Raw genomic sequence first — 56,284 nt, 5'->3', positions numbered from 1 at the left:
CTCTACTGACGCCGCGCAGCGTGTCCCGATGCACAAGAGGCGGCGCCGGCGCAAAGACCGACGTGGCGGCGGGCTTCAGCACGTGCGCGCTGAGGGCGCAGGCCAGCGCCAGGCCCAGCACTGGCAGGGCGGCCGTCCAGTCCAGCACCTGCCGGCCAGGACGCAGCAGGCGCCGGATGCGCGCGGTCAGGTCGCCGCCGGTGGCCGCCTGCGCCAGGTGGTGCCCCGAAAACTGCAGGCGCTCGAGTTCGGACAGCGCCAGCGCCAGGCGGCGCGGCTCGCCCAGGTGGTGGGCGGCGTAATCGTCGGCGATCTGTTCGCGTTCGATGCGGATGCGGTGCGAGATCCACCACACGGCCGGGTGATAGAACAGCAGGGTCTCGATCAGGTTCTGCAGCAGGTTGACCAGGTAGTCGTGGCGCCGCACGTGGCCGAGTTCGTGCGCCAGCAGGGCTTCCAGCAGCTGCGGCGGCATGCCGGCGACCAGCGCGGCCGGCACCAGCACCACCGGACGCCACCAGCCGGCCGTGATCGGGCTGGCCAGGCCGTCGACGATGCGCAGTCGCACGGCGCGGCCGAGTCCGAAACGCGCCGCCATCTGCGACAGGCGCGCCTGCCAGGCCGGGTCGGTGGCCCGGGCGCGGCCGGCGCGGCCGATCCAGGCCAGGCCGAGCGCCATGCGCAGTGCCAGGGTACCCGTGCAGGCGCCCCACAGGCCGACGATCCAGTCGAGGTGGCCCTGACACCAGGCCAGCAGCCATGCCGGCAGCCCGGCCGCGCTGTCGGCGCCGGCGGCGACAGCCAGGCCGGGCAGGGCGCCCGCGGCCTTGCCGCCGTCCGGACTGTTCCCCAGTCCCAGCACCAGGCCGGCCAGCGGCCAAGTCAGGCACAGCAGCAGGCCGAGGCAGGCCACCGCGTAGCGCCGCTGCGGCGCCGCGTTGCGCAGCGCCGTCAGCGCCAGCGCCGTGACGCAGCCGACCAGCGCACCCTGCCACACGAAGTGCAGCAGCGCCCAGCCGATCGCGGCAACCGCCGGCGCGGTGCTCATTGCTTGTCCTCGTCTTTCAGCAGCTTCTCGATTTCTTCCCGTTCCTTCTTCGAGATGCCGGTCTTGAGCGCCGCCAGCACCAGCGCCTTGGCGGAGCCGGAAAAGGCGCGCTGCATCAGGTCCTTGAGCAGGTTGGTCTGCAGCGATTCCTGGGCCTGGGCCGGCGCGTACACGTGCGAGCGTTCGCTCTCATCGCGGATCAGCAAGCCCTTGCCATGCATGATCTGCATCAGGCGCAGCACGGTGGCATAGGTCACCTCCGGACGCTCCCGGAGGATGGTTTCGTGCACCTGGCGCGCGGTGGCGGATCCCAGCGGCCACAGCACCTGCAGCAGGTCGAGTTCGGCCGGGGTCGGCTTAGGGAGGGCGGGAGACTTGGCCATGGCGGATCCTTGATATCGATTGTGCATACATAGACTAAACCGTCTAGAAGAGGTTGTCTACTGAATTATTTGAACGCATGGAGCTTGCAGAAGAGAACAGGATGGGTCTAGCATAGACAACAATGTCTACTTAACGCGCCTGCGCGAACAACAAGATTTCTTTGACGATGGAGATCGCATGACCGACATGAAAACCCGCCTGCGCGCCGTTGCGCTGTCCCTGTCCTTTTCCCTGGCTTGCGCCGCCGGCGCGGCCCAGGCCTCGCCCGTACCCGACTATCCGTTCGTGCACGTGGTCGGCAGCGCCTACACGGCGGTGATCCCCGACATCGCCGTGCTCGATTTCGAGATCGTTGCCACGGACGGGGATCCGGCCGCCGCCAAGGCCGTGCTGGAGGCGCGCGTGGGCGAGATCCGGGCGTTGATGCAGCAGCTGGGCCTGGACCCGGAAGACGCCGTCGTGCGCGAGGTGCGCCAGAGCGTGCGCAAGGGGGAGCAGGCGCCCGGCGGCGGTCCGCTGTATGAGCTGCGCTGCGACGTCAAGATCAGCGTGCGCAACGTCAGCAGCTGGCCGGCCCTGGCCGGCGGCCTGTTCGGCAAGCCCAACCTGGACGGCTTCGCCTCGACCTTCGATCTCGGCACGATGCAGCAGACCAACGACGAGCTGGTGGCCAACGCCATCGCCGATGCGCGCCGCCGCGCCGAGGTCATCGCCGCCGCGTCCGGACGCCGCCTCGGCGCCGTCACCGCGGTGACGCCCGATGCCATCAAGAACCTGAGTACCGCGATGGGCCTGCAGCGCGACGACTTCCGCTTCGAGCGCCGCTCGGGCGCTCCGGACCGCGGCAATGTCGACCGCGAACAGCTGATGACGATCACGGCGATCCGCCTGAACCAGCCGGTCGACGTGATCTTCCGCCTCGAGAACCTGTCCGGCGCCAGGCCACGCCCGCTCAAGAAACCTTGAACCCGCCGGCGCCGGGGAGTCAAGCAACCGCCGCCAAGGTCCAATGGGAAACCAGCGGCGGGGTAGAGGACGATGGCGGACACGGCCGACAGCACGGCAGACCAGACAGGCGAGCGGCGGCGCTTCGTCGCCGAACTGTGGCAACTGTTGCGCCGCTACCGCTGGCGCATCGCCTTTTCCGTGGTCCTGCTGCTGGTGGCCAAGGTGGCGACGGTGGCCGTGCCCTTGCTGCTCAAGCGCATCATCGACACCTTTTCCCACGCGCCGTTGCCGACGCACCTGGCGCTCGGCCTGCCGGCCTACCTGCTGGCCGACTACGCCCTGCTGCGTTTTTCGTCGACCCTGTTCAACGAGTGGCGCGACCTGATCTTCGCGCGCGTGACGCTGAACACCGTCAAGGCCTACGCCGAAAGGACTTTTGCCCACCTGCTTGCGCTGGGGCCACGCTTCCACGCTAGCCGCCAGGTCGGCAGCCTGCTGCCGGACATCGACCGCGGCACCAGCGGCATCGCCTTCCTGCTCGGGATCGGCCTGTTCACCATCGTGCCGACCCTGGTCGAGATCGGCCTGGTGCTGGCCATCATGCTGGGCCGCTATCCGCCTTCGTTCGCGGTCATCATCGTGGCCACCTTTCTCGCATATGCCGGCTTCACGCTAGTGTTCACGGCGCGCCGCGTGATCTACCAGCGCCGCGTCAACAAGCTCGACTCGCGCGCCAAGGGCCAGATGGCCGACAGCCTGATGAACTACGACACCGTCAAGGCCTTCACCAACGAAGCCTGGGAGTCGCGCCGCTTTTCGGCCACGATGGCAGACTGGATGGGGGCCGGCATCAAGAACCAGCGTGCGCTGTTCATCCTGCACGTGGGGCAGAGCGGGGTGATCGCCGCCGGCGTCGCCGCCATCATGCTGCTGGCCGGGCAGGCGGTGCTGGCGCGCAGCATGAGCGTGGGCGACCTGGTGCTGATCAATGCCTATGCGCTGCAGGTCTGCCTGCCGCTGAACGCGCTCGGTTTCGTGTACCGCGAATCGCGCGACGCCTGGGTCAACGCCGAGCGCCTGTTCGCGCTGCTGCGCCTGCGGCCCGAGATCGAGGACCCGCCCGATGCGCCGGCGCTGCATGCGGTCGCAGGAGATGTCGTGTTCGAGCACGTGAGCTTTCACTACGATCCCGAGCGCCCGGTGCTGTTCGACCTGAGCCTGCACATCCCGTCCGGCACGACGCTGGCCGTGGTCGGCCGCAGCGGGTCCGGCAAGTCGACGCTGGCGCGCCTGCTGCTGCGTTTGTACGACCCGGTCAGCGGCCGCATCCTGATCGACGGCCAGGACATCCGCCACCGCAGCCCGACCAGCGTGCGCCGCGCGATCGGCGTGGTGCCGCAGGACACGGCGCTGTTCAACGACACCATCGGCAACAACATCGCCTATGCGCGCGTGGGCGCCACCCAGGACGAGGTGATCGGCGCCGCCCGCGCCGCGCAGCTGCACGACCTGATCGCCTCGCTGCCGGAAGGCTACGCCACCCCGGCCGGCGAGCGCGGCGTCAAGTTCTCCGGCGGCGAGCGCCAGCGCATCGGCATCGCCCGCGTGATCCTGAAGGACCCGGCGATCCTGATCTTCGACGAGGCGACGTCGGCGCTGGACTCGGTGTCCGAGCACGCGATCGCCCGGGAACTGGAGCGCCTGTCGCATCGGCGCACCACCCTGATCATCGCGCACCGGCTGTCGACCATCGTCAACGCGCATTCGATCGCGGTGATGGACCGCGGACGCATCGTCGAGCAGGGCACGCATGCCGAGCTGCTGCGGCGCAAGGGAGCGTATGCGCGCCTGTGGATGCTGCAGCAGCACATGGACCGCGAACGCGCTTAGTGCCGCTGCCGCTCAGAACAGCTCGATCGCCGGCGCGCTGTTCTCGGCCGTCATGCCGTCCCCGTGCAGCCGCTCGGTGGCCAGGTACTCGGCCGTGATGTCGGCCACCAGGCGCGCCAGCACGTCCGGCTGCGGCACCGGATTGCCGATGAATTCCTGGCCCAGCGCCGCATTGCGCTGGGCGATCGCGGCCTGCAGCCGTTCCACGCACTGGCGCACCACGTCCTGGTACTGCAGCTGGCCGAGCACCTCGACGGTGCCGGCCGCCAGCGCCTCGCCGTGGTCGTGCATCTCGCCCAGGCGCTCGCGGTAGCTGCCGCAGGCGCGGTCGAAGCTGGTCTGCAGGCGCGCCACCGCCTGCGAGACGCGGTTGATGTGCACCATGTCCTCGGCCGACTCGGCGGTGCTGTTTTCCAGCCCTTCCTTCAGCATGCTGCGGATACGCTCCAGGCTGCCGCCGATGTGGGTGGCCGCCGTGTGCGAATTCGCCGCCAGCGCCCGCACTTCCGACGCCACCACCTTGAACGCGTGGCCGGCGCTGCCGGCGCGGCTGGCCTCGATCGCGGCGTTGACCGACACCAGGTGCGACTGCATGCTGATCGCCTGCACGTTCTCGGCCAGCCCGGACAGGCCCTTGATCTCGCCGGCGATGGCCGAGATGCAGGCCAGGTCGCGCTGCAGGCGCGCCGGCAGGCCTTCCAGGAAGCGCGCCAGTTGCGCCAGCGCCGCGGCGTTGGCGGCGATGTCTTCCTCGAAGGCGGCGGCATCGCTCGTCGCCTGCTGCAGGCGCGCCGCCAACTCGGTCGAGCGGTCGGACAGCGCGCGCACCTGCTGCATGATGGCCAGCGCCGAGGTCTCGGTGTGCGCCACCGCTTCGTCGAGCTTGCGGCCGATCTCGCGGTCCAGGGCGAGGCTGGCCTCGATGGCCGCCTCGTAGCCGCCGGCGGCCGGGCGCGCCGGCGCGGCGGCGCGGCGTGCGGAAGTGCGCCGCAAGGGCGCGGCCAGGGCCGAGGGCAAGCGCATGGTCAGGCGCATGTCAGGCTCCCGGCAGCACTTGCTTGACGATCTTCAGCAGGTCGGCGCCGGCCACCGGCTTGACCATCCAGCCGGTGGCGCCGGCCTTCTTGGCTTCGTCGCGGCGCGCCTGCTGGCTCTCGGTGGTCAGCACCAGGATCGGCGTGAAGCGAAAGCCCGGGGTGGCGCGCGCCTTGCCGATGAATTCGATGCCGCCCATGTTCGGCATGTTGATGTCGGTGATGATCAGGTCGGGCTTCGGGCCGGCCTTCAGGCGTTCCAGGCCCTTGAGGCCGTCGCTTGCGGTTTGCACCGCGAAGCCGGCGATCTCGAGGTTGTTCTTCAGGCTCAGCACCATGGTGCCGGAGTCGTCGACGACGAGAATAGTCTTGGCCATTTCGATTTCCTTTTTATATTGATGTAGTCGTTCTTGTTGCGCTCAAGCCGCTGCCAGCGCGGTGCCGAGCCAGGCGGCCAGCGCATTGCCGGCCGGCCAGGCGGTGACGCGTACGCCGGCCGCCATCAGCACCTGCAGGCAGGCGGCGTGCACGTGCTCGCATCCGGCCAGGTCGGCGCGCCGGCTGGCGCCATCTTCCAGTTGCGCCAGCTGCGCCTGCAGCACCTCGGCGTCTTCCACCGTGAGCGTGCCGCTGCACGTCAGCACGCCATCGTTCACCTCGATCATTGCAGCAGCTCCTTCGGGTTGATGACCATCAGCACCGAGCCGTCGCCCAGCAGGGCCGAACCGGCATACGCGTCCAGGCCGCCGAGGATGCCGGACATCGGTTTCAGGATCACCTCGACCACCTCGCGGAAGTCGTCGATCACCAGGCCGACTTCCTGGCCGTGCACGCGCAGCACCAGCGTGGCCATTTCGTCGTGTTCGTTGTGGCGCTGCGGGCGGTCGAGCGCCAGCAGCTCGTTCAGCGAGCGCAGCGGTACGATGCGTCCGCGCAGCACCGCCGTGCGATGCTGCTTGATGGCGTGCACCGAGGCCGCCGGGACGCGCACGGTCTCGACCACCATGTCCATCGGCACGCCGTACTGCACGCCGCCGGATTCGACCACCATCACGTTGGTGACGGCCATCGACAGCGGCAGCGACAGTTGCATGCGCGTGCCCTGGCCGGCCGTGCTGGACAGGCTGACGTTGCCGCCCAAACGGTCGACCGCGCTGCGCACGGCATCCATGCCGACCCCGCGGCCGGACAGGTCGGACACCTGCTCGGCGGTCGAGAAGCCCGGCAGGAACACCAGGTTCACTGAATCCTGGTCGCTCAGGCCTTCGAGCGCCCCCTCGTCGATCAGGCCCTTGCCGTAGGCTTTTCTGCGGATCGCGGCGGGATCGATGCCGCGGCCGTCGTCGCTGACCTCGATGATCACGCGGTCAGCTTCCTGGCGCGCCCCGATCAGCAGGCGGCCGCAGGCCGGCTTGGCGGCTTGCGCGCGCGCCGCCGGCGTTTCCAGGCCGTGGTCGAGCGCGTTGCGCACGATGTGCACCAGCGGGTCGGCCAGGGCCTCGATCACGTTCTTGTCGGCCTCGGTGGCTTCGCCTTCCAGCACCAGCTCGACTTCCTTGCCGAGCCGGCGCGCGATGTCGCGCACCAGGCGCGGGAAGCGCTGGAACACGAAGGAGACTGGCGTCATGCGCACCTGCATGATGGCGTCCTGCATTTCCTCGACGATGCGGTTGATCACGCCATGCTGGGTCTTGATCTCGCGCGCCAGTTCGCGCACGCCGTAATGGTCTTCGGCGCGCGCGGCCAGGTAGGGCAGGCCGTTGCGCGCCACCACCATTTCGCCGATCAGGTTCATCAGGCGGTCGACCTTGGACTGCTCGACCTTGAGGATGCGGCCGGCGCCCTGGTCTTCGGCGCGGCGGCCGAATTTCGGGTCCGGCGCAGCGTCGGCAACAGCGGCGGCAAGTGCGGCGCTGTCGGCGGCCGCGGCATCGCCGGCGCGCACAGCTTGCGGCAGCGCGGCAGGCGCCGCCGCCTGCACCTCGTCGTGCGCAGCGTTCTGCGCATGGCGCTCGATCCAGGCCAGCACCGGCGCCACCGTGCGGCGCGCCAGCGCGTCGGCCACGCAGCCGTCGAGTTCCGCCAGCAGGGCGCCGCGTCCGACCGCCGTCATGCAGCCGCGGATCGCCGCCACCGCCGCCAGCAGGCGTCCCGGCACCCAGGGCGTGTCGCCGGTGCTCCACAGCGCCTGGCCCTGGGCCTGGACGATCGCCAGCGCGTCGGCCAGGCGCTCGTCTTCCTGCGGCGCCGCGGCGGCGGCGGCCGGCAGGACATCGATCCAGACCTGGTCCGGCACGTAGCGGAAATGCTCCTCGACCTCGGCGCGGGCGGCGCCGCTCACCGCCTGGAACACCAGGTTGCAGCGGTAGGGATCGAGTTCCGGCAGCGCCGGCCAGGCTTCGGCCGGCACCACGCGCTGCCACAGCACGCCGGGCAGCTGGATCGCCTGGTACAGCGGATCCTCACCCTTGAAGAAGCACTCGGCCTCGGGCGTGTACTCGACCCAGAGCAGCGCCTCGCCCGCCGCCAGCGCCTCGCTCCAGCCGGCACGCAGCTCGGCCGGGGCCAGGGCCAGCGCCGCTTCAATGCGCGCCATGCGGGCGGCGCTGGGCGTTGCCGTGTCCGCTGCGCCGTCGGCCGTGTCGGACGCCTCGGCATCGCCGGACAGGGCGCACAGGCGCTCGGCCAGCGCCACCGCCGCCGGGCCGTGGGCCGCGTCGGGGGTGGCGCCGGTGCCGATCTCGTCGAGCTGCAGGGACACGAAGTCCATGGCGTCGAGGACGGCGTCGGCCATGTCGTGGTCGTACACCAGGCGGCCGTCGCGGACCGCGCTCAGCAGGTCCTCGGCGGCGTGGATCACGCGGAACATGTCGGGAAAGTCGAACAGGCCGCAATTGCCCTTCAGCGTGTGCACCACCCGGAACAGGTCGTCGAGCAGGGCGCTGTCGCCGGGGTTGCGCTCGAGCGCCATCAGGCTGCCGGCGATGCCTTCCAGCGCGTCGCGCGACTCCTCAAGGAATTGCTGCAGCAGCGGATTCGATGCGGCGTTCATGCGCGTTCTCCCAGCAGCAGGCCGACGATGCGCGCCAGCTGCTGCGGGCGGGTTGGCTTCACGAGGTAATGGTTGGCGCCGGCCTCGAAGGCGCGGCGGCAGTCGCTGTCGGCGGCTTCGGTGCTGGCCATGATGGCCGGCACCTGCGGCCCGTCCTGGCCGCGCAGCGCGCGCAGGAAACCGTAGCCGTCCATGTGCGGCATGTTGACGTCTACCAGGTACAGGTCGAACGCCGCGCCGGCGGCCTTTTCCAGCGCTTCGACGCCGTTGGCGGCCTCGGTCACCGCGTAGCCGGCTTCCTCGAGGATGGTGCGGTGGTACATGCGCACGGTGGCCGCATCGTCCACGACCAGGATATGTTTGGCAGCGTTCATAGCCCCTCCAGCGGCTTTTGGTACACGATCGCCTGCGGGAACTTGCGGACCCTGAACAGCGAAGAAATACGGCTCATCGATTCGGAATGGCCCAGGCAGATGAAGCCGCCCGGGCGCAGCACGTCAAAGAACGACTCGGCCGCCTGGCGGCGCGAGGCGTCGTCGAAATAAATCAGCAGGTTGCGGCAGAACACCACGTCGAAGCCGCGGTAGGCTTCCACTTCGCGCGGATCGTTCAGGTTCACGCGGGTGAACGCCACCGCATCGCGCAGCATCTGGCTGATGCGCCAGCCGCCATCCTCGCGCTTGAAGTACTTCTGCAGCCAGGCCGCCGGCATCTGCTGCACCGCGCGCTGCGAGTACAGGCCGGCCTGGGCCTGGGCCAGGATGCGGGTGTCGATGTCCGAGGACACGATCTCGACGTCGAAGTCGGCCAGCTGCGGCCAGCGTTCCAGCAGGTAGATCGCGATGGTGTACGCCTCCTCGCCCGAGGACGAGGGCATGACCCAGATCCGCAGCGGCTCGCCGCGCCGCTTGCGCGCCGCCAGTTCGGGCAGGATGCTCTGCACCAGGCACTCGAACTGGTAGTCCTCGCGCATGAAATAGGTCTCGTTGACCGTCATTTCATTGACCAGCGCCTGCCACTCGGCGCCCGAGGCCTGGAAGCGCAGCATCGCGAAGTAGTCGCGAAAGCCCGTGCTCCCGGTGGCGCGGATGCGCTCGACCAGGCGCTTGTCGACGAAGTAGCGCTTCGATGGCTCGAACTGGATCCCGCTGCGGCGATAGAAATACTCGCGGAAGCGCTGGAAGTCGTCGTCGCTGATGGCCGTTTCCGTCATTCAGGCGCTCCGTGCCAGGCGGCCGAGCACCAGCTCGCCGGCGAATGCGATGTAGGGTTCGCCGCGGAAGCGTTCCAGCAGGCGCTCGACCGGGACGCGCGCCGTGCCGGTCGCGACTTCGGCCAGCACGGCGAGCGCGGCGCCGCACACGTTGACGTCGGGATCGGCCTCGATCAGCTGCAGCAGCCACTCTTCCACGCAATCGTGACGCAGGGTGTCGAGGATGCCGACCGCCAGGATGCGCACGTCGCGGTCCCAGTCCACCAGCAGGTGGGCGATGACGGTCGCGACCTGCGCCGGCAGGCTGCGCAGCACCTCGATGGCGGCGTTGCGCAGCCAGGCGTCCTCGCTGCGCAGGCAGGCCGCCAGGCCGGCTGCCGCCTCTTCGCTGCCGGTGCGGCCGAGCGCCGCCAGCACCGCGCTGCGCACCGGCTGCTCGACTTCCTGTTCCAGCGCGCGTAGCAGGGCGGGCACGGCGTCCGGACAGCCGCCCAGCGCATGGGCGGCGGCGCGGCGCACGGCTGCATCGGGCGCGTCCAGCAGGGCGGTGTCGCATTGCCGGTCAGGTACCGGAACCGGTGCCGGCGGCGCGCCGGCGGTGGCGATGTGTTTGATCAAAGGCATGTTTATTTCCTCGTTGTGGCCGCGGGTAGCATCACCCAGTCGGCAAGCGCCGCGGCGATCTGTTCACACGGCAGCACCTTGCGCGCACCGCCGCGGCGGATCAGCTCGGCAGGCATGCCGAACACCACCGACGACTCCTCGCTCTCGGCGATGGTGCGGCCGCCGCGGCGCGCGATCTCGGCAAAGGCGTCGGCGCCGTCGTGGCCCATGCCGGTCAACATCACCCCGACGATGGCTTCGGGGGCGTAATGCTCGAGCGCGCTGCGTCCCAGCATTTCGACCGAGGGATGCCACAGGTGGGCCGGGTTTTCCGGGCGCGGCAGCAGCGACGGCTGGCCGGCGCGCATGACGACGGCGGTGTCGGCGCCGCCCTTGCAGATATAGACGGTGCCGGCTTCCAGCGCCGTCGGGCGCGCCGCCTCCACCACGCGCAGCTGGCACAGGCCATCCATGCGCTGGGCGAACGGCGCCGTGAAATTCGCCGGCATGTGCTGCGCCACCACCACCGGCCACGGGAAGTCGGCTGGCAGCGCGGGCAAGATGCGTTCCAGCGTGCGCGGACCGCCGGTCGAGACCCCGACCACCACGATCCCGGCGGCTGCCGCCCGCGGGACGGGACTACGCGCGGGCGCGCTGGACGCGGCGGCTGCCGGCGCCGCCGCCTTGGCACGCGGCGCCGGCGCGGCGCTGCGCACCGGCGGCAGGCAGCGCTGCGGGCGCGCCCGCGCCGCGCCGCGCACCTTGTCCAGCAACTGGAGCGCGATCGCGTCGAGGCCGAGCGAAATGGTGCCGCCCGGTTTCAGCACGTAGTCGACCGCGCCCAGGTTCAGGGCTTCGAAGGTCGCCAGCGCGCCTTTCACCGTCAGCGACGACAGCATCACCACCGGCACCGGCCGCTCGACCATCATCTGCGACAGGGCGGTGAGCCCATCCATGTCCGGCATGTTGATGTCGAGGGTGACCACGTCCGGCGCGAACGCCAGGTTGGCGGCCACCGCCTCGCGCCCGTTGCGCGCGTAGGCGATCTCGAAGCCGCCGGCCTCCTCGAACAGGGACCCGAGCTGGCGCCGCATCAGCGCCGAATCGTCGACGATCAGCAGTTTCATGCCGGCCTCACACCTCGATGCCGGCCAGTTGCGCCAGGTCGCCCTCGGCGATCAGGTGGCGCGGGTCGAGTAGCTGGATCATGCGCTTCTGCTTTTCCAGGTTGGCCATGCGCGCCAGCAGGCGCGACTGCTCGGCGGACAGGCAGGGCGCCGGCTCGATCGCGCGCCGCTCCACCTTCAGCACCTCGGCCACCGAGTCGACGATGAAGCCGGTGCGCACGCCGTCGATCACGAACACCATGATGCGCTGGCGGTCGCTGCGCTCGGCATGGGGCAGGCCGAGGCGGCGCCGCAGGTCGACCACCGGCAGCACCGCGCCGCGCAGGTTGATCACGCCTTCGACGAAGGCGGGCGCACGCGGCACCTGGGTCAGCTGTTCCGGGACGCGCACGATCTCCTGCACGCTGTCGATCGGCACGCCGAATTCTTCCTGGCCGAGGCGGAACACGACCAGCTGTTCCTCGTCGTCGCTGCCGGTGCGGCCATTGCCGGCATCCTCTTCCATCTGGGTTCGCATGTGTTGGTTCTCCAATACTTCGCGGATGGCCTCCTGGCGGAACATGCTGGCGGCATCGATGATCGACACCAGGCGCTTGCCGCCGTCGAGGCGGCAGATGCGGGCGATGTCGGCCATGCCGGGTTCGCGCGCCAGCAGCGGCGGCACCGGCTCGGCCCCGGACAGCGGCACGCGCAGGACTTCGTTGACGCTGTCCATCACCACCCCGACCGCGGCACCGCCGATCGCGACCACCACGATGCGGCTCTGCTCGTCGGCCGCACGCTCCGGCAGCGCGAACATGCGGCGCAGCGACACCAGCGGCAGCAGGCGCTGGCGCAGGGTCATCACGCCCAGCACGTGGCCTTCGGCATGCGGCACCTCGACGATCTCGTCGGGCATCTGCACGATTTCCTGCACGTTCTCGATCGCCACCGCATATTCCTGGCCGGCCACTTCGAAGCTGACCAGCTGCAGTTCGTCGGCGGCGGCAGCGTCGTCGGCAGAGGCTGCCGCGCCGGCGTTCAGGCCGGCCACGGCGGCGCTGCGCACGGCGCGTGCGGCCTGGGCGAATTCGGCGGCGATCAGGCGCTCGAAATCGAGCACCATGATCATCGCGTGGCCGCCCACGTCCTTTAGCAGGCCGCGCAGCAGCTCGCTGCGCACGGTGGTCGATACGCCGGCCGCATCCTCGATCTGGCGCACGTCGACGCCGACCACGCTGGCCACGCGGTCGACTACGAAGCCGAGCGGCTGGCCAAGGTCGATCACGACCGCGCGCGAGGCGTCGTCGGCGGGGCGCTCCGGATAGCCGAAGATGCGGCGCAGGCTGATGATCGGCAGCACCTTGCCGCGCAGGTTGGCCAGGCCGTCCAGCGTCGGCGGCGCCAGCGGCACCCGCACCACGTCGGGCACGCGGATGATTTCCTGGACCGGCGCCATGTCGACCGCGAACACCTGGTTGCCGGCGACGAAGGTCACGAACTGGCGCACTTCGGAATCGGCGGCCTGCTGTGCCGGATTGATCTCGTCTCTCATAGTTGCTCTCTCAATGCGGGCTGCGCAATCAGGCACTCTGCAGCTCGTCGGCCAGCGAGGCGATTTCCTCGACCGCGCTGGACAGCTCCTCGGCGCCCTGGGACTGCTGGCGCGCCGCGGCGGCGGCTTCGCTGGCGGCCTTGTCGGCTTCCTGGGCGGCGGCCGAGATCTGGTCGGTCGCGGTCTTGACCTGCACGATGGCGGCCGAGATGTCGTTGGCGGCCGCCAGGATCTCGCTGGTGCCGGTTTCGACGGCGTTGATGTCGCCTTCGATGGTGACCAGGGCGGCCGTGATCGACTTGGCCTTTTCGGCTTCGGCCAGGGCGGTGGCGGCGATCTCGTCGAGGTCGCGGCTGACCACGCCGATCTGGTCCTGCACGGCCTTGACCAGGTCCTTGATGCTGTCGGCATTCTCGGCCGAGTCGTGGGCCAGGTTGCGGATGTCGGTGGCGACCACCACGAAGCCCTTGCCGAACTCGCCGGCGCGCGCCGCTTCGATCGAACCGTTCACGGCCAGCATGTTGGTCTGGATCGAGACGGTGGTGATGGCGTCGACGATCTTGTCGATGCGGCGCGAGACCAGCGCCAGTTCCTTGATCTGGCGCAGCGAGGCGCGCGAGGCGTCGACCGAGGTCGAAATGCCGGTGATCAGGCTGTCCACGGCATCCTTGTTACGGCCGAGCAGGGCACGGATCGCGCCGGCCTTTTCGCCGCTGGCGGTGGCGCGGCCCTGGGCCAGCTGCAGGCCCTTTTCGATCTGGGTGATGGCGGCGCTCGATTGCTCGGTGGCGACCGACTGCACTTGGGCGCCCTTGCGGATCTGCTCGATGGCGGCCATGATCTGGGTGCCGGCGCGGCTGATTTCCTGCACCGCCGACGACAGCTCTTCGGCGCTGGAAGCGACTTCCTCGGCGCTCTTGGCGACGTCGGTCGAGTTCTTCAGGTCTTCGGCCAGTTCCGACAGGGTTTGCGAGGTCGATTCGCATTCGCCCAGCGCCTGGCTCTGTTCGGCCACGGTCTTGGCCGATTCCTCGGCGGCGGCCGACTGCTCTTCGGCGGCGGCGGCGATTTCCTGCGAACCCTTGAGCGCTTGCTGGGCGGCGGCGGCGGACTGCTGGGCGCCGACGGCGATTTCGCGCACCCCGGCCACGATCTCGGCGGCGTCCAGGCGGATGCGGCCCAACTGCTCGCCGATCGCCTTGCCGTTCTCGACTTCGCCGAGCACGGTGCGCGCCGAGGCGCCGATGCCTTCGGCCACGACCTTCACTTCGCCCTGGATCTGGGCCACCAGGTCCTGGATCTGCTTGGCGCTCTTTTCCGAAGTCTCGGCCAGGGTGCGCACTTCGTCGGCCACGACCGCAAAGCCCTTGCCGTGCTGGCCGGCACGCGCCGCTTCGATCGCGGCGTTCAGGGCCAGCAGGTTGGTCTGGTCGGCGATGCGGGCCACTGCCTTGACGATGTCGCCGATGTTGGCGGCCTGCTTTTCCAGTTCGGCGACCATGGTCACCGATGCCGCCTGGCGCTCGGCGGCGACGCCGACATTGCTGACCAGCACGGCGATGTCGCCGCCGGTGCGCGCCACCAGGCTCTGGGTGGCTTCCATCCGCACCTGGCTGGCGTCGGCGTTCTCGAGCTGGCGCCCGATCGCGACTTCGACCTGCTGGAAGGCGGCCAGCGATTCCTGCGAAGCCGACGAGGCCTGCTGGGCGCCGGCGGCGATCTGGTCGGAAGCGCGCTTCAGCTCCTCGGCGGCCGAGGACGCCTCGTTGATGCCGGCGGCCAGCTGGGCGGAGGCGGCGGCGATACGCTCGGCGGCCTGCTGCTGCTTGGCCAGGGTGCGCGCCTTCTTGCGCTGCACTTCGGCGAGACGGGCCGCCGAATGCGACGGTTTGGCGGCGACATCGCTGTCGTACTGGGTACTGTGGATTTTCTTGACGAGCGCCATCTGCGCCTCCTGGACACGGGTTGATCACGGTCCCGCGTATTGACGGGATGCGACGCAGTGTATGCAAGAGGCATAAGATAGGTAAGTAGGATTGATCCTACTAGAAACGGTAAATTCCTTAGAGCAACATAGGATATTTCCTACAATAAACGTGGTTACTCGGGTTTTTTGACGAGTCCGTGCTTGACGGCAAACAGCACCAGGCCGACCAGATCCCGCACACCGGTGCGCTCCATGATCTGTGCGCGGTGGGCGGCGATGGTCTTTTCGCTCAAATCTAGCTCGTAGGCAATTTCCTTAGTCGACTTCCGGCTGGCGATCATCGTCAGGATCTGTTGTTGCCGTGCTGTCAGCATGTCGAGTGCTTTCGGCGCAACAGTTGGCGGACGCACGAAGCGTTCGATCATCTTTTTCGACACCGAGGGACTCAGGTAGCTGTCGCCGCGTCCGACGGCCTGCAAAGCGATTTCGAGTTCGCTGGGCGCCGATTCCTTCAGCAGATAGGAAGCCGCGCCCCGGCGCAAGGCCTCGGCGACCAGCTCTTCCGAGGCATGCATGCTGAGGATGATCACGCGGGTCGTGGGACTGGCCTGGCGGATCGGTTCCAGCAGATCGAGTCCGCTTTCTTCGCCGAGCGTGATGTCGGCCACCACGATATGCGGACGGAGCTGGCGCACCAGTTCCATCGCATCCATCCGGCTACTGGCTTCGCCGACGACGACGAAGCTGTCGATCTGGTTGATCAGGTTGGAGATGCCCGCACGCACCAGGGCGTGGTCATCGACGAGAACGACGTTCACTTTTGCTCCGCAGGCGCAAGGGACAAAAGGGGCAGGGTGGCGGTGATCCGGGTGCCCTGGCCGACGGCGCTGTCGACGCGCAGGCTGCCGCCCAGCAGCTGGACGCGCTCGCTCATTCCGGCAAGGCCCGAGCGGCCGCTGCGCGCCCCGTGCTCGCGCCAGTGCGTGGCATCGAAGCCGACGCCGTCGTCGCGCACGATGACCTCGATCTCGTCACCCTTGGCGCCGCCGTTCACCTCGACCACGACGTGGCGCGCCTTTGCGTAGCGCAGGATGTTCGTGACGCTTTCCTGCACCAGCCGGAATACGCCGATCTCGATGGCCGCATCAAGGCGCGGCGGCAGGCCGGCGTACTCGAAGACATAGCTGGGACCGCCTTCGAATTGACGCGACAGCAAGTGGCCGATGGTCGGTTCCAGTCCAAAATAATCGAGGCCGGGCGGGCGCAGTGACACCGACATGTCGCGCACAAGGCCGACCAGCGAACCGAGTTCACGCTCGGCCTGGCCCCAGATCGCTTTTCCGCCGTCGTCGTCGAAGTAGGGCAGTGCCCGGTGCAGCAGCAGGTTGAGGGCGGACAGGCGCTGGCCGAGTTCGTCATGGAGTTCGCGTGCCAGCGCCTTGCGTTCGGCTTCCTGGGCGTTGATCAGGTCGCGCGACAGGCGTGCCGTGTGGGCTCGCTTGCGGCTGATCCGGTCGATCAAGCGTTCGCGCTCCATGCTGGCATCTTCCAGTTCGCCGACCAGCTGTTTTTCCCGCGTCATGTCGTGCTGGAACCCGGCGAAATGCGTGACCTTGCCGTCGTCATCCTTCATCGGGAAGATATACAATTTGTTCCAGAACATCTCGCCGTTCTTGCGGTAGTTCCGAAGCGTGCATTCGACCGCTAGACCGTGCGCCAGGGCCTCTGCCAGGTGCGCCCGGTCGGACTGGTCGCGGTCGCTCCCCTGCAGGAAGCGGCAGTTCCTGCCGGCGACTTCGGCCCGCCCATAGCCGGTGATGCGCTCGAACGCCGCGTTGACGAACACGATCGGATAGCCGGGCTGCAGCGCATCGGTGATGACAACGGGGGCGTTACTCGATTCCAGGAACGCGAAGAGATATTCCATGCAGCGGTGTGTGGAACGGCTGCTGTCCATGTCAGTACAAACGTGAATAGTTATGATTTTAGTGTAACAAAGATCGTCCGTTGTGTCTGCACGACTGCAAGGTCCCTGGGAGAAGGCGGCAGGAGGCACCAGCACCGCTGGTCGGATTGGGCCGGGTGGTTGCCGCTTCAGTCGGTACGATCAGCCGCCAAAACAGTGCTTGATCGTGAAATCGGCCAGTTCGTTGCGCGTAACGCTGCCCGACGCCTTGGCCAGCTGAAAGTGCCCGATCATCTCGTCGTTGCAGACCATGAAAAAACCGGTCTCCTTTTCGCTTTTGAGTTTGCACAGGCCGCCAAAGCTGTGATTGCCATGCGCGGTGCCGACCGCAATATCCACCAGGCTCTCGCAGGCCGCCACGAGCGGAAGCTGTCTGCGCGACAGGCTGGCATTGAACGAAGGATTGCGTTCGTTGGCATTCCTCATGGTCATGAGAAAGTACGTTTCTCCGTCGACGACGTAGTCTTCGCTCTTGTCGTTACAGTAGCCGTGCCCGCATTCGCGCATCAGCGCGATCCTGGTGGCATAGGCGTGGCGCAGGCAGAGAACGTCGTCGCACAGGCTGCGGGACGAGGTGATCCATGCCCGTTGCTCCGCTATCAATTTTTTCCTGTCGGTGCCGGCCACGGCGGCAAGGGCTTGTTGATAATCCGCCGCCAATGCCTCATCCAGTGCGGATAACTGGCGGTCCGTGCAGATGCGCTGTTCGACCGGCGTGGCGGCATGGCTGCAGTCGAAGCTGGCGGCGAGGCCGGAGGCGCTGCAAAGGAAGCCCAGGACAATGATGATCAAGGTTTTCATCGTGATTCGGGCAGCATGGCCGGCACAGTTGTAGATGCTCAGGATCATGCTGGAATTCCATGATAAATGACAGGGAAGGCCCAGGGTTTTGCACAGGGTGCAGCCGCCTGGCCCTGCAGTGCCGCGGCATGCTACTTCGGCAAGCGCCCTGCGACATGTCCTACATCGGACTGGCTAGTGCGCCTATGGGCGTCGGGATCTCAATGGCTAGACTGCTATCACATCGATCACGCATTTGAAGGAACACATCATGGCTGACAATCAGACCGACCCATCCGACGACAAGCTCGACGCCCCGACCGGCAAGCAGGACCGCGCCCAGGTCCCGCCCGGCTCGAAAACCGGCACCGACACCCGTGACAGCGCCGGCGGCGGCGGCACCGTGCGCGGGCCCGGCGGACCCGACACCGGCAGCGATGCCATGCCCGGCCAGAGCAACGCGCTGTAGCGAAGCCATCGCCGTGTCGGATGTGTCGCCGACGGCTGCCTGTCCGCCACTAAATAAAAAGGTGGCCGTGCATGCTGCACGGCCACCTTTTCACGTCTTGCAGCGGGAGCGCTCCCGGCTTACACGCCGACCATCGACACCGCCTTGGTGTTCAGGTACGACTCCAGTGCCTCCGGACCGCCTTCCGAACCGTAGCCCGAATCCTTGATGCCGCCGAACGGCAGCTCGGCGCTCGGGGTGGCCGGCTGGTTAATCCACAGCATGCCGACTTCGACACGGTTCATCAGCAGCTGGGCATTCTTGATCGAGCGCGTGAAGGCATAGCCGGCCAGGCCGTAGGGCAGGCGGTTGGCTTCGTTGATCGCGTCTTCCAGGCTGTCGAAGCCACGGATGCCGGCCACCGGACCGAAGGGCTCGTCATTGAAGATGCTGGCGTTCAGCGGCGCATCGGCAATGATGGTCGGCGCGAAGAAGTTGCCGGCGTCGCCGACGCGTTCGCCGCCGGTGGCGATGGTGGCGCCCTTGGCGCGTGCGTCTTCGACCACTTGGCTCATGGCGGCGATGCGGCGCGCATTGGCCAGCGGACCCAGCGTGGTGCCGTCAGCAAGGCCGTCGCCTAGTTTCAGGCCTTCGGCGTGCTGGACCAGTGCGCGCGTGAATTCTTCCTTGATGCCGTTGTGGACCAGGAAACGGGTCGGCGAGATGCAGACCTGGCCGGCATTGCGGAACTTGGCGGCGCCGGCAGCCTTGACCGCCAGCTGCACGTCCGCGTCTTCGGCGATGATGACCGGGGCGTGGCCGCCCAGTTCCATCGTCACGCGCTTCATGTGGGCGCCGGCCAGCGCGGCCAGCTGCTTGCCGACCGGGGTCGAGCCGGTGAAGGTGACCTTGCGGATGACCGGGTGCGGGATCAGGTAGCCCGAGATCTCGGCCGGGTCGCCGAACACCAGGCCGACCACGCCGGCCGGTACGCCGGCGTCGACGAAGCACTGGAACAGCGCCGCCGGCGATGCCGGGGTTTCCTCTGGTGCCTTGCACAGGAACGAACAGCCGGTCGCCAGCGCGGCGCCCAGCTTGCGCACCACCTGGTTGATCGGGAAGTTCCACGGCGTAAAGGCGGCGACCGGGCCGACCGGTTCCTTCAGCACCAGTTGCTGGGCGGCCGGGTTGCGCGACGGTACGATACGGCCGTAGACGCGCATGCCCTCGGCCGCGAACCAGTCGATGATTTCGGCGCCGGCCAGGGTCTCGCCCTTGGCTTCAGCGAGCGGCTTGCCCTGTTCCTGCGTCAGCAGGCGGGCGATGTCGCCGGCGCGCTCGCGCAGCAGATTGGCGGCGCGGCGCATGATGGCTGCGCGTTCGGCTGCCGGGACGGCGCGCCAGGCTTCGAAACCTTTCTGCGCCGCGGCCAGCGCGCGGTCGAGGTCGGCGATGCTGGCATGGGCAACCGTGCCGATGGTCTGGCCGGTGGCCGGGTTCAGCACCGGGATCGTCTTGCCGCCGCTGGCGTCGCTCCATTCGTTGGCGATCAGGAGGCGGGTATCGGGATAGCTGGAAGTCGTCATCGTTGTGGTTCCTTTTCTGGATGAGGCATATATGATCGCACCGCTGCGGATTGTTTGCTTAACACGGCGAAGAACGAAAAAAAACGCCGGGCAAGCCCGGCGTCGTCAGGGTGGGACGAGGAATCGTGATCAGGCGGCTTCGCGCACCGGACGCAGGTCCTGGTTCTGGTCGGCGGAGCCCGGATTCTTCAGTTCTGCGGTCAGGCGATCCTTGTCCAGTTCGCCTTCCCACTTCGACACGACGATGGTCGCGACACCGTTGCCGATGATGTTGGTCAGGGCGCGGCATTCGCTCATGAACTTGTCGATGCCCAGGATCAGGGTCATGCCGGCCACCGGGATGGTCGGGACCACGGCCAGCGTCGCTGCCAGCGTGATGAAGCCGGCGCCGGTGATGCCCGATGCGCCCTTCGAGGTCAGCATCGCCACCAGCAGGATGGTCAGTTCCTGGGTGAGGGTCAGTTCGGTGTTGGTGGCCTGGGCCACGAACAGGGCCGCCATCGTCATGTAGATGTTGGTGCCGTCCAGGTTGAACGAGTAGCCGGTCGGGACCACCAGGCCCACCACCGATTTCGGGCAGCCCAGCTTTTCCAGCTTGCGCATGATGGCCGGCAGGGCGCTTTCCGACGAGCTGGTACCCAGCACGATCAGCAGTTCTTCCTTGATGTAGGCCAGGAAGCGGAAGATCGAGAAGCCGGTGAACTTGGCGATCGTACCTAGCACCAGGGCGACGAACAGGAAGCAGGTCAGGTAGAAGGAACCGACCAGCGAGGCCAGCGGGATCAGCGACTTGACGCCGTATTTGCCGATGGTGAAGGCCATCGCGCCGAAGGCACCGATCGGGGCCGCTTTCATGATGATGTTCACCACGCCGAAGATGGCGTGCGACAGCGTTTCGATGCCGTGGGCGATCGGACGGCCGCGTTCACCCATCATCGACAGCGCGAAGCCGAACAGGATCGCGATCAGCAGCACCTGCAGGATGTCACCCTTGGCGAAGGCACCGATGAAGGTATCCGGGATGATGTTCATCAGGAAGTCGGTGGTGGTCAGCGCCTTGGTCTTCTCGGTGTACTGGGCGATCGAGTGGGTGTCGATGGTGGCCGGGTTGACGTTGAAGCCGGCGCCCGGTTTCACCAGATTGGCGACGATCAGGCCGATCGCCAGTGCGAAGGTCGACACGACTTCGAAGTAGAGCAGGGCCTTGCCGCCGACGCGGCCGATCTTCTTCATGTCCTGCATGCCGGCGATACCGGCAACCACGGTACAGAAGATCACCGGGGCGATGATCATCTTGATCAGCTTGACGAAGCCGTCTCCCAGCGGCTTCATCGCGGTGGCGATACCCGGATCGAAAATGCCGAGCAACACGCCGATCACGATCGCGAACAGCACCTGGATGTAGAGTACTTTGTAGAAAGGTTTTTTCATGATGAGCATCATGCGTTAATAGTAGTGCTGTCATCATTACGCAAAATATCTGCGTGATCTATTGTGGAAACCCGCAATGTTGCCGCTGATAACTGTTGTGCGGTATGTGAATATTAGAGGCGTGGAGCCTGCCTGCGCTTATTGAATGTCGCCCCTGCGAAGGCAGGGGCCCAAGTAGCCCGCATCGCGATAGCGCATGCTGAACTTGGACCCCTGCCTGCGCAGGGGCGACGTGCCGACGACAACACTGTAACGGCCACTACCAGTGGACCATTACGGCCGGCGGTAGACCATCCCACCCTTCATCACGAACCCCACCTTGCGCAGCGCCGCGATATCCGCGGTCGGATCGCCGTCCACCGCCACTACGTCCGCCAGCGCGCCATTCTTCAGCGCCCCCAGTTCCTGCTTGCCCAGGATCCCGGCCGCGACCACGGTTGCCGCCCGCAGCGCTTCCGTCGGGCTCATCCCCAAACGTACCATCCACTCCATCTCGCGCTCGTTGGTGCCGTGCGTGAAGACGCCGACGTCGCTGCCGTTGCCGATCGTGACACCCAGTTTCCTGGCCAGCTGGAACGCGCGCGCGGCCTGCTGCATCGCCGGGGTCGGGGTGCCGCCGCGCACGTGCTTCTGGAAATATTCGCCGATGGCTTCCGGCGCGGTCAGGGTCGGCACATAGGCGGTCTTGCGCTCGACCATCAGTTTGAACGTCGCCTCGCTGGCGCCGTAGCCGTGCTCGATGGTGTCGACGCCGGCCAGCACCGCCAGGCGGATCGCGTCGTCGCTGCTGGCGTGGGCCGCCACCCTGCGTCCGGTGACATGGGCCGCCGCCACCATCGCCTTCATCTCTTCCAGCGTGAAGGTGGGGCGGGTGCTGCCGTCGATGCCGGTGCGGTAGTCGGCGTAGATCTTGATCCAGTCGGCGCCGTGGGCCGACTGTTCGCGCACCGCCTTCACGCCCTCGTCGACGCCGGTCGCCTGTTGGGCGCCGTAGGGGATCTCCATGTCGGGGCGGTAGCTGCGTTCGGCCGGGCCGTAGCTGGCGGTGGCGACGATGGCGCGCGTGGCCACCAGCAGGCGCGGACCCGGCACCTGCCCCTCGTCGATCGCGCGCTTGATGCCGACGTCGTCGTAGCCGGCGCCTTCGGTGCCGAGGTCGCGCAGGGTGGTGAAACCGGCCTGCAGGGTGTCGGCCGCGTGGCGCACGGCCAGGGCGACGCGGTAGGCGGGCGCTTCCTTGATCACCTGGTCGTCCCAGGTGGTCTCGTTATAGGGATGCAGCAGGACGTGCGAATGCAGTTCGATCAGGCCCGGGATCAGGGTCTTGCCCGGCAGGCTGATGCGTTCGACGCCGGCCGGCACCGCAAGGGAATCGCTGGGGCCGACGCCCTGGATGCGGCCCTGGGCCACCAATACGCTCCAGCCGGCGTGCGGGGCGCCGTCGCCGGTCCAGACCCTATCGGCGCTGAGCAGGATTGGGCGCTGAGGTTCCGCCTGCCCGGCTTGCTGGGCATCCGCGCCGCAGGCCAGCAGCGCCAGGGTAGCGAAGGCAAGGTGTCGAGGCCAAATACGCATGTGTTCCTCTTGTCTCAATCAAATGTAAAGCCGACATCATAGCCGAGCGCATCGGGCCTGGCATGCTGTCTCTTAGTGACAATTTTGCTAACTCAACTTTGAGTTTCACGCAAGAAAAAAGATCGTTTGGACAATGTTTTCAGGTTTTTACGACAACGTTCAAAATTCCTTGTGTTAATACAAATCCGGCAATAGTATTGATGCGCGTCATTGTTTTCCTTTCATCAAAAAATGAAAAAAGCATCGTAACAACACCGGAAACCATCAGTCCAGAGAGAGGGCATCGCATGAAAACGAAGTGTTCGACCCTGCAGCGCACCCGGCCACAAGCCACTCGCCGTATTCCCAGCATGAGTTCCATCGCAGTCTGCGTCGCCCTGGCCTTCACGGTCGCGGCACCGGCTGCGCAGGCAGAGACGAAACCGACGGCGCAAGCAGTGCTGGGACAGCGCGCCGCACCGTTCTGGCAGAGCCTGTCGGCCGGAACTTCCGCAGCACGCACGACGTCGGCCAAGGCGCCGGCACTGCAGTTGTCACGCTTCCATGCCACCACCCTCGACCTGCCGGGCATGCAGTCGCTGACGGCGTCCGCGCCGCGCGAGCAATCGCGCGCGGTCGCCAGTGCGCTGACCATCTCGCTGCCGGCGCCCGACGGCAGCTTCCAGCGCTTCGTGCTGGAAGAATCGCCGATCATGGAAGAAGGCCTGGCCGCCAAGCACCCGGAGATCAAGACCTACCGCGGCAAGGGCCTGGATGACCCGAACGCCACGCTGCGCATGGACATCACCCCGCTCGGCCTGCACGCTTCGGTGCGCTCGCCGAACGGCGGCTGGTACGTCGATCCTTACTACAAGAACGACACCAGCGTCTACGCCGCCTACAGCCGCGCCGACCTGGTCAACCCGCGCGCGCCGCTGGTCGAGGGCCGCCTGGACGAATCGGCACTGACCCTGTCGCGCAGCCTGTACAACCAGGGCGACAGCGTGCAGGTGAGCGGTTCCGGCTTCAAGCCGGGCGCCAGCGTCGAACTGGCCGTGCGCGCCGAAGGCGACGAGGTGCCGCTGCAGACCCTGCGTGTCATCGCCGACAAGAGCGGCAACATCAGCGTGACGCTGCCGGCCGGCGTCCGCTCGGGCGCCTACTCGATCAGCGCCAGCAACGGCAACGCCGCCGAAGCCTCCTTCCTGGTGGTCGATGCCGATGTCAGCGCGCGCGCGGTCGGCGATCAGCTGCGCACCTACCGCCTGGCGCTGGTCACCGACCCGTCGTACGCGAGCTACTTCGGTGCCGCCAACGTGACCGCGGCGAAGGTCACGCTGATCAACCGCGTCACCCAGATCTACGAAGAAGAAACCTCGATCCGCCTGGTGCTGATCGACGCCACCGACAGGCTGAACCTGAACACCGCCGCCGACATGACCGGCGCCAACGGCCCTTGCGGCGGAGACGCCTGCTACACCACCGCCCAGGCCGCGACCTGCGGCAGCGGTACGCTGACGCGCAACCGCGTCGTCACCGGCCTGCTGGCGGGCGCCAGCAACTTCGACATCGGCCACATCGGCCTCGGCCTGAACGGCGGCGGCATCGCCAGCCTGGGCGTGGTTGGCCTGAACAGCAAGGCCCAGGGTTGCACCGGCATTCCGACTCCGGTGGGCGACTTCTACGCCGTCGACTACGTGGCGCACGAGATGGGCCACCAGTTCGCCGGCAACCATACCTTCAACGGCACCCAGTCGAACTGCTCGACCAGCAACCGCAATGCGGGCACCTCGGTGGAGCCGGGCAGCGGCTCGTCGATCATGGCCTATGCCGGCATCTGCGGCACCGACAACCTGCAGCCGCACAGTGACCCGTACTGGTCGCAGCGCAGCTTCGACGAGATTACCGCGCATACCTCGGCTGCCGAGCAGACGCTGAACGAAGTGCAGATGGGTGTGCTGTCCGGCTTCAATACGAATGGCCAGCAGTTCCAGCTGTCGTACAACGGCAATCTGTCGGCACCGATCGTGCGCGGCTCCAACTACACCACCACCGGCATCAAGGCGGCGATCGAAAGCATCGCCGGCTGGCCAACCGGCGGCACGGTGACCATCACCACCCTGACCGATACGGCGTTCACGATCACCTACGGCGGCACCCTGGCCGGCATCAACGTGCCCAGCCTGCAGCTGCTGAATGCTTCCAGCGGCGCCACCGGCTACGTCGGCGAGATCGCCGCCGGCGGCCCGACCACGCGTCGCGGCACGGTCAGCTCTACTGGCAACACGGCGCCGCAAGTGACGGTACCGGCCGGCTACACGATCCCGGTGCGCACACCGTTCGCCCTGACCGGCAGCGCCACCGACATCGACGGCGATGCGCTCACCTACATGTGGGAACAGAACGACCGTGGCGCCACCGGCACCACCAGCGGCACTGGCCTGGTCAGTAACGTCAAGACCAACGGCCCGCTGTTCCGCCAGTTCGGCACCCGTGCCGTGGTCTCCAGCACCGACACCCTGCTCTACAATTCGCCCGGCGAAAACCACGTGGACGGCAACCCGACCCGCGTGTTCCCGGACATGGCGCAGATCCTGGCCAACAACACCAACGCTGAAACCGGCACCTGCCCGACAGCGTCGGCCACCCCGACCGCGGCCCAGATCGACTGCTTCTCGGAGTACCTGCCGACCGCTGCCTACGTCGGCGCCGCCGGCGTCAACGCGTCCCCGGCCTCGCTGAACTTCAAGCTGACGGCGCGCGACGGCCGCGGCGGTGTCAACAGCGCCACCACGACCCTGACCCTGGCCCCGGCCGCCGGTCCCTTCCTCGTCACCTCGTTCAACAGCAACGTGACGGTGGACGGCGGCAGCACCCAGACCATCACCTGGAGCGTGGCCAACACCAACGTCGCCCCGGTCTCGACCGAGAACGTCAAGATCTCGCTGTCCACTGACGGCGGCCTGACCTTCCCGACCGTGCTGGCGGCAAGCGTGCCGAACAACGGCAGCGCGACCGTCACGCTGCCGACGGTCGTGACCTCCAGCGCACGCATCAAGGTCGAAGCCATCGGCAACGTGTTCTTCGACGTGTCGAACGCCAACTTCGCGATCCAGCAGCCGGTGGTGGTGACGCCGGTGCCGGGCGACGCCGATGGCGACGGCGTGGTCGGCTGCTCGGACCTCGCCATCGTCAAGGCATCGGTCGGCAAGAAACCCGGCCAGGCCGGCTATGACGCCCGCGCCGACGTCAACAAGGACGGCGCGGTCGATGCACGCGACCTGGCCTATGTCAACGCCCGCCTGCCGGCCGGCTCGACCTGCAAGTGAACCGCTTATTTACTGGAGAATCAACGATGACTAGTTGGAAAAAATTCCTTGCAGCGAGCGTGCTGGCTGCCGGCTGCGCCCAGGCCTGGGCCGTGCCGACCCTGACGACCGTGGTCACCCCGGCGCCTGCCACGCCCGGCTCGACCGTCAGCGTCGCCGTGAACATCGCGGACATCGCCGACCTGTACGCCTATAACTTCTCGCTGAGCTTCAACGCGAGCCTGCTGCAGCTGACCGGCTACAGCGCCGGCGCATTCCTGGGCGGACCGGACGACGCCTACTTCGGCGTGGGCGACGCCAGCGCCGGGTTCCTGTCGTATGTCTACGGCGGGGTGACGGGACCCGATGCCGGCATCAGCGGCAGCGGCACGCTGGCCACCTTCACCTTCCAGACGCTCGGCAGCGGCATTTCGGGATTGAATTTCTCGGACGTGCTGTTCGTGAACAGCAGCCCTGACGGCAACGGCGACATCGCCGTGACCGCCGTGAACGGCACGCTGGCGGTGCAGGCGCCGGTGACGCCGCCGACCGGCGACGTGCCGGAACCGGCCAGCTGGATGCTGATCGGCGTGGGCCTGGTGGCTGCGGGGGCGCTGCGCCGCCGCCGCGTGGGTGGCATGGCTGCGCAGGCTTGAACCACTAACTCGTCGTCCCCGCGCAGGCGGGGACCCATGCTGAATAACAGAATTCGGGTATCTGAAACGCTGTATTGTTTCAGGCATGCGACTTCGGAAACTCAGTATGGGTCCCCGCCTCCGCGGGGACGATGTTCATCTGCGACGCGTGAGGCTCATCCGCGAACGTGTCAGACCACGCCGCTATTCCAGATCCTGCATCGATTGTTCGATCCCCACCGCCACATCCTCCAGGAACGCCGCCCCCTTCGCCGACAGCGCGATACCCGGCACCGCCAGCTCGACCAGGCAATTCAGCGCCTGCCGGAACCATTCCATGTCCGTCCCCATCAGCGGCAGCGCATGCGCATCGATCAGGTAGTGGACGGCGCGGGTCAGCAGGGCCGTGTCGCGGCCGTTGCCGGCCACCAGCGCGGCGAAGTCCGCGGCTTCCGCCTCGAACCGGGACGCCAGCGTTTCCAGGATGTCGCGCGACACCTGCGGCTGGCCGGAAGCCAGCACCACGTGGGCCAGCTCTTCGCAGGCCTCGCGCAGGCCAGGCACGTGAATAGGGTCGTTCATCACTGCGCCGCCCAACCCCCATCCATGTTCCAGGCCACGCCGCGCACCTGGTCCGCCACCGGCGAGCAGAAGAACACCGCCAGCGCCCCCAGCTCTTCCGGCGTGACGAATTCGCCCGACGGCTGCTTTTCCATCAGCAGCGCCTTCTTGGCCTGCTCGTTCGACACGCCTTCGCGCGCCGCGCGGTCGTCGACCTGTTTTTGCACCAGCGGCGTCAGCACCCAGCCCGGGCAGATCGCGTTGCAGGTCACGCCGGTCTGGGCGTTTTCCAGCGCGGTAACCTTGGTGAAGCCGACCAGGCCGTGCTTGGCCGCCACGTAGGCCGACTTGGCGGCTGAGCCGACCAGGCCGTGCACCGAGGCCAGGTTGATGATGCGGCCCCAGTTCTTCTGCTTCATGTGGGGCAGGGCCAGGCGGGTGGTGTGGAAGGCCGAGGACAGGTTGATGGCGATGATCGCATCCCATTTCTCGGGCGGGAAATCCTCGACGTTGGCGACGTGCTGGATGCCGGCATTGTTGACCAGCACATCGACGCCGCCGAACTTTTCGCCGGCAAAGGCCATCATCGCCTCGATCTCGGCTGGCTTCGACATGTCGGCGTTGTGGTAGGCGGTCTGCACGCCGAATTCCTGGCCGATGTCGGTGTACAGCTTCTCGATCTGCTGGGCGTCGCCGAAGCCGTTGAAGACGATGTTGGCGCCCTGTTCGGCCAGCGCGCGTGCCATGCCGAGGCCGATGCCCGACGTGGAGCCGGTGACCAGGGCGGTTTTGCCGCTCAGTAAGGTTGCGCTTGATAAGCTGGATTTCATGGGTTCCTCGTTCGTGTAATTGGGCATATGGAGGGCTGTGTCGGGTCATCCTGGCCAGACTTGGTAGAATTCTAATCGCTCCGCCAGTTAAAATGTTGGCGGCCGACTAATGTGCGAGGTGCACCGTGCGTCGTGCAGATCGAGAATGGACTACCAGATGAGCGAACCAAGGCTGTCATCCGTGCAATGCAGCTCGCCGGCCGGCCTGCATCGTATGGCGTACAAGGAGTGGGGCGACCCGGCGAACCCGCATGTGCTGGTGTGCGTGCACGGGGTGACGCGCGTGGCCGACGATTTCGATGCGCTGGCGCGCGCCCTGTGCGACCGCTACCGGGTCGTGTGCCCGGACGTTGTCGGGCGCGGCCGTTCCGGACGCCTGCGCGACCCGGCGTATTACACGGTGCCGCAGTACGTGGCCGACATGGTGACCCTGGTCGCCCGTGTCACGGCCAACAACGCCGACGAGCGCGTGCACTGGTTCGGCACGTCGATGGGCGGCCTGATCGGCATGATCCTTGCATCGTTCGAAGACAGCCCGATCGAACGGCTGGTGCTGAACGATATCGGCCCGGTGCTCGATCCGGTGGCGATGGCGCGCATCGGCGACTACATCGGCCAGGACCTGCGCTTCCCGAGCTTCGACGCCGGCGCCGCCTTCGTTCGCGAAGTGTCGAGTGCCTTCGGCCCGCACAGCGACGAGCAGTGGCACAAGCTGGCCAGCGACGTGCTGGTGCAGGCCCCGGACGGCGCCTGGACGCGCCACTACGACCCGGGCCTGGCCAAGCCCTTCGCCGCGATCACGCCGGAACGCGCGCAACAGGACGAAGCCCAGCTGTGGGCCGCCTACGACGCGATCCGCTGCCCGACGCTGCTGGTGCGCGGCGAGCTGTCCGACCTGCTGTCGCGCGCGACGGCCGAGGAAATGAAGCGGCGCGGGCCGCGGCCGGAACTGGTGGAGCTGCCCGGCGTCGGCCATGCGCCGACCTTCCTGCAGCCCGACCAGATCGCACTGGCGCTGCGCTTCCTGACTGCTTGAGCCAGGACTGAATTTTTAGCTTTTTTTGTGTAACACGACTAGAGAAACCATGGAAATCAAACGACTGCACGTAGGCAAACGCCTGTCCGAAATCACCATCCACAACGGCACCGTCTACCTGGCCGGCCAGATCGCCGAAAATACGTCCGAGGACATCGTCGGCCAGACCCGCGAAGTGCTGGGGCACGTCGACCGCCTGCTGGCGGAAGCCGGCAGCGACAAGACCCGCATCCTGTCGGCGCAGATCTACATCGCCGACATGGCCGACTTCCCCGGCATGAACACCGTGTGGGACGAGTGGGTCGTGCCGGGCAATACGCCGCCGCGCGCCACCGTGGAAGCGAAGCTGGCCAACCCCGCGTGCCTGGTCGAGGTCGTGATCGTCGCGGCCCAGCCGTAAGGCGCGCCCATGGTATCGATTGCCGCGCTCGGCGACGCCAGCACGCAACTGCTGCACGGTCTCGGTCCGGACGACTGCGCGCGCGTCCAGACCGCCCTCGACTTTGCCGCCGAGGCGTATGGCGACCGCGTCACCGCCTGGGGCCAGGGCGCCTTCGAGTTCTCGCTCGGGGTGGCGGGCACGCTCGCCGTGCTGCGCGCCGATGCCGAGACCCGCATGGCCGGCCTGCTGTTCGAGCTGTGCATGGCCGACCCGCTCCAGGCCGAGAAGCTGGAAGACCGCTTCAGCCGCGAAGTCTCGGACATGGTGCGCGGCGTGCACCAGTTGATCCGCCTGCGCGACCTGACGGCCGCTCAGGCGCCGGTGGGGCGCGGCAAGAATGCGCAGCAGCAGGCCATGGCGCAGGTGGAAACCCTGCGCAAGATGCTGCTGGCGATGGCGTCCGACATGCGCGTGGTGCTGGTGCGGCTGGCATCGTGTGTCGTCAGCCTGCGCTATTTCGCCGAGCAGAAACGCTTCGACGAGATGACCCATAACTACGGCCGCGAAGTGCTGGACCTGTACGCGCCGCTGGCGAATCGCCTCGGCATCTTCCAGCTCAAGTGGGAGCTGGAAGACCTGTCCTTCCGCATGATCGACCCCGACACCTACAAGCGCATCGCCAAGATGCTCGAAGAAAAGCGCATGCTGCGCGAAAGCTTCGTGCAATCGGCGATCACGCGCCTCGAGGACGAGCTGGCGGCGGCCGGCATCAAGGCCGAAGTCAGCGGCCGCCCGAAACACATCTACAGCATCTGGAAGAAGATGCGCGGCAAGGAGCTCGATTTCTCCGGGCTGTATGACGTGCGCGCCTTCCGCGTGATCGTCGCCGACGTGCGCACCTGCTACACGGTGCTCGGCCTGGTGCACAACATCTGGACGCCGATCCCGAAGGAATTCGACGATTACATCTCGCGGCCGAAGCCGAACGGCTACCAGTCGCTGCACACGGTGGTGAACGCAGACGACGGCCGCCCGCTCGAGGTGCAGATCCGCACTCCGGAAATGCACAACCTGGCCGAAAACGGCGTCGCCGCGCACTGGCGCTACAAGGAAGAGGGCGGCTCCAACTTCAAGAGCCAGGAGTACGACGAAAAGATCGCCTGGCTGCGCCAGCTGCTGGCCTGGAAGAGCGAAGTGGCCGACGCCGTCACCGGCGCCGGCGACGAGGAACTGCAGCGCGAGTGGGTCGAAAAGCTGAAGTCGACCACGCTCGACGACCGCATCTTCGTGCTGACGCCGCAAGCGCGCGTGCTGGAGCTGCCGGTGGGCGCCACCCCGATCGACTTCGCCTACCACCTGCACAGCGAAGTCGGCCACCGCTGCCGCGGCGCCCGCATCGACGGCGTGATGGTGCCGCTGAACACGGCACTCAAGAACGGCCAGACCTGCGAGATCATCACCGCCAAGGGTCCGGCCGGCAGCGCCGGTCCGTCGCGCGACTGGCTCAGTCCCGGCTACACGGTCAGCAGCCGCACCCGTACCAAGATTCGGGCCTGGTTCCATGCGCAGGAACTGGAAGAGACCCTGGCCAACGGCCGCGCGCTGGTCGAAAGATCGCTGCAACGCGAGGGCAAGACCGCGGTCAACCTGGAAGCGCTGGCGCACAAGCTGGGCTTCGCCAAGGTCGACGACCTGTTCATCAGCGTGGCCAAGGAGAAGTTCAGCCTGCGCCACGTGGAAGCCGCGCTGCACGAATCGGCCGAACCGGCGCCGCAGGCCGAAGACGCGGCCGTGGTCAACAAGAGCCGCGCCTCGAGCGTGGAGCAGGGTGCCAAGTCGGGCGTGCTGGTGGTCGGCACCGAAGGCCTGATGACGATGCTGGCCAAGTGCTGCAAGCCGGCGCCGCCGGACCCGATCGTCGGCTTCGTCACGCGCGGCAAGGGCGTGTCGATCCACCGCGCCAGCTGCAAGAACTTCGCCGAGATGGCGTCCAAGGCGCCGGAACGCGTGCTCGACACCGAATGGGGCAGCACCGGCAAGGAGACGGTCTACCCGATCGATATCTTCATCCTGGCCAGCGACCGCCAGGGCCTGCTGCGCGACATCTCGGAAGTGCTGACGCGCGAGAAGATCAACGTCATCGGCGTCAACACCCAGAGCAGCAAGGGTACCGCGCGCATGGTGTTCACGGCCGAGATCAGCTCGACCGGGCAGCTGCAGAAGGCGCTGGCGGCGATCGGGGAAGTGGGCGGCGTGCAGGAAGCAAGGCGCCAGTAGGGTGGACGGCTCAACCTGTACAGGCGGAATCACCCTTATGCAAACGCCGTCCACGCGTGAAGCATGCATCATGTTGGCCGTGGGTTGCCTCTCCATGAGCCCCAATAACCGAGCCATGTGACCATGTCCATCACTGCACTCCTGTACATCAAGCCGCGCCACTGGGGCGTGCACGCCGCCCGCTGGCTGGCCGGCTGGTGGCACATGCTGCACCTGGGCGCGGTGGCGCTGGTGATGGCGCTGTCGCCCTCGACCTACAACCGCGCCAACCGCCTGGCCACGGCGCGCCACATCTACGCCAGCACCTGGCAGGTGCTGCCCTGGTTCACGATGCTCACCGCACTGGTCAGCCTGGTCGTGATCCGCATCGTGCTGGTCACGGCCCAGAGCTACGGCCTGTCGCGCTATGCGCTGGAGATGGTGGTGCGGGTGCTGGTGCTGGAATTGATTCCGCTGTCGGCCGCGCTGTTCGCCGCGCTGCGCGCCGGCATGGCCTTCGACGCCGCCGCCATGGGCTTGGCCAGGGCGGGTGTACCGGCCCAGGTGGCGACCGAGGAAACCCTGCACCGCGTGCGGCGCGACCTGGTGCCGCAGGTGTTCGCCAATGCCTTTTCAGTGCTCAGCCTGGCCATGGTCAGCAGCGTGATCGTGCTGGTGCTGGCCTACCTGAACGTGTACGGCCTGTCGCCCTGGGGCATCCCCGACTACACGCGTACCGTGGGCAGGGTGTTCGACCCGGTCGTCACCGCCGGCTTCGTGTTCAAGACCGTGCTGTTTGGGCTGGCCGTGGCGGTGATCCCGAGCGCCGCGCTGCTCGAACTGCTGCGCCATGCGCGCCGCCACCGCTCCAGCGTGCAGCCGGGCGCGCTGCGCCTGCTGTTCGTGCTGCTGCTGATCGAGGCCGGTTCGCTGGTCCTCAAATACATCTAACCAGAAAGGACGCCGATGGCCGATCCCGTCACCACGCCCGCCGCCCCTGCCGCCCCCGACGAGCCGAAGCACGTCGAAGCCAAGGCCCTGATCCTGCTGGTCGCCATCGGCGCCCTGATCGCCGCCTTCGTGCTGTACGTGATGTACGCGCGCGGCGTATTCGAGCAAACCCAGACGCTGACCCTGGTGGCCGACAATTCCGAAGGCGTGATCCCCGGCATGGACATGACCTTCGCCGGCTTCCCGATCGGGCGCGTGCGCCAGGTCAGCCTGGGGGCGGACGGCAAGGTCAACATCCGGGTCGACATCTCGCGCGACGACGCCAAGTGGCTGCGCACCACCAGCGTGTTCACGCTCGAGAGCAGCGTGGTCGGCGAGACCCGGCTGCGCGCCTTCAGCGGCATCCTGACCGACCCGCCGCTGCCGGACAATGCCCAGCGCCCGGTGCTGCGCGGCGACGCCAGCGCGGAGATCCCACGCCTGCTGGCCAACGCGCGCACGCTGCTGGAAAACCTGACCACCCTGACCCAATCCGGCTCCTCGATCGACAACACGCTGGCCAACGTCGAGACCCTGAGCGGCCGCCTGACCGGCAAGTACGGCGTGCTCGGCACGGCACTGGGCGGCGACCTTGAGGCGCAGAAGCTGCTGCAGACGCTGCAACGGGTCGACACCCTGCTGGCCAAGACCGACCAGCGCGTCTTCGGCAAGAACGGCGTGATGGACGATACCCAGGCCGCGGTGCGCGAACTGAACGGCATGCTGGCCGACGCCCGCACGACGCTGCAGAAAGTCGACGCCGTGCTGGTCGAAGCCCAGGCGGTCGGCGCCAACGCGCGCGTCGCAACCCAGGACCTGGGCCGGCTGCGCGGCGAAGTCGACGCCAGCTTGCGCAAGGTCAACCGGCTGGTCGACCAGATCAACCGCAAATGGCCATTCAAGAGCGAATCGGAGATCAAGCTGCCATGAAGCCCCTCTATGTGATGTGTGCGCTGGCGCTGGCCCTGGCCGGGTGCGCCAGCAAGCCCCAGCCGCCGAGCTGGCAGCCGAATGCGCGCGATGCGCTGGATGGCTACACCGACGCCTGGCTGAAAGGCGACACCCTCGCCGCCGACGCCGAGTTCGCGCGGGCGCGGCGCGAGACCGCCAGCACCGGCCGCTTCGACCGCGTCGCCCAGGCCGAACTGGTGCGCTGCGCGGTACAGGTGGCGGCGCTGGAGACCGATTGTCCCGGCTTCGGCGCGATCGCCGCAGAAGCGACGCCGGCGCAGCGCGCCTATGCGGCCTACCTCGAGGGCCGCTGGCAGGGGCTGGATGCCGCGTTGCTGCCGGCGCAGCACCGGCCGGTGGTGGCAAGCGGCACGCTGGCCGGCGTGGCCGATCCGCTGGCGCGCCTGGTGGCGGCCGGTGCCCTGCTGCGCGCGGGGCGGATCGCGCCGGGCGATATCGGCGTGCCGGTGGAGACGGCGTCGGAACAGGGCTGGCGGCGGCCGCTGCTGGCCTGGCTCGGCGTGCAGGAGAAGCGGGCGCAGGCGGCGGGGGATGCGGCGGCTGTCGAGCGGGTGCGCAAGCGGATGGCGCTGGTGGCCGAGTACTAAGCAAGCCTTGGGACTTCCTTCTATGCCAAAACTTTCGCAAGGCGATTTCATCAGGCTGATCGACGTCGACTACTCAGCCGCTGTCTATACCGACTGGTTGAATTCTCGAGAAGCCGGTTCTGGAGATATCGCACTGGTCGAAGAGGTTTTCACGGAGGGACCATTGTGCGTGGTGTGCCTCTTGTGCGAACCACGCGAGGGTTTTCTGGAATGGCGCGCCTCATTCCACGAAGCGCAACTGACCTACGAATTGCTTGTCGACCGACCGCCGTATCCCCAGCTGCCGAACAAAGAATCCGGGAAGGGCAGTTCCGAGGAAACCAAGGAAACTCAACATACTTTGCCGGAATCGCCAGGCATCGACCCGTCCTGGCCGACCAGGAAGGCCGTGATACAACGGTTGCGCGATCATTTGCGCGACCATTTGAGTGACCATTTCCCCCGCACGAACCTCGCCATCACCCAGTACAATGCCCGGCTCGATACCGACAATCCCGTAAATGTGGTCGAGAACATAAGCTATGTGCAAGCAGGACATGGCTTCGAGGCCGAAGCGATTGCGCTGGCCATGGAGGGGAAATCCTGGCTGTCTAATCTGGCGCAGGCGGCAGACTATCTGCTGTTCGCCTACAAGCTCGACTTCTTTTGGCACGAAAACTTCAGGAAGCTCTACCCCGACCATCCGCATGGACTGCACCTGTTCAGCGTGAAAGGTGCAACCGAAGCCATGGCTTATGCCATGATGCTTGGGTGGAAGCACGAGGCCGTTTATTGTGGTTATCTGATACACGCTGCGCTCAATCGCCAGCACTACCTGATACTGTCCTACGAAAATGAACACCGGCGCGCGCATGCGTTCATGCTTCGCCTGTTCGCCGATTGGATGGGCGACGTGTCGCATCACTGGCCACCTTACGCCTACGATGACCCTATTTACAACGGCTTGATCGCACACTGGCGCAAGGCCGACGCCGCCGCACTGCTGCCTTGGCTGATCGCTGCCTGTGACCGCCATACCCATCAGGCGAGACGGGAAAAAACCCGCACGTTCTACGATTTCGGAACACCGGTCCTGGCACGCCTGCCCATCGAGATTGTATTTTTGTTGCGATTAAGGAAATTGTTTGGATTGGATATGCCGGTTATCGACCATCCCCTGATGGCGGCGCCATTCGACCAGTTGCCTGAGCCGCAGCCGCAGCCCGAACCGAACGAGCAGATGCAAGGAACACTCGCGCGGGCAAGGGAGGACTGGCCTATGTTCGACCGTATGAACAGTCTTGAGACCATTAAGGCATTGGCCGGCTCCGGGCGCAACGACAAGGTCCCGTGAACAAAGTGTTGCATTCATGGCATCAGCGTTTGTCATTGTGATGCAATATCGATATGATCGACACCCCACTCAACCGAACCCGAAGGAGGCAATCATGCAAAACGTATCCGCCCACAATGCCTCTACTTTCTGGGTCGGTGCCGTCGCATAGGTCAACGCTTAAAAACCTAAGCTCGTCTCGCTCCCGGAATTCTTCACTATGAATACGGGAAAGAAATGGGAAATTTCATCTCATCGGTTGCCGATCGCGCAACCGTCGTCGCCTCGCCACGCCTGTGGCTCGAAGGCGCAGCAATTCAACAACTGATTAAGACATCGCAGCTGCCGGGCATGGTCCGTGCCGTCGGGATGCCGGATCTGCATCCCGGCCGCGGTTATCCGGTCGGCGCCGCCTTCTTCAGCGTCGGGCGCTTTTATCCAGCGCTGGTCGGCAGCGACATCGGTTGCGGCGTGTCCGTGTGGAGCACCGACCTGCCGGTGGCCAAGCACAAACTGGACAAGCTCGACCGCCTGATCGGCAACCTCGACGGGCCGATCGAGGAAGGTGAACGCGAGCGCATCGCGGGGGCCTTCCCGGAAGCGGAACAGCGCCTGCAGAGGCTCGCAGCAACGCTGTCGAGCGCCGGGCTGGATGCGAAGCACCTGCGCGGCGCCGGCACGATCGGCCGCGGCAATCACTTCGCCGAAATCCAGCGTCTCGAGCGCCTGGTCGACGGCGCCGGGTTGCCGGAGGCGCTGGCCGACGCCAAGCGCCTCAAGCTGGTGGTGCACAGCGGCTCGCGCGGCCTGGGCGAAAGCATCCTGCGCGACCATGTTGACGCCTTCGGCCATGAAGGTCTCGATGAAGACAGCGATGCGGCCCGTGCCTACCTGGCGCGCCATGCGGCGGCGGTCGCGTTCGCCGAGACCAACCGCTGGCTCATCGCGGCGCGGATCTGCGTGCGGCTGGGGATGAAGGCGGTGCAGCAGGTCGACATCAACCACAACACCGTCACCTGGGAACGCTTCGACGCACAGGACGGCTGGGTCCACCGCAAGGGTGCCACGCCGATGGCCGGCGACCTGGTGCTGATCCCGGGCTCGCGCGACCACCTGAGCTACCTGGTGGCGCCGCTTGCCGAAGCCGCGTCGTCCAGTCTCGGTTCGCTGGCGCATGGCGCGGGACGCAAATGGGGGCGCGCCGACTGCAAGGGGCGGCTCGAGAAATCCGGCCTGCTCAAGGACCTCGGCAAGGGCGCGCTCGGCAGCCGCATCATCTGCAACGACAAGGACCTGGTGTTCGAGGAAGCGGGGGCGGCCTACAAGCCGATCGACACCGTCATGGCCAGCCTGGCCGGTGCCGGCCTGGTCAAGGTGGTGGCCGAGTTCCGTCCGGTACTGACCTACAAGACCCGCGGGGAGTGCTGCTGATGGCGATCCTGTTGCAGATATCGGCCAACACCGGGCCGGCGGAGTGCTGCCTGGGCGTGGTCAAGATGCTGGCGCACGTCGAGGCGGCAGCCGCCAAGGCGGGCCTGGCGCTGTCTCTCGTCGAGGAGGTGCAGGGCGAGCGCCTCGGGACCTTGCGCTCCGTGCTGGTGGCACTTGAAGGCGAGGAGGGTGCTTGCCGCCGGTTCGCGCAGCGCCACGCCGGCACCGTGCTGTGGACCTGTCCCAGCCCCTACCGTCCCGCTCACGCCAGGAAGAACTGGTACCTCGACGTGGCCATGTTCGAGCCGCCGTGCGAGGCCTTCGGCAACGAGGTCGTGATCGAGACGATGCGCGCGTCCGGACCCGGCGGGCAGCACGTCAACAAGACCGAGACGGCGGTGCGCGCGACGCATGTGGCGACCGGGCTGTCGGTGAAGGTCGGCGGTTCGCGCAGCCAAAGCGCGAACAGGGCGGCGGCACTGGCCCTGTTGAACGCCAGGCTGCAGGCGCAGGCGGATGCCGGACAGGCACGCGGCAAGTCCGAGCGCCGGGCGCGTCATTTGGCGCGCGCGGGCGGCAGCGTGGTCCGGCATTTCACCGGACCGCGGTTCGTGGAGAGCTGAAGTGGCTGCGGCGCGTGTCAGGTATCGCGCTGCTTCGACACGCGCCGCAAAATCGACAGGATGACAAAGGCAAACACCGCGCTGACGATCGCCGACGACTCGCGCCCCATGCCGGCGGCGACGCCGATCGCCGCCGTGGTCCAGACGCTGGCCGCCGTGGTCAGGCCGTGGATGTCCTTGCTGTTATGCTGCTTGAGGATGGCGCCGGCACCGAGGAAGCCGATGCCGGCCGTGACGCCCTGCAGCACGCGCGACAGGTCTTCGATCTCCATGCCGGCCTGGACCGGAATCAGCACGAACAGCGCGCAGCCGAGCGAGACCAGCATGTGGGTGCGCAGGCCGGCCGGGGAGCCGATCGATTCGCGCTCATAGCCGAGCAGGCCGCCCAGCGTCATCGCCACCAGCAGGCGCAGTACGATCCGCGTGATGTCCTCGGCGTTGCCGAGGTCCGAAAATTCTTCTACCGTGGTTGCCCAGATCCGTTCCCACACTCCCTGACTCCTCCCATTGCCAAGGCTCGATGATGCCAGTACGGGGCGCCGGGCGGCGCCCTATAGTCGAGGGCTGGCGGGTTGCGCCGAGGGGGCTAGAACTTCAGCTGGTCCAGCGTCTTGCCGCCTGCCAGCGCATCCGCCACCCATTTCGGCTGGCGCCCGCGGCCGCTCCAGGTCTGGCTGGCGTCGTCGGGGTTGCGGTAGCGCGGCAGGACGGCGGCACCGTCCAGCAGCTTCTCGGTCGGCAGGCCGGCGCCGCGCGCAATCGTCATGATGCGTTCGCGCGCCTCGGCCACGTCGCGCCGCTGGCGCTCCTGGATCGCCTGGCCGACCTCGAACAGCAAACCCTTCAGCTCGCCGAGGTTGTAGTCGGACAAGTCGATGCCCGGTGCCTGCTCGGGATTGGCCGTCTTTGCCATCATGCCGCCCGGTGCAGCGCCAGCGGGCTGGCGGCCATGGCCGCGCGCAGGGCCGGCGGCAGGCGGTTGTGGATGTGGGTGGCGGCGCGTGCGGCCTGGCCGGTCGCCACCGCGATCTGGTTCAGGCCGACCGTCACGTCGCCGATGGCATACAGGCCCGGCACCGCGGTGGCGCCATGGCTGTCGACCACCAGTTCGTCGCAATTAGCGGTTTCGGCGCCCAGCTTGGCGGCGAGGCCGGAGCGCGCGTTTTCGCCCAGCATCGGGTAGAACACGTCGGCCGCATGATCGTTGCCGTCGGCGGTGTGCATCACCGGCTTCATGGCGGCGTCCAGCGTCACGGACAGCAGCGGCGAATCGATGTAGCGCACGCCGGCGGCGTCCAGGCGGCGGCGGTCGTCGTCGGTCAGGATCGACGCAGGTCCGCGCTCGAACAGCGTCACGTCGGCGCTGAAGGTGCGCATGAACAGGGCATGGCCGACCGGATTGACTTCGGCGGTGGCGACGGCGATGCGCTTGTCCATCACGTCGAAACCGTCGCACACCGGACACAGGCGTACCGAGCCGAAGGCGACCGCCTCGCGCCAGTTCTCGACCGGCAGGCCGACGTCGGCCACGCCGGTGGCCAGCAGCACGGTCAGCGAACGGATATGGGTGATCTCGCCGTCGGCTGCGTCTTCCGGCACGTAGTCCGCAACAAAATGGCCGTCCTCGATGCGCAGGTCGAGGATCTCGCCCGGCATCACCGAGCCGCCGTAGCGTTCCAACTGTGCCGTCAGGTTGCCGAGCAGGGCATGGCCGGGCACGCCTTCGGGGAAGCCGGGATAGTTGTGCGAAACAGGGATCAGGCGCAGGCGGCTGTTGCCCTTGTCGACCAGGGCGACGTTGCGCGTGAAGCGGCGCAGGTAGATGGCCGCGGTCAGGCCGCCGGGGCCGCCGCCGATGATCAGGGTGTCGTAGACGTGGGATAAGCTTGGCATGTTTTCATTATCCACAAGCCGCCCCCGCGCGTCCTGTCGGCGTGGCACCCGCTGCCGGGTCGGACCCGGCTTACATATTACTGTCGAGTTATGGGCATGCGACTCAGTGGTTATGCGTCTCGGGCTGCAGCGTGACGTGATCGATGCCGTGCTTGTCGAGCAGCATGGCCCGCACCGCCTGCAGCACGTCCGGCCAGCGTGCCATGTTTTCGATCTGCAGGTGGCCGATCAGGGCCGGCTCGCCGGGCGACATGTCCCACACATGCAGGTCGTGCACCGAGATCACACCCGGCACCTTCCCCAGGTCGGCGCCCACTTGCAGGTAGTCAATCTGGGCCGGCACGCCCTCCATCAGGAAGTGATACGACTCGCGCAAAATGCCGGCGGTCGAGCGCAGGATCAGCAGCGACACGAAGATCGACAGGATCGGGTCGATCCGCACCCAGCCGGTCAGGTGGATGATGGCGCCGGCGGCGATGGCCGCGATCGAGCCGAGCAGGTCGCCCAGTACGTTGACCAGGGCGGCGCGCGTGTTGATGCTCTGCTCGCCGCGCGACAGCACCCAGGCCACCAGGATGTTGATGGCGGCGCCAATCGAGGCGACCACGAACACGATGCCGCCGCCGACGGCTTCCGGATGTACCAGGCGCTTGCCGGCTTCGTACACGATCCAGCACACCAGCAGCAGCATGGCCAGGCTGTTGACGAAGGCGGCCAGCGCCTCGGCGCGCACGAAGCCGAACGAGTGGCGCGCCGATGGCGGGCGCTTGGCGATGAACTGGGCCATCAGGGCCAGGCCGAGGGCGGCGGCGTCGGTCGTCATGTGGCCGGCGTCGGAGATCAGCGCCAGCGAATTCGACATGAAGCCGGTGACCGCTTCGATCACGGCGAACAGCAGGGTCAGCCCGAGCGCAATCGCCAGCGCCCCCTGGCTGCGGCCCTCGATGGTATGGGCGTGCCGGGCGTCGCCGTCGAGGTGGGCGTGCAGGTGGGCGGAGGAGGCGGGTTGCTGGGACATGGGGAGGCAGGTCATCAAAATAAACAGCAGGAAGTATACCTGCAGGGTGGGGCGCCAAGTCCGCGCCGATGCCGGTTTGCTCATCAATTCGTGCGTGCCTTGCATAACCGGCGCCGACTCCCTATAATAGCGGCACACGGGCGGTTAGTTCAGCTGGTTAGAATACTTGGTCGACATCCAAGGGGTCGCAGATTCGAATTCTGCACCGCCCACCAGAACATCTCGGGAGCTTCACAATTCCCATATGTAAGAGCGAGAAAGGCATCCACGGTTATGACACCGCGAACTACAACTTGGTTGTGGGGGAATCGCTAGACGCGGTTTGGTGTGCTTTTGTCTCAAAAAAGCTCTACAACACTGAAATAAACGCGCCTGGTGCGCGTTTTTTTTCGTCCCGACATTTTTAGTTTCAATTCTTTTAATCATTTCATTTACTTAGCGGGCGCGACAGGGCGCCGACAAGGAGATCAAGATGCTGAACGTGCGACTCCCCGACGGCTCCAGCCGTCAATTCGAAGGACCGGTCACGGTTGCCCAGGTGGCACAGAATATTGCCCCGAGCCTGGGCAAGGCCGCGCTGGCCGGCAAGGTCAACGGTAAAGTGGTCGATACCTCGTTCCTGATCGAGTCCGACGCCGACCTGGCGATCGTCACCGACCGCGATCCGGAAGGCCTGGACGTGATCCGTCACTCGACCGCCCACTTGCTGGCGTATGCCGTCAAGGAACTGTTCCCGGAAGCCCAGGTCACGATCGGCCCGACCATCGAGAACGGCTTCTACTATGACTTCTCGTACAAGCGTCCGTTCACCCCGGAAGACTTGACCGCGATCGAAAAGAAGATGGCCGAGCTGGCCAAGAAGGACGAGCAGGTTACCCGCAGGGTGCTGCCGCGCGACGAAGCCGTTGCCTATTTCAAATCGATCGGCGAAGACTACAAGGCCGAGATCATCGCCTCGATTCCGGCGAATGAGGACGTGTCGCTGTATTCGGAAGGCGGTTTCACCGACCTGTGCCGCGGCCCGCACGTGCCGTCGACCGGCAAGCTGAAAGTGTTCAAGCTGATGAAGCTGGCCGGCGCCTACTGGCGCGGCGACGCCAAGAACGAAATGCTGCAGCGTATCTACGGCACCGCCTGGGCCAAGAAGGAAGACCAGGAGCAATACCTGCACATGCTGGAAGAAGCCGAAAAGCGCGACCACCGCAAGCTCGGCAAGCAGCTCGACTTCTTCCACTTCCAGGACGAAGCGCCGGGCCTGATTTTCTGGCACCCGAAAGGCTGGACCATCTGGCAGCAGATCGAGCAGTACATGCGCAAGACCTACCAGATCACCGGCTACAACGAAGTCAAGGCGCCGCAGATCATCGACGTCAGCCTGTGGCAAAAGACCGGTCACTGGGACAACTACCGTGAAAACATGTTCACGACCGAGTCCGAGAACCGTACCTACGCGCTCAAGCCGATGAATTGCCCGGGCCACGTGCAGATCTATAACGCCGGCCTGCGTTCATACCGCGACCTGCCGCTGCGCTACGGCGAGTTCGGCCAGTGCCACCGCAACGAATCGTCGGGCGCGCTGCACGGCCTGATGCGCGTGCGCGGCTTTACCCAGGACGACGGTCACGTGTTCTGTACCGAAGAGCAGATCGCGCCGGAAGTGGTGGCTTTCCACGCTCAGGCGATGCAGGTGTACGAGGACTTCGGTTTCGACAACATCGACGTCAAGATCGCGCTGCGTCCGGAAAACCGCATCGGTTCCGACGAAGTCTGGGACCAGGCCGAGGAAGCGCTGCGTTCTGCGCTGCGCGGCTGTGGCGTGGAATGGACCGAACTGCCGGGCGAGGGTGCCTTCTACGGTCCGAAGATCGAGTACCACCTGAAGGACAGCCTCGGCCGTCCGTGGCAGGTCGGCACCATGCAGGTCGACTTCTCGATGCCGGGTCGCCTCGGTGCCGAATATGTATCGGAAGACAATACCCGCAAGGTGCCGGTGATGCTGCACCGCGCGATCGTCGGTTCGATGGAACGCTTCATCGGTATCCTGATCGAGAACTATGCCGGCGCGCTGCCGCTGTGGCTGGCGCCGGTGCAGGTCGCCCTCTTGAATATTTCGGATGCGCAAGCATCTTATGTGAAAGAGGTGGAATCCCGTCTGAAAGCCGCCGGTTTGCGTGTTCACGCTGATTTGCGGAACGAGAAGATTACCTATAAAATTCGCGAGCATTCCGTCCAAAAACTGCCGTACATCCTCGTTGTCGGTGATAAAGAGCGGGATGCCAACACTGTGGCCGTTCGCGCGCGCGGCAATGTCGACCTGGGCGTGATGTCCGTCGATGCGCTGCTGGAACGCCTCCTGGGCGAGGTGGCATCCAAGGCGAAGTGATCTTTCCCGCCTTGAGGAACGGCCGAACATAATCAACTACCAAAGGAAACAAAATAGCTACTGACAAGTCTTCAAATCGCATCAATGGCGAAATCACCTATCCGGAAATGCGTCTGAACGGTGTGGACAACGAGCCGCTGGGCATTGTGAGCCTGGCCGAAGCGTTCCGTCTGGCTGAAGAAGCGAACGTCGACCTCGTGGAAATCGCGCCGAACGCGACTCCGCCGGTCTGCCGTCTCATGGACTACGGCAAGTTCAAGTATTCGGAGCAGAAGAAACAGCACGAAGCGAAGCTGAAGCAGAAGATCATCCAGGTCAAGGAAATCAAGTTCCGTCCGGGTACGGACGAGGGTGATTACAGCATCAAGCTGCGCAACCTGATCAAGTTCCTGGAAGAGGGTGACAAGACCAAGATCACCCTGCGTTTTCGCGGCCGTGAAATGGCCCACCAGGATATCGGCCAGCGCATGCTGGAGCGTCTGCGCGGCGACCTCGAGCCGTATGGCGTGGTCGAGCAGTTTCCGAAGCTGGAAGGCCGCCAGATGATCATGGTCGTCGGTCCGAAGAAGAAAAAGTAAGCTTCTGCGCGGCACGGCGTTCGCCGTGACGCCTGGATAGAGTGGGGCCGGTGACAGGCCGCGGGGTGATCCTGCGGCCTGTCACCGGCCTATTCTCATTTCCTCCGCCGTTGCGCGGCGCAGTCAAGCGCAGGTCGAACCATTCCTCCGGAATCAAACCTGTGGTAGAATCTGCGGTTCCCGTTTCGAGAGATGCGGGAATGCAAGACTGTAGTGGACTCGCTTCCGCTGCAGAAACAAGTGAAAGCAGGCATCCAAGAGCAGCGTTGCTGCCACCTGCAATCCTGTTACATATGAGGCTGCCTATAAAAGGGCAGATGACTATGCCGAAAATGAAAACCAAAAGCTCCGCGAAAAAGCGTTTTCGCGTGCGTCCGGGTGGTACCGTCAAATCGGGTATGGCGTTCAAGCGTCACATCCTGACCAAGAAGACCACCAAGAACAAGCGTCAGCTGCGTGGCACCCGTAACATCAATGCATCGGACGTCACGAGCGTCTACCGCATGATGCCGTCGGCCGTCTAATCTCACACTAAGGAGCGAATATGCCTCGAGTAAAACGTGGGGTTACTGCACGTGCCCGTCACAAGAAGGTTCTTGAACTTGCCAAAGGCTACCGTGGCCGTCGCAGCAAGGTATTCCGTATTGCCAAGCAAGCAGTCATGCGCGCTGGCCAGTACGCTTACCGCGACCGCCGCAACAAGAAGCGCGTTTTCCGCGCACTGTGGATCACCCGTATCAACGCCGCTGCGCGTTCGCATGGCGTGACCTACAGCGCATTCATGAACGGCCTGAAGAAAGCCGCGATTGAACTGGACCGTAAAGTCCTGGCCGACATGGCTGTCAACGACAAGCCGGCATTTGCCGCTATCGTGAACACCGTCAAGGCACAAGTCGCTGCTGCTTAATCGCTGAGCGAACCATAGCGCCGCAGCGATGCGGCGCAAAAAGGACGGGGCAAAGGTTTCACGACCGATGCCCTGTTTTTGTTTCTGGCGCCTCCCGCCCTTCAATAGGAAAAGAACACGCAATGAACTCGCTGGAAGAACTCGTCGTCTCCGCCCAGTCCGACTTTGGCGCCGCCCAGGACGCTGCCGCGCTGGAAAACGCTAAAGCGAAATACCTGGGCAAGACCGGCCAGGTGACCGAACTGATGAAGGGCCTGGGCAAGCTCGACCCGGACCAGCGCAAGGCGCAGGGCGCCATGATCAATGCCGCCAAAGAAAAAATCGAACAGGCATTGACCGCCCGCCGCGAGGATCTCGCGAACGCCCAGCTGATGGCGCGCCTGAATGCCGAAGCGATCGACGTTACGCTGCCGGGCCGCGGCCGCGGCATCGGCGGCATCCATCCGGTCATGCGCACCTGGGAACGGGTCGAACAGATCTTCCGCTCGATCGGTTTCGATGTGGCCGACGGTCCGGAAATCGAGACCGACTGGACCAACTTCACGGCACTCAACAGCCCGGAAAACCACCCGGCGCGTTCGATGCAGGACACCTTCTATATCGAAGGCAATGACAGCACCGGCAAGCCGCTGCTGCTGCGTACGCATACCAGCCCGATGCAGGTGCGTTATGCGCGCACGCATACGCCGCCCATCAAGGTGATCGCACCGGGCCGCACCTACCGCGTCGACAGCGACGCCACCCACTCGCCGATGTTCCACCAGGTCGAAGGCCTGTGGATCGGCGAAGACATCAGCTTTGCCGACCTCAAGGGCGTGTACCTGAATTTCGTGAAGGCCTTCTTCGAGACCGACGACCTGCAGGTGCGCTTCCGCCCGTCCTACTTCCCGTTCACCGAACCGTCGGCCGAGATCGACATCGCCTTCGGTTCTGGTCCACTGAAGGGCCGCTGGCTGGAAGTGTCGGGCGCCGGCCAGGTGCACCCGACCGTGGTGCGCAATTTCGGCCTGGATCCGGAAAAGTTCATCGGTTTCGCGTTCGGCTCCGGCCTCGAGCGCCTGACCATGCTGCGCTACGGTATCAACGATTTGCGTCTGTTTTATGAAGGCGATCTTCGCTTCCTCAAACAGTTCAATTAAGAAGAACAACGCAAACCATCAAGGCTAAAAGATTATGCAATTCTCCGAAAACTGGCTCCGTTCCATGGTCGACCCGAAGATGAATTCGGACGAACTCTCCCACCTGCTCACCATGTCCGGCCTCGAGGTCGAGGAAGTCGAAGCGGTCGCGCCGCCGTTTTCCAACGTGGTCGTGGCCGAAGTCAAGGAAGTGGCCAAGCACCCGAATGCCGACCGCCTGAACGTGTGCCAGGTCGACGTCGGCAGCGGCACCTTGTTGAACATCGTATGCGGCGCGCCGAACGTGCGCGCCGGCATGAAGGCGATCTGCGCCAAGGCCGGCGCCGTGCTGCCGCCGGGCGCGGACGGCAAGCCCTTCGAGATCAAGGTCGGCAAGCTGCGCGGCGTCGAATCCCAGGGCATGCTGTGCTCGGCCAAGGAACTCAAGATTTCGGAAGAGGGCAGCGGCCTCATGGAGCTGCCGGAAGATGCGCCGGTCGGCCAGAACATCCGCGATTATCTCGGCCTGAACGACCTGAAATTCACGATCAAGCTGACCCCGAACAAGGCCGACTGCCTGTCGGTGCTCGGCGTGGCACGCGAAGTGTCGGCGCTGACCGGATCGCCGCTGAGCCTGCCGGCGCTGCGCAGCGTCCCCGTGACGATCGACGAAGTGCTGCCGGCCAAGATCTCGGCACCGGACCTGTGCGGTCGCTTTACCGGCCGCGTGATCCGCGGCCTGAACGCCAAGGCGCCGACCCCCGAGTGGATGAAGCGCCGCCTGGAACGCTCGGGCCAGCGCTCGGTGTCGGCCCTGGTCGACATCTCGAACTACGTGATGCTCGAAGTCGGCCGTCCGTCGCACGTGTTTGACCTGGACAAGATCCATGGCAGCATCGACGTGCGCTGGGGCAGGAAAGGCGAGTCGCTGAAGCTCCTGAACGGCAACACCGTCGAGGTCGACGAGTGGGTCGGCGTGATCGCCGACGACAAGGAAATCGAATCGCTGGCCGGCATCATGGGCGGCGACTCGACCGCCGTCACGCTCGACACCACGGACATCTACCTGGAAGCCGCCTTCTGGTGGCCGAATGCGATCCAGGGCCGTGCGCGCCGCTACAACTTCTCGACCGATGCCGCGCATCGCTTCGAGCGCGGCGTCGATTACGCGACCACGGTCGAGCACATCGAGCGCATCACCGCCCTGATCGTCGAGATCTGCGGTACGCCGGAAACCAAAGTCGGCCCGGTCGACGACCAGATCGCCAATCTGCCGGAACGCAAGCCGGTGCTGCTGCGGACCGCGCGCGCCGCCAAGGTCATCGGCGTCGAGATCACCGACGAGATGGTGGCCGACATCTTCACCCGCCTGGGCCTGCCGTTCACGCAAGAGCCGGGGCAGTTTTACGTGACCTCGCCGTCCTACCGCTTCGACATCGAGATCGAGGAAGACCTGATCGAGGAAGTCGCGCGCGTGTACGGCTTCGAGAACATCCCGACGCTGCCGCCGGTTGCCCCGAGCGCGATGCTGATCGAACCGGAAAATACCCGCTCGCTGTTCGCGATCCGCCATCAGCTAGCCGACCTTGGCTACCAGGAAGTGGTCAACATGAGCTTCGTGGAGCAGCAGTGGGAAGCGGATTTCGCCGCGAATACCGATCCGATCCGCCTGCAGAACCCGATCGCCAGCCAGATGAGCGTGATGCGTTCGACGCTGATCGGCAGCCTGGTCGCCAACGTGCGCTACAACCTGAACCGCAAGGCGGGCCGTGTGCGCGTGTTCGAGATCGGCGCCGTGTTCAAGCGCAACCCGGCAGTAGCCGACGGGCCGCTGGCCGTGGCCGGCTTCGAGCAGCCCAAGCGCGTGGCCGCAATCGCCTACGGTCCTGCGGCCGAGGAGCAGTGGGGCCAGCCGACCCGCGCCGTCGACTTCTTCGACGTCAAGGCCGACCTGGAAGCGCTGTTCGCGCCGCGCCAGGTCCGCTTTGCCAAGATGGAACACCCGGCGCTGCACCCAGGCCGCTGCGCGGCGGTCGAGATCGACGGCAAGCAGGTCGGCTTCATCGGCGAACTGCATCCGCGCTGGCAGCAGAAATACGACCTGCCGCAGGCACCGGTACTGTTCGAAGTCGACGCCGAAGCGCTGCGCCAGCGCGACCTGCCGCGCTACACCGAGATTTCGAAATTCCCGGGCGCCACGCGCGACCTGGCCCTGGTGGTCAAGCAGGACGTCCCGGCCCAGGCTTTGCTGGATGCTTTCACCGCTGAACTATCGTCGAATCCGGTTGGGAAACTCGTGCAAGCCGTTGTTTTGTTTGATGAATATCGCGGCAAAGGTTTGGAACAAGACGAAAAAAGTCTTGCGTTCCGCTTTGGCTTGCAAGATACTCAATCGACGTTGCAGGACGATGCGGTCGATGCCATCATGGCTGCGCTGGCTGCTGCGGCACAACAAAAACATGGCGCCAAATTGCGCGCCTGAGGGGATCTGGAAGGGGTTCCCTTATTCCAAAATGACTGTTGATCTGAAGGTAGGGCTTTCAAATTAATAATAATGACCTTGATTCCGCCGTACTCCAGGAGGCGCTGAACGCCGACCTGCATCGTGCGATGCAGGTGGCGCGAGTGCGGCAAGAAGCGGAAAAGGAACTGCCGACCTTGACCAAGGCGGAGCTGGCCGAGCTGCTGTTCGAGCAGGTTGGCCTGAACAAGCGCGAAGCCAAGGACATGGTCGAGACCTTCTTCGATGAAATCCGTAATGCGCTCGAACGCGGGGAAGCCGTCAAGCTCTCAGGCTTCGGTAACTTCCAGCTGCGCGACAAGCCGCAGCGCCCCGGGCGCAATCCGAAAACCGGCGAGGAAATTCCGATCACGGCGCGCCGTGTCGTGACTTTCCACGCCAGCCAGAAGCTGAAAGGTATGGTCGAGGAAGCCGGGCCAGCGAGTACGGGCAACTCTGCGCTGGCGCACGCCGCCTGAGACCTGCCTGCCTCGCCGACCGGGTTCCTCTCCACGTAAGCCATGAACGATCGACCGAACAAGAACGAACTGACCGTGCTGCCGCCGATTCCGGCCAAGCGCTATTTCACGATTGGTGAAGTCAGCGAATTGTGCGGGGTCAAGCCGCATGTGTTGCGCTACTGGGAGCAGGAATTTACCCAACTAAAGCCTGTCAAACGCCGTGGAAACCGCCGTTATTACCAGCACCACGAAGTGCTGCTGATCCGGCGGATCCGCGAGCTGCTGTACGAGCAGGGGTTCACCATCAGCGGCGCGCGCAACCGTCTCGACGGTCGCAACGGCCCGCCTGATGAGGTCGAAGCCATCCCCGAGGCGCCGCCGGTTCCGACGCTGTCGCCGGACCAGCTGCGCATGGAATTGCAGGCCATCCTTGCCGTGCTGCGGGGCGGTTCGCAGGCTGTCTGAAGCAGGCTGCCGGTAAGCCGGTCCGAGGCAATTCCAGGTTAGGCGGGCTCAGGTATTCGTGCGCCCTGTTGTTCTGCACCTCGGAGGTGCTAGAATGTCACTTGCGAATGTTGCTGACTCAAACGCATGACCGAAAACGGGGCGTGAGGTGTCAGCCTCGGCTCTTTCCTGTACCAGGAAAAATCTAAGGGAAGACAATGATACGCGTTGCCATTTGTGACGATCACCAGATAGTTCGAGCAGGTTTCAAACAGATTTTTTCGTCGTCCGGCGATTTCGAAGTCGTCGCTGAAGGCGCAACCGGGCGTGAGGCCCTCGATATTGCACGTCGTGAAATTTGCGACGTCCTGCTGCTCGATATCGCCATGCCCGACCAGAGCGGCATCGATATCCTGCGGACCATCCGCCAAGGCCAGCCCAACCTGCCTGTGCTGATCCTGTCCGGTTATCCAGCCCAGCAATACGCGCTGAACTTGTTCAAGATGGGTGCCAATGGCTACCTGAACAAGGAATGCGACGCCGACGAGCTCAAGACCGCCGTCCGCACCGTCTACCAGGGTCGGCGCTACGTCAGCTCCCAGGTCGGCGAACTGCTGGCCCAGAGCTTCGACCGCGATCCCAACACGGCGCTGCACACCGAGTTGTCGGACCGCGAATTCCAGGTGTTCCTGCGCCTGGCCAAGGGTGCGACCGTGTCCGACATCGGCAACGCGCTGTCGCTGTCGATCAAGACCGTGTCGACTTACCGTACCCGTATCATGGAAAAGATGGGTCTGCAGTCCAACAGCGACCTCACCTATTACGCCATGAAAAACAACCTGCTCGACTGAGCAGGCGAGGGCGGCCACGGTGCCGCTCTTTTCCGCATGACCGCCGGTGCGTGCCGCACCGGTTTCTCCTTCTCCTCTGTTGTTCATATCGCCATTGCGGTATCCTTTCCGACTATCTGGATTGACAATACACTTGCCTTCCAACTTGCTAATATGTAAGTTTTCGTAAGGAATTGTTTCTTTCCTGTGGTCCTCATGCCACAATCGGCCGTTCTCGTTCATGTACATGCTCACGAGAAATTTTCGCCGGTCTATAATTGTCCGGACAGTCAATACTGGCAAAGGACCACGAGGATGTACTTCACCACTGACCCAAAGTCCCGGCCGGTCGGCAGCCTCCCGCTGTACCAGACGCTACTCTGCGTGGTGTGCGTATTGTTCCTGGTGTTGAACGGCGTCAGCCTGGTGCGCAACCTGAATGGCTTGAACGACGCGAACGCACGGCAGGCACGCGCAGACCGCGTGGCCGGCCGCCTGCAATACCTCAATCTGCTCGTGACCGATGCCGAAAGCGGCATGCGCGGCTATTTCCTGTCCGGCTCGGACACCTATCTCGGCCCCTTGCGCACAGCCCAGCGCGAACTCGAGCGCGAATTCACCACGCTGCAAGTTCTTCTCGCTGATAATCCATCCCAGCTCAAGAACCTGGCCCAGCTGCGCACTCTTGTCACCCGCCGTCTCGGCCTGATGGGCCAGGCGCTCGAAGTCTATCGTCACGGCGGCTTGCAGGACATCCTCGCGATCGCCCGTACCCAGGACGACAAGACCCATATGGACGAGATCCGGCTGCAGGTCGTGATCATGACCAGCGAGCAGAACGAATTGCTGGCCGCGCGCGGCGCCGCCTTTTATGCGCATTCGCGCCGCGCCGCACTGTTCGGCATCGGCATCAATATCGCCGCGCTGGCGGTGCTCGTGCTGTTCTATAACCTGATACGCCGCGGTTACCGCCTGCGCCTGCAGGCCGAGCGCGCGCTGGAGCAGACCAACAACGGCCTGGAAAACGTGGTGGCGTCGCGTACCGAACAATTGTCGGTGCTGTCGCGCCACCTGATCCGGGTGTCGGAAGAAGAAAAGGCGCGCCTGGCGCGTGAACTGCACGACGAGATGGGTGCCAACTTGACGGCCATCGGCATGCACCTGAGCAGCGTTGGCGACCAGCTCAAGGAAAGCCATCCGGCGCAGGCCGAGATGCTGGCGCGCGCCCGCGCGACCCTGGTCGATACGGTGGAACTGAAACGCCGCATTATCGAGGATCTGCGCCCCAGCCTGCTCGACAACATGGGCCTGGCAGCCGCGCTGGAAAGCTATTGCCAGGATTTCTGCCGTACCAGCGGTATCGATTGCGAAGCCCTGATCGAGCGCGACGTCGACCGCGCCGCGCCGATGCAGGCGATTGCCCTGTTCCGTATCACCCAGGAATCACTGAACAACGTCGCCAAGTACGCCAAGGCGCGCCATGTGATCGTGCATCTGGCGATCGAGGGCGAAGCGCTGGTGCTGGAAGTGAGCGACGATGGCGTCGGCATTCCGCCCGATGCAATGCGGCGGCCGAAATCGCACGGTTTGCTGGGCATGCGCGAACGCGCGGCGCTGCTGGGCGGCAGCCTGAAGGTGGGACGTGGCGTCAATGGTCTCGGCACCAGCGTGAACGCTATCGTGCCCTTGAGCACGCCGGCAGCCGGCATCGAAGCCGAAGCGGCCGGCAAGCCGGCGCTGACGCTGGTCGCGCATAAGCCGGAAGTAGCGCCGGATATGGCGCAAGAAGCAGAATCGGTAGCAGAACCGACTGCAGAAAAGACAACGGCCCAGTTGACTGGGCCGGAAGAACTTCATCAACTCCGGGCCGGCTGATCGTCCAGGTGATGCTGGACGGCCGCCCCGGGGCTGGCAGGTGAATCAGCGTGCGACGTCCATCAGCAGGCGGTCGTATTCGCTCTTGGCGACCTTGTAGCACTCGCCGGCGTAGTCTTCCAGGCCCTGGCGGTTCAGCACGGTGATGTTACCGCGACGGTATTGGATCAGGCCTTCGTCCTGCAGCTTGCCGGCGGCAGCGGTGATGCTTTCGCGGCGCACACCCAGCATGATCGAGATCAGTTCCTGGGTCACTTTCAGTTCGTTGCTCGGCGAGCGGTCCAGGCGGTCCAGCAGCCAGCGGCACAGTTTCTGCTCGATCGAGCTGTGGCGGCCGCCGACGGCGTTCTGGGCCATCTGAGCGAACAGCGCGTTGGTGTAGCGCATCAGCAGCTGAGGCAGGGCGCCGCCCTTGTTGAAGGCGTCACGCAGGTATTGGGTTTTCAGGCGGTAGCCGTAGCCGGCGCTCTGGACCACGGCGCCGCAGGTGGCGCGCTCGCCCATGAACAGCGACACGCCGACGGCGCCTTCGTGGCCGACCACGGCGATTTCGGTCGTCGCACCGTCTTCCATCACATACAGCAGCGACACGATGGCGGTGGTCGGGAAGTAGACGTATTCGAGTTTGCTGCCGTATTCAAACAGTTCTTTGCCGAAAGGCAGCGGAACCAGTTCCAGATGCTCAAACAGGGTTTCCAGGTCTTGGCGCGGCAGGGCCGCCAGCAGCTCGTTCTGTTGGGTGCCGCTGTAGCTCACAACCGGGCGGGACGCGGTTTTCAGATCCTCAGAGGTGGTCGGGATCTGGCCCAGCGATTTCTTTTGCGCGGCAGCACCAAGTTGAGCGTTATTCATTTTATATCCTCTTTATCTCTGTCTTACGTCGGGGGCGATTGCTTGGATGGGTTTCCTCATCGCGATGTGAGAAGATTAACGGTTACGTATGTTGGCGAACATAAGACTGGCTGTCGCCCCCCTGTAGGTCCTATGCATGATGTTTTGTCAGTCCAGTCCTACTGGGAGGAAATGCCGAAAACGGCGGTTTTTGAGTGTTCGGACATGGATTCGGGGCACAAATTGTTCGTCCGCAGCTCCTTCGATGTGTTGCACAACGTGCTTTTCCTACATTTGTCCTACTGCTGAGTACATCGAAACCGCCGCGCTTGCGCGGCGATCCGGTTTTCCCTCTGATGAAACGTTTGCCCAGCGATTGCGCCGGTACCCCAATCAGTTCACACAAGCCGTCCCGGTATCGGTAAAATCGAGAGTTTTGCAAGCGCCGCAAAGGCGAGACCATGTCCAACGAAACTGCAGCCATCACCCCAGACAATATCGACGCCGGCACCGGTACCGCGGAAGCAAAACCGGCCGCGCTGATCGCCCGCGAAGTCGCGCGCCGCCGTACTTTTGGCATCATTTCCCACCCGGACGCGGGTAAGACCACGCTGACTGAAAAGTTGCTCCTGTTCTCGGGTGCGATCCAGCTGGCCGGTACCGTCAAGGGCCGCAAGAGCGGCCGCCACGCGACCTCGGACTGGATGGACATCGAGAAGCAGCGCGGCATCTCGGTGGCTTCCTCGGTGATGCAGTTCGAGTTCCGCGACCACGTGATCAACCTGCTGGACACCCCGGGCCACCAGGACTTCTCGGAAGATACCTACCGCGTGCTGACCGCGGTCGATTCGGCCCTGATGGTGATCGACGCTGCCAAGGGCGTGGAAGAACAGACGATCAAGCTGCTCGACGTCTGCCGCATGCGTGCCACGCCGATCGTCACCTTCATGAACAAGATGGACCGCGAAACCCGCGATCCGCTCGAGCTGCTCGACGAAGTCGAATCGGTGCTGAAGATCGAATGCGCCCCGGTCACCTGGCCGATCGGCATGGGCAAGAACTTCCGCGGCGTGTACCACCTGTTGAACGACGAAGTCATGCTGTTCAAGGCCGGTGAGGAAAAGGCGGACGGCGCCTACGAAGTCATCAAGGGCATCGACAACCCGAAACTGGCCGAGATGTTCCCGCTCGAGATGGACCAGCTCAAGATGGAAGTCGAGCTGGTGCACGGCGCTTCGCATCCGTTCGACCTCGAGCGCTTCCTGGCCGGCGTGCAGACCCCGGTGTTCTTCGGCTCCGCGATCAATAACTTCGGCGTGCGCGAGATCCTGTCGGCGCTGGTCGAATGGGCGCCGGCGCCGCGCGAGCGCGACGCTACCGTGCGTGCCGTGAAGCCGGACGAGCAGCCGTTCTCGGGCTTCGTCTTCAAGATCCAGGCCAACATGGACCCGGCCCACCGCGACCGCATCGCCTTCCTGCGCGTGTGCTCGGGACGCTTCGAAAAGGGCATGAAGGTCAAGCACCTGCGCCTCGGCCGCGAAGTCAAGCTGTCGTCGGTGGTGACTTTCATGGCATCGTCGCGCGAACAGGTGGAAGAGGCCTATGCCGGCGACATCATCGGCTTGCCGAACCACGGCAACATGCAGATCGGCGACAGCTTCTCGGAAGGCGAAGTCCTCACCTTCACGGGGATCCCGTACTTCGCGCCGGATCTGTTCCGCACGGTGCGTATCCGTAACCCGCTGAAGACCAAGCAGCTGCATAAAGGCTTGCAGCAGCTGGGTGAAGAGGGCGCCGTGCAGGTGTTCAAGCCGGTCATCGGCAGCGACCTGATCCTGGGCGCGGTCGGCGTGCTGCAGTTCGAGGTGGTGGCGAGCCGCCTGCTGAACGAGTACGGCGTCGATGCCGTGTTCGAAGGGTCCAGCATCAGCAGCGCGCGCTGGGTGTCGAGCGACGATAAAAAGTCGCTATCGGACTTCGAGACCGCGCTGGCGCCGAACGTCGCCTATGACGCCGCCGGCAACCTGGCCTACCTGGCCACCTCGGGCGTCAACCTGCGCCTGACCCAGGAGCGCTGGCCCAAGCTGCAGTTCCACGCCACGCGCGAGCACGCGGCGAAGCTGGATTAACAGCACTGGTACCGCTCGCGTAGGGTGGACGCGGACGGCGAGTCGGCTCTGCCGTCCACGCGTGCAACCGGCATCCAGTTTGCCGTCAACGGTAACGCATACGCTACCTTTCGACGCGTGGACGGGTAACCCGTCCACCCTACGCGCTGCGCACGCGTTATCTCGGGGGCGGTTTCACCAGCAGCGCCTCCAGGACGCTGCCCACCCAACTCGCCACGAATACGACGCCGCTGATCGCCACCGACAGCGGCGTCGGCGTTTTCGCGATCTGCGCCTCGATCGCCGCCGGATCGAGCGCCACCCGGCCCGACAGCACCTGATCGGCCAGCTCGTTCGCCTGCCCCAGCGCGTGATTCAGGTACAGCAAGCCGCCCACCGCGGCCACGACGATGAACAGCCATGCCCGCCCCTTGCGCCCCAGGTAGTACTGGCCGACCCCCGGGAATACCAGCGCAGACAACAGCGCCGCCACAAACTTCGACTTCATTCACGCTCCTTCTTCATGCATTGACACATCACAAATGCGGCCATGCGCCACAGCGTAGATTCATTAAATGCGCACCGGAAATAGCTCGGCGACATTGTTGACAGGGGAGGAAACCATGACGCTCGCATTCGATTTCACTCGCCGCATTGGCGGCGCCCGGCAACCCGTTCGGAGCCTCGGCTGAGATGCGCGCCGGCATGCTCTCACGCCTGCGTATCGGGCCGAAACTGCTGCTGGCACCGGCGGTCGCGCTGGTGCTGCTGATCCTGCTGTCGTGCAGCGCCTATTATGCGATGGTACGCCAGAACAACTCGCTCGACGTCATTGTCCAGCAGCGCGCGGTGCACATGCGCGCCGCGGCCGAGCTGGCGGCCTCGAGCCAGCGCGCCCACGCGCAAGCCTACCAGGTGCTGACCTGGATCAGCGGCAGCTTTCCGCGCAGCCGCATCGAACCGCTGGCGCGCGACGTGCAGATCCAGCACGCCGCCGTCGAACGCGGTTTCGCCAGCCTGGCGCGCCTGACCGGCGACAGCCCGGGCGAACGGCGCTACGTCGAGCAGGCGCGGCGCGCCTGGGCCATCTACGTGGCGGCGGTGCAGGACGTGATCGAGATCGCCCAACTCGACCAGTCGATCAGCGCCAACGCCATGTCCAAGGCCGAGCGCGCGTTCGCCACGGTGTCGCAGCGCCTGGCCGAGCTGTCCCAGCGCGAACAGGAACTGTCCGAGCTCGCCTCGAACGGCGCCGAGGACGACTTCAAGACAGTGCAGACCCTGATGCCGATCGTGATCGCGCTGTCGATCGTGGCGGCGCTGGCGATCACGATGGCGGTGCGGCGTTCGCTGCTGGCCGAGGTCGGCGCCATCGAGACGGCGCTGAGCGGCCTGGCCAGCGGCGACCTCACCGTCAAGCCGCGCGTCTACGGCAACGACGAGATCGCGGACACCTCGCGCGCCCTCGATGCCAGCATCCGCAGCCTGAACGGCCTGCTGCGCACGATCCTCGATTCGGCGCGCTCGATCGGCTCGTCATCGCGCGAGATCACGCTGGGCCGCGCCGGCATGCCGCCGCGCGCCGGGGTGCGCGCCTCGCTCGAGCAGACCGCGTCGTCGATGCAGGAACTGGCAGCCGCGATCAGCCGCACCGCCGACAGCGCCGAGCAGGCCAACCGCCTGACCGAGAGCGCGTCGGAAGCCGCCCAGCAGGGCAACAGCGTGGTGCATCGCCTGGTGACGACGCTGGACAACGTGCGCCGCAGCGCCAGCCGCCTGGAAGAACTCGGCGGCACCATCGAGACCGCGCTGGACCGCGCCGGCATGCTGGCGCTGAACGCGGCCGTGGAAGCGGCCCAGACCGGGGAGGGCGGCCAGAGCTTCGCCCAG

At 65.6% G+C, this 56,284-nt stretch carries 53 protein-coding genes and 1 tRNA gene (2 of these 54 running past the window's edge); 27 read left to right on the top strand and 27 right to left on the bottom strand.

Features of this window, described 5'->3' with window-relative positions; all coding sequences use genetic code 11:
* A protein-coding gene (locus U1H99_RS20140; RefSeq protein WP_323143493.1) for a TonB family protein crosses the window boundary here: on the bottom strand, positions 1-1,048 show its 5' portion. Its footprint begins 269 nt before the window's first position; the window shows 1,048 of its 1,317 coding nt (coding positions 1-1,048); its start codon is at positions 1,046-1,048; its stop codon lies off the left edge, out of view.
* Positions 1,045-1,431 carry a BlaI/MecI/CopY family transcriptional regulator gene (locus U1H99_RS20135; RefSeq protein ID WP_323143492.1) on the bottom strand — a complete coding sequence of 129 codons (387 nt, stop codon included), beginning with the start codon at positions 1,429-1,431 and terminating at the stop codon, positions 1,045-1,047. Before U1H99_RS20135 ends, U1H99_RS20140 begins: the two co-directional genes overlap by 4 nt.
* 178 nt (positions 1,432-1,609) lie before the next feature.
* Between U1H99_RS20135 and U1H99_RS20130 the strand changes: the two genes are divergently transcribed.
* Together U1H99_RS20130 and U1H99_RS20125 are read left to right on the top strand one after the other, a co-directional pair.
* A complete protein-coding gene (locus U1H99_RS20130; RefSeq protein WP_323143491.1) occupies positions 1,610-2,398 on the top strand; it encodes an SIMPL domain-containing protein in 789 nt (262 codons plus the stop codon).
* A gap of 72 nt (positions 2,399-2,470) precedes the next feature.
* Positions 2,471-4,270, top strand: coding sequence for an ABCB family ABC transporter ATP-binding protein/permease (locus tag U1H99_RS20125; protein ID WP_323143490.1), 1,800 nt, complete (start codon positions 2,471-2,473; stop codon positions 4,268-4,270).
* Between the two features lie 12 nt (positions 4,271-4,282).
* On the opposite strand, the gene U1H99_RS20120 is transcribed toward U1H99_RS20125, so the two are convergent.
* The 13 genes from U1H99_RS20120 to U1H99_RS20060 all read right to left on the bottom strand — a co-directional run bounded on the left by U1H99_RS20120 (position 4,283) and on the right by U1H99_RS20060 (position 17,575).
* The gene (locus tag U1H99_RS20120; RefSeq protein WP_323143489.1) at positions 4,283-5,305 is read right to left on the bottom strand and encodes a methyl-accepting chemotaxis protein; all 1,023 of its coding nucleotides are present in this window, start codon (positions 5,303-5,305) and stop codon (positions 4,283-4,285) included.
* 1 nt (position 5,306) lies between these two features.
* Positions 5,307-5,681 carry a response regulator gene (locus U1H99_RS20115; RefSeq protein ID WP_141837481.1) on the bottom strand — a complete coding sequence of 125 codons (375 nt, stop codon included), beginning with the start codon at positions 5,679-5,681 and terminating at the stop codon, positions 5,307-5,309.
* A gap of 42 nt (positions 5,682-5,723) precedes the next feature.
* Positions 5,724-5,969, bottom strand: a complete 246-nt coding sequence (locus U1H99_RS20110) for a hypothetical protein (protein WP_323143488.1) — start codon at positions 5,967-5,969, stop codon at positions 5,724-5,726.
* Positions 5,966-8,356: a chemotaxis protein CheA gene (locus U1H99_RS20105; RefSeq protein ID WP_323143487.1), complete on the bottom strand. Its 2,391-nt coding sequence runs from the start codon at positions 8,354-8,356 to the stop codon at positions 5,966-5,968. The genes U1H99_RS20110 and U1H99_RS20105 overlap by 4 nt, the downstream gene beginning before the upstream one ends.
* Positions 8,353-8,730: a response regulator gene (locus tag U1H99_RS20100; protein ID WP_323143486.1), complete on the bottom strand. Its 378-nt coding sequence runs from the start codon at positions 8,728-8,730 to the stop codon at positions 8,353-8,355. The genes U1H99_RS20105 and U1H99_RS20100 overlap by 4 nt, the downstream gene beginning before the upstream one ends.
* Positions 8,727-9,569 carry a CheR family methyltransferase gene (locus tag U1H99_RS20095; protein WP_323143485.1) on the bottom strand — a complete coding sequence of 281 codons (843 nt, stop codon included), beginning with the start codon at positions 9,567-9,569 and terminating at the stop codon, positions 8,727-8,729. Before U1H99_RS20095 ends, U1H99_RS20100 begins: the two co-directional genes overlap by 4 nt.
* A complete protein-coding gene (locus U1H99_RS20090; protein ID WP_323143484.1) occupies positions 9,570-10,193 on the bottom strand; it encodes a HEAT repeat domain-containing protein in 624 nt (207 codons plus the stop codon). It lies immediately after the preceding gene.
* Between the two features lie 2 nt (positions 10,194-10,195).
* Positions 10,196-11,299 (bottom strand): chemotaxis-specific protein-glutamate methyltransferase CheB, encoded by a 1,104-nt coding sequence (gene cheB, locus U1H99_RS20085; protein ID WP_323143483.1) that lies wholly within the window; start codon positions 11,297-11,299, stop codon positions 10,196-10,198.
* Positions 11,300-11,306: 7 nt separating this feature from the next.
* Complete coding sequence (locus U1H99_RS20080) at positions 11,307-12,833, bottom strand: chemotaxis protein CheW (protein ID WP_323143482.1); 1,527 nt, start codon at positions 12,831-12,833, stop codon at positions 11,307-11,309.
* A gap of 28 nt (positions 12,834-12,861) precedes the next feature.
* A complete protein-coding gene (locus U1H99_RS20075) occupies positions 12,862-14,778 on the bottom strand; it encodes a methyl-accepting chemotaxis protein (RefSeq protein WP_323143481.1) in 1,917 nt (638 codons plus the stop codon).
* Positions 14,779-14,933: 155 nt separating this feature from the next.
* Positions 14,934-15,578: a response regulator gene (locus U1H99_RS20070; RefSeq protein ID WP_323143480.1), complete on the bottom strand. Its 645-nt coding sequence runs from the start codon at positions 15,576-15,578 to the stop codon at positions 14,934-14,936.
* Entirely contained in the window at positions 15,575-16,687 is a 1,113-nt protein-coding gene (locus U1H99_RS20065; protein ID WP_323143479.1) for a sensor histidine kinase, read from the bottom strand. Before U1H99_RS20065 ends, U1H99_RS20070 begins: the two co-directional genes overlap by 4 nt.
* Before the next feature lie 180 nt (positions 16,688-16,867).
* On the bottom strand, positions 16,868-17,575 hold the full coding sequence (locus U1H99_RS20060; protein ID WP_323143478.1) for a lysozyme inhibitor LprI family protein: 708 nt from the start codon (positions 17,573-17,575) through the stop codon (positions 16,868-16,870).
* A gap of 202 nt (positions 17,576-17,777) precedes the next feature.
* Between U1H99_RS20060 and U1H99_RS20055 the strand changes: the two genes are divergently transcribed.
* On the top strand, positions 17,778-17,975 hold the full coding sequence (locus tag U1H99_RS20055) for a hypothetical protein (RefSeq protein WP_323143477.1): 198 nt from the start codon (positions 17,778-17,780) through the stop codon (positions 17,973-17,975).
* A gap of 119 nt (positions 17,976-18,094) precedes the next feature.
* Here the strand turns inward: U1H99_RS20055 and U1H99_RS20050 are convergent, their stop codons facing one another.
* The 4 genes from U1H99_RS20050 to U1H99_RS20035 all read right to left on the bottom strand — a co-directional run bounded on the left by U1H99_RS20050 (position 18,095) and on the right by U1H99_RS20035 (position 22,907).
* On the bottom strand, positions 18,095-19,540 hold the full coding sequence (locus tag U1H99_RS20050) for an NAD-dependent succinate-semialdehyde dehydrogenase (protein ID WP_323143476.1): 1,446 nt from the start codon (positions 19,538-19,540) through the stop codon (positions 18,095-18,097).
* Positions 19,541-19,669: 129 nt separating this feature from the next.
* Positions 19,670-20,971, bottom strand: coding sequence for a dicarboxylate/amino acid:cation symporter (locus U1H99_RS20045; RefSeq protein ID WP_323143475.1), 1,302 nt, complete (start codon positions 20,969-20,971; stop codon positions 19,670-19,672).
* A 273-nt stretch (positions 20,972-21,244) separates the two neighbouring features.
* Positions 21,245-22,546, bottom strand: a complete 1,302-nt coding sequence (locus U1H99_RS20040) for a metal-dependent hydrolase family protein (RefSeq protein WP_323143474.1) — start codon at positions 22,544-22,546, stop codon at positions 21,245-21,247.
* Positions 22,547-22,685: 139 nt separating this feature from the next.
* A complete protein-coding gene (locus U1H99_RS20035) occupies positions 22,686-22,907 on the bottom strand; it encodes a hypothetical protein (RefSeq protein WP_323143473.1) in 222 nt (73 codons plus the stop codon).
* On the opposite strand from U1H99_RS20035, the gene U1H99_RS20030 reads away from it, so the two are divergent.
* Together U1H99_RS20030 and U1H99_RS20025 are read left to right on the top strand one after the other, a co-directional pair.
* The gene (locus U1H99_RS20030; protein WP_323143472.1) at positions 22,897-25,854 is read left to right on the top strand and encodes a reprolysin-like metallopeptidase; all 2,958 of its coding nucleotides are present in this window, start codon (positions 22,897-22,899) and stop codon (positions 25,852-25,854) included. The two genes, U1H99_RS20035 and U1H99_RS20030, sit on opposite strands and share 11 nt — an antisense overlap.
* Before the next feature lie 26 nt (positions 25,855-25,880).
* Positions 25,881-26,489, top strand: coding sequence for a cohesin domain-containing protein (locus U1H99_RS20025; protein ID WP_323143471.1), 609 nt, complete (start codon positions 25,881-25,883; stop codon positions 26,487-26,489).
* Positions 26,490-26,672: 183 nt separating this feature from the next.
* Here U1H99_RS20025 and U1H99_RS20020 read toward each other — a convergent pair whose 3' ends face one another.
* Together U1H99_RS20020 and U1H99_RS20015 are read right to left on the bottom strand one after the other, a co-directional pair.
* Positions 26,673-27,050 carry a hypothetical protein gene (locus tag U1H99_RS20020; protein ID WP_323143470.1) on the bottom strand — a complete coding sequence of 126 codons (378 nt, stop codon included), beginning with the start codon at positions 27,048-27,050 and terminating at the stop codon, positions 26,673-26,675.
* Entirely contained in the window at positions 27,050-27,859 is an 810-nt protein-coding gene (locus U1H99_RS20015; RefSeq protein ID WP_323143469.1) for a 3-hydroxybutyrate dehydrogenase, read from the bottom strand. The genes U1H99_RS20020 and U1H99_RS20015 overlap by 1 nt, the downstream gene beginning before the upstream one ends.
* 157 nt (positions 27,860-28,016) lie before the next feature.
* Here U1H99_RS20015 and U1H99_RS20010 point away from each other — a divergent pair, with 157 nt between their 5' ends.
* From U1H99_RS20010 to prfH, 9 genes are all read left to right on the top strand, one after another.
* A complete protein-coding gene (locus U1H99_RS20010; protein ID WP_323143468.1) occupies positions 28,017-28,895 on the top strand; it encodes an alpha/beta fold hydrolase in 879 nt (292 codons plus the stop codon).
* A gap of 49 nt (positions 28,896-28,944) precedes the next feature.
* Positions 28,945-29,295, top strand: a complete 351-nt coding sequence (locus U1H99_RS20005) for a RidA family protein (protein ID WP_323143467.1) — start codon at positions 28,945-28,947, stop codon at positions 29,293-29,295.
* A 9-nt stretch (positions 29,296-29,304) separates the two neighbouring features.
* Positions 29,305-31,554: a RelA/SpoT family protein gene (locus U1H99_RS20000; RefSeq protein WP_323143466.1), complete on the top strand. Its 2,250-nt coding sequence runs from the start codon at positions 29,305-29,307 to the stop codon at positions 31,552-31,554.
* Positions 31,555-31,677: 123 nt separating this feature from the next.
* The gene (locus U1H99_RS19995) at positions 31,678-32,484 is read left to right on the top strand and encodes an MlaE family ABC transporter permease (RefSeq protein ID WP_323143465.1); all 807 of its coding nucleotides are present in this window, start codon (positions 31,678-31,680) and stop codon (positions 32,482-32,484) included.
* A gap of 15 nt (positions 32,485-32,499) precedes the next feature.
* The gene (locus U1H99_RS19990; protein ID WP_323143464.1) at positions 32,500-33,453 is read left to right on the top strand and encodes an MlaD family protein; all 954 of its coding nucleotides are present in this window, start codon (positions 32,500-32,502) and stop codon (positions 33,451-33,453) included.
* Entirely contained in the window at positions 33,450-34,082 is a 633-nt protein-coding gene (locus U1H99_RS19985; protein ID WP_323143463.1) for a hypothetical protein, read from the top strand. The genes U1H99_RS19990 and U1H99_RS19985 overlap by 4 nt, the downstream gene beginning before the upstream one ends.
* A 22-nt stretch (positions 34,083-34,104) precedes the next feature.
* The gene (locus tag U1H99_RS19980; protein ID WP_323143462.1) at positions 34,105-35,415 is read left to right on the top strand and encodes a hypothetical protein; all 1,311 of its coding nucleotides are present in this window, start codon (positions 34,105-34,107) and stop codon (positions 35,413-35,415) included.
* A gap of 216 nt (positions 35,416-35,631) precedes the next feature.
* Positions 35,632-36,825: an RNA ligase RtcB family protein gene (locus U1H99_RS19975; protein ID WP_323143461.1), complete on the top strand. Its 1,194-nt coding sequence runs from the start codon at positions 35,632-35,634 to the stop codon at positions 36,823-36,825.
* Positions 36,825-37,448: a peptide chain release factor H gene (gene prfH, locus U1H99_RS19970; protein WP_323143460.1), complete on the top strand. Its 624-nt coding sequence runs from the start codon at positions 36,825-36,827 to the stop codon at positions 37,446-37,448. The genes U1H99_RS19975 and prfH overlap by 1 nt, the downstream gene beginning before the upstream one ends.
* 17 nt (positions 37,449-37,465) lie before the next feature.
* On the opposite strand, the gene U1H99_RS19965 is transcribed toward prfH, so the two are convergent.
* The 4 genes from U1H99_RS19965 to U1H99_RS19950 all read right to left on the bottom strand — a co-directional run bounded on the left by U1H99_RS19965 (position 37,466) and on the right by U1H99_RS19950 (position 40,359).
* On the bottom strand, positions 37,466-37,939 hold the full coding sequence (locus tag U1H99_RS19965) for an MgtC/SapB family protein (RefSeq protein WP_323143459.1): 474 nt from the start codon (positions 37,937-37,939) through the stop codon (positions 37,466-37,468).
* A 95-nt stretch (positions 37,940-38,034) separates the two neighbouring features.
* Positions 38,035-38,364, bottom strand: coding sequence for an H-NS histone family protein (locus U1H99_RS19960; protein WP_323143458.1), 330 nt, complete (start codon positions 38,362-38,364; stop codon positions 38,035-38,037).
* A complete protein-coding gene (locus U1H99_RS19955; protein WP_323143457.1) occupies positions 38,361-39,341 on the bottom strand; it encodes an NAD(P)/FAD-dependent oxidoreductase in 981 nt (326 codons plus the stop codon). Before U1H99_RS19955 ends, U1H99_RS19960 begins: the two co-directional genes overlap by 4 nt.
* 103 nt (positions 39,342-39,444) lie before the next feature.
* Positions 39,445-40,359: a cation diffusion facilitator family transporter gene (locus U1H99_RS19950; RefSeq protein WP_323143456.1), complete on the bottom strand. Its 915-nt coding sequence runs from the start codon at positions 40,357-40,359 to the stop codon at positions 39,445-39,447.
* 138 nt (positions 40,360-40,497) lie between these two features.
* Between U1H99_RS19950 and U1H99_RS19945 the strand changes: the two genes are divergently transcribed.
* From U1H99_RS19945 to U1H99_RS19895, 11 genes are all read left to right on the top strand, one after another.
* Positions 40,498-40,574: transfer RNA gene (locus tag U1H99_RS19945), tRNA-Val, on the top strand.
* A 257-nt stretch (positions 40,575-40,831) separates the two neighbouring features.
* Positions 40,832-42,742, top strand: a complete 1,911-nt coding sequence (thrS, locus tag U1H99_RS19940) for a threonine--tRNA ligase (RefSeq protein ID WP_323143455.1) — start codon at positions 40,832-40,834, stop codon at positions 42,740-42,742.
* A gap of 53 nt (positions 42,743-42,795) precedes the next feature.
* Entirely contained in the window at positions 42,796-43,320 is a 525-nt protein-coding gene (gene infC, locus U1H99_RS19935; RefSeq protein WP_323143720.1) for a translation initiation factor IF-3, read from the top strand.
* Positions 43,321-43,643: 323 nt separating this feature from the next.
* Positions 43,644-43,844 carry a 50S ribosomal protein L35 gene (gene rpmI, locus U1H99_RS19930; RefSeq protein WP_005667419.1) on the top strand — a complete coding sequence of 67 codons (201 nt, stop codon included), beginning with the start codon at positions 43,644-43,646 and terminating at the stop codon, positions 43,842-43,844.
* A 20-nt stretch (positions 43,845-43,864) separates the two neighbouring features.
* Positions 43,865-44,227, top strand: a complete 363-nt coding sequence (rplT, locus tag U1H99_RS19925) for a 50S ribosomal protein L20 (protein ID WP_323143454.1) — start codon at positions 43,865-43,867, stop codon at positions 44,225-44,227.
* Positions 44,228-44,349: 122 nt separating this feature from the next.
* Positions 44,350-45,366 carry a phenylalanine--tRNA ligase subunit alpha gene (pheS, locus tag U1H99_RS19920; RefSeq protein ID WP_323143453.1) on the top strand — a complete coding sequence of 339 codons (1,017 nt, stop codon included), beginning with the start codon at positions 44,350-44,352 and terminating at the stop codon, positions 45,364-45,366.
* Between the two features lie 34 nt (positions 45,367-45,400).
* Complete coding sequence (pheT, locus tag U1H99_RS19915) at positions 45,401-47,827, top strand: phenylalanine--tRNA ligase subunit beta (RefSeq protein ID WP_323143452.1); 2,427 nt, start codon at positions 45,401-45,403, stop codon at positions 47,825-47,827.
* Positions 47,828-47,955: 128 nt separating this feature from the next.
* Entirely contained in the window at positions 47,956-48,324 is a 369-nt protein-coding gene (locus tag U1H99_RS19910) for an integration host factor subunit alpha (RefSeq protein ID WP_323143451.1), read from the top strand.
* Positions 48,325-48,366: 42 nt separating this feature from the next.
* On the top strand, positions 48,367-48,771 hold the full coding sequence (locus tag U1H99_RS19905) for a MerR family transcriptional regulator (RefSeq protein ID WP_323143450.1): 405 nt from the start codon (positions 48,367-48,369) through the stop codon (positions 48,769-48,771).
* Between the two features lie 197 nt (positions 48,772-48,968).
* Positions 48,969-49,601 (top strand): response regulator, encoded by a 633-nt coding sequence (locus tag U1H99_RS19900; protein WP_141837548.1) that lies wholly within the window; start codon positions 48,969-48,971, stop codon positions 49,599-49,601.
* 294 nt (positions 49,602-49,895) lie between these two features.
* Positions 49,896-51,455 carry a CHASE3 domain-containing protein gene (locus U1H99_RS19895; protein WP_323143449.1) on the top strand — a complete coding sequence of 520 codons (1,560 nt, stop codon included), beginning with the start codon at positions 49,896-49,898 and terminating at the stop codon, positions 51,453-51,455.
* 45 nt (positions 51,456-51,500) lie between these two features.
* Here the strand turns inward: U1H99_RS19895 and U1H99_RS19890 are convergent, their stop codons facing one another.
* The gene (locus tag U1H99_RS19890) at positions 51,501-52,307 is read right to left on the bottom strand and encodes a Crp/Fnr family transcriptional regulator (protein ID WP_141837553.1); all 807 of its coding nucleotides are present in this window, start codon (positions 52,305-52,307) and stop codon (positions 51,501-51,503) included.
* A gap of 440 nt (positions 52,308-52,747) precedes the next feature.
* Here U1H99_RS19890 and U1H99_RS19885 point away from each other — a divergent pair, with 440 nt between their 5' ends.
* Positions 52,748-54,415, top strand: coding sequence for a peptide chain release factor 3 (locus U1H99_RS19885; RefSeq protein WP_323143448.1), 1,668 nt, complete (start codon positions 52,748-52,750; stop codon positions 54,413-54,415).
* Between the two features lie 157 nt (positions 54,416-54,572).
* On the opposite strand, the gene U1H99_RS19880 is transcribed toward U1H99_RS19885, so the two are convergent.
* Positions 54,573-54,902 carry a DUF5683 domain-containing protein gene (locus U1H99_RS19880; protein ID WP_323143447.1) on the bottom strand — a complete coding sequence of 110 codons (330 nt, stop codon included), beginning with the start codon at positions 54,900-54,902 and terminating at the stop codon, positions 54,573-54,575.
* Positions 54,903-55,099: 197 nt separating this feature from the next.
* On the opposite strand from U1H99_RS19880, the gene U1H99_RS19875 reads away from it, so the two are divergent.
* A protein-coding gene (locus U1H99_RS19875; RefSeq protein WP_323143446.1) for a methyl-accepting chemotaxis protein crosses the window boundary here: on the top strand, positions 55,100-56,284 show its 5' portion. Its footprint extends 528 nt past the window's final position; the window shows 1,185 of its 1,713 coding nt (coding positions 1-1,185); the start codon lies at positions 55,100-55,102; its stop codon lies off the right edge, out of view.

It is taken from the genome of Massilia phyllosphaerae (assembly GCF_034659755.1).
GTDB lineage: Bacteria > Pseudomonadota > Gammaproteobacteria > Burkholderiales > Burkholderiaceae_D > Telluria > Telluria phyllosphaerae.
This window is presented reverse-complemented; position numbering and strand designations above follow the sequence as displayed.

Coding starts and splice junctions, on each gene's coding strand:
- U1H99_RS20135 (WP_323143492.1), bottom strand. CDS start 1,431: ATGGCCAAGTCTCCCGCCCTCCCTAAGCCGACCCCGGCCGAACTCGAC.
- U1H99_RS20130 (WP_323143491.1), top strand. CDS start 1,610: ATGACCGACATGAAAACCCGCCTGCGCGCCGTTGCGCTGTCCCTGTCC.
- U1H99_RS20125 (WP_323143490.1), top strand. CDS start 2,471: ATGGCGGACACGGCCGACAGCACGGCAGACCAGACAGGCGAGCGGCGG.
- U1H99_RS20120 (WP_323143489.1), bottom strand. CDS start 5,305: ATGCGCCTGACCATGCGCTTGCCCTCGGCCCTGGCCGCGCCCTTGCGG.
- U1H99_RS20115 (WP_141837481.1), bottom strand. CDS start 5,681: ATGGCCAAGACTATTCTCGTCGTCGACGACTCCGGCACCATGGTGCTG.
- U1H99_RS20110 (WP_323143488.1), bottom strand. CDS start 5,969: ATGATCGAGGTGAACGATGGCGTGCTGACGTGCAGCGGCACGCTCACG.
- U1H99_RS20105 (WP_323143487.1), bottom strand. CDS start 8,356: ATGAACGCCGCATCGAATCCGCTGCTGCAGCAATTCCTTGAGGAGTCG.
- U1H99_RS20100 (WP_323143486.1), bottom strand. CDS start 8,730: ATGAACGCTGCCAAACATATCCTGGTCGTGGACGATGCGGCCACCGTG.
- U1H99_RS20095 (WP_323143485.1), bottom strand. CDS start 9,569: ATGACGGAAACGGCCATCAGCGACGACGACTTCCAGCGCTTCCGCGAG.
- U1H99_RS20090 (WP_323143484.1), bottom strand. CDS start 10,193: ATGCCTTTGATCAAACACATCGCCACCGCCGGCGCGCCGCCGGCACCG.
- cheB (WP_323143483.1), bottom strand. CDS start 11,299: ATGAAACTGCTGATCGTCGACGATTCGGCGCTGATGCGGCGCCAGCTC.
- U1H99_RS20080 (WP_323143482.1), bottom strand. CDS start 12,833: ATGAGAGACGAGATCAATCCGGCACAGCAGGCCGCCGATTCCGAAGTG.
- U1H99_RS20075 (WP_323143481.1), bottom strand. CDS start 14,778: ATGGCGCTCGTCAAGAAAATCCACAGTACCCAGTACGACAGCGATGTC.
- U1H99_RS20065 (WP_323143479.1), bottom strand. CDS start 16,687: ATGGAATATCTCTTCGCGTTCCTGGAATCGAGTAACGCCCCCGTTGTC.
- U1H99_RS20060 (WP_323143478.1), bottom strand. CDS start 17,575: ATGATCCTGAGCATCTACAACTGTGCCGGCCATGCTGCCCGAATCACG.
- U1H99_RS20055 (WP_323143477.1), top strand. CDS start 17,778: ATGGCTGACAATCAGACCGACCCATCCGACGACAAGCTCGACGCCCCG.
- U1H99_RS20050 (WP_323143476.1), bottom strand. CDS start 19,540: ATGACGACTTCCAGCTATCCCGATACCCGCCTCCTGATCGCCAACGAA.
- U1H99_RS20045 (WP_323143475.1), bottom strand. CDS start 20,971: ATGAAAAAACCTTTCTACAAAGTACTCTACATCCAGGTGCTGTTCGCG.
- U1H99_RS20040 (WP_323143474.1), bottom strand. CDS start 22,546: ATGCGTATTTGGCCTCGACACCTTGCCTTCGCTACCCTGGCGCTGCTG.
- U1H99_RS20030 (WP_323143472.1), top strand. CDS start 22,897: ATGAGTTCCATCGCAGTCTGCGTCGCCCTGGCCTTCACGGTCGCGGCA.
- U1H99_RS20035 (WP_323143473.1), bottom strand. CDS start 22,907: ATGGAACTCATGCTGGGAATACGGCGAGTGGCTTGTGGCCGGGTGCGC.
- U1H99_RS20025 (WP_323143471.1), top strand. CDS start 25,881: ATGACTAGTTGGAAAAAATTCCTTGCAGCGAGCGTGCTGGCTGCCGGC.
- U1H99_RS20020 (WP_323143470.1), bottom strand. CDS start 27,050: ATGAACGACCCTATTCACGTGCCTGGCCTGCGCGAGGCCTGCGAAGAG.
- U1H99_RS20015 (WP_323143469.1), bottom strand. CDS start 27,859: ATGAAATCCAGCTTATCAAGCGCAACCTTACTGAGCGGCAAAACCGCC.
- U1H99_RS20010 (WP_323143468.1), top strand. CDS start 28,017: ATGAGCGAACCAAGGCTGTCATCCGTGCAATGCAGCTCGCCGGCCGGC.
- U1H99_RS20005 (WP_323143467.1), top strand. CDS start 28,945: ATGGAAATCAAACGACTGCACGTAGGCAAACGCCTGTCCGAAATCACC.
- U1H99_RS20000 (WP_323143466.1), top strand. CDS start 29,305: ATGGTATCGATTGCCGCGCTCGGCGACGCCAGCACGCAACTGCTGCAC.
- U1H99_RS19995 (WP_323143465.1), top strand. CDS start 31,678: ATGTCCATCACTGCACTCCTGTACATCAAGCCGCGCCACTGGGGCGTG.
- U1H99_RS19990 (WP_323143464.1), top strand. CDS start 32,500: ATGGCCGATCCCGTCACCACGCCCGCCGCCCCTGCCGCCCCCGACGAG.
- U1H99_RS19985 (WP_323143463.1), top strand. CDS start 33,450: ATGAAGCCCCTCTATGTGATGTGTGCGCTGGCGCTGGCCCTGGCCGGG.
- U1H99_RS19980 (WP_323143462.1), top strand. CDS start 34,105: ATGCCAAAACTTTCGCAAGGCGATTTCATCAGGCTGATCGACGTCGAC.
- U1H99_RS19975 (WP_323143461.1), top strand. CDS start 35,632: ATGGGAAATTTCATCTCATCGGTTGCCGATCGCGCAACCGTCGTCGCC.
- prfH (WP_323143460.1), top strand. CDS start 36,825: ATGGCGATCCTGTTGCAGATATCGGCCAACACCGGGCCGGCGGAGTGC.
- U1H99_RS19960 (WP_323143458.1), bottom strand. CDS start 38,364: ATGATGGCAAAGACGGCCAATCCCGAGCAGGCACCGGGCATCGACTTG.
- U1H99_RS19955 (WP_323143457.1), bottom strand. CDS start 39,341: ATGCCAAGCTTATCCCACGTCTACGACACCCTGATCATCGGCGGCGGC.
- U1H99_RS19950 (WP_323143456.1), bottom strand. CDS start 40,359: ATGTCCCAGCAACCCGCCTCCTCCGCCCACCTGCACGCCCACCTCGAC.
- thrS (WP_323143455.1), top strand. CDS start 40,832: ATGCTGAACGTGCGACTCCCCGACGGCTCCAGCCGTCAATTCGAAGGA.
- rpmI (WP_005667419.1), top strand. CDS start 43,644: ATGCCGAAAATGAAAACCAAAAGCTCCGCGAAAAAGCGTTTTCGCGTG.
- rplT (WP_323143454.1), top strand. CDS start 43,865: ATGCCTCGAGTAAAACGTGGGGTTACTGCACGTGCCCGTCACAAGAAG.
- pheS (WP_323143453.1), top strand. CDS start 44,350: ATGAACTCGCTGGAAGAACTCGTCGTCTCCGCCCAGTCCGACTTTGGC.
- pheT (WP_323143452.1), top strand. CDS start 45,401: ATGCAATTCTCCGAAAACTGGCTCCGTTCCATGGTCGACCCGAAGATG.
- U1H99_RS19910 (WP_323143451.1), top strand. CDS start 47,956: ATGCAGGTGGCGCGAGTGCGGCAAGAAGCGGAAAAGGAACTGCCGACC.
- U1H99_RS19905 (WP_323143450.1), top strand. CDS start 48,367: ATGAACGATCGACCGAACAAGAACGAACTGACCGTGCTGCCGCCGATT.
- U1H99_RS19900 (WP_141837548.1), top strand. CDS start 48,969: ATGATACGCGTTGCCATTTGTGACGATCACCAGATAGTTCGAGCAGGT.
- U1H99_RS19895 (WP_323143449.1), top strand. CDS start 49,896: ATGTACTTCACCACTGACCCAAAGTCCCGGCCGGTCGGCAGCCTCCCG.
- U1H99_RS19890 (WP_141837553.1), bottom strand. CDS start 52,307: ATGAATAACGCTCAACTTGGTGCTGCCGCGCAAAAGAAATCGCTGGGC.
- U1H99_RS19885 (WP_323143448.1), top strand. CDS start 52,748: ATGTCCAACGAAACTGCAGCCATCACCCCAGACAATATCGACGCCGGC.
- U1H99_RS19880 (WP_323143447.1), bottom strand. CDS start 54,902: ATGAAGTCGAAGTTTGTGGCGGCGCTGTTGTCTGCGCTGGTATTCCCG.